This window comes from Lactococcus cremoris subsp. cremoris KW2, from assembly GCF_000468955.1.
GTDB lineage: Bacteria > Bacillota > Bacilli > Lactobacillales > Streptococcaceae > Lactococcus > Lactococcus cremoris.
In genome coordinates, this window is sequence record NC_022369.1 from 1,441,784 (window position 1) to 1,499,454 (window position 57,671).

Consider the following 57,671-nt stretch of genomic DNA (forward strand, 5'->3'; position numbering starts at 1 on the left):
AACGTTTTGGTTTATCAGGCTATCAGCTTAAAATAATAGCAATTGCTTTCATGCTACTAGATCATATTTATACGGAGGTGCTCGTTGGACTTTCTGGAATCCCCGATTTTTCTATCTTAGATATGGCCTCCCGCTTCGTCTCTCCTTTATTCTTCTTTTTAATGATTGAAGGCTATTTTTATACAAGGAGCCGTCAAAAATATCTAAGTCGACTTCTTACTGCTGGAATTGTAATGGCAATAGGAAATTTAATCACGCACTTTATCATGAATGCTCCGATTACTTTTTATACTATTCTTAATCCAAATATCTTTCTTAGTTTAGCAGCTGGTTTTGGAATTGTCTGGCTTCTTGATACAATAATTGAGAAGAAAAAATGCCTGCTCATTTTTCCACTTATTTTAGTTTCGGTTCTTACTTTATTTACGGAAGCTAGTATTTTTGCTCTTGTTTTTCCTTATCTCATGTATATTTCAAGAAAAACTGGAAAAAGTTGGATATTATATCTTGGAACTCTCTTACTTTCAGCTTTATTTCTCAGTCAAGCCCTGTCCGATGCTTCCATGACCTTATGGCAAAAGCTCTCTTTTAATCCAGAATTCTTAGTCTTTACTGTTCTTCCTTTTATTTACCTATATAATGGAAAAAAAGGTGGGACATCCTCAGCATTTGAAAAATATTTTTTCTATGGATTTTACCCAATACATATCTGGTTCTTATTCATCCTTGGTCAATTTCTGACTCAGTAGATACATGAGTTCTACTGATGAATATTAATGCTCACTCATTTGTTATTTAGGAGATAATAAATAAAAAAAACCGCTGATGCAACGGTTTTTTATTTTTGTCAGTAATTTAAGATGAAATTATACTGACAGAAAGAGTAAAATTAAGCTGATAAGAGCAGGGAGAGCTTGAACTATAAATATTTTTTTCGTAACGGTTAAGGCACCATAAATACCAACCAAAACAACAAAAATCATTGTCAAACTTAATACAGGAATACTTGCATTAATGATTGTCAAAGCAATAATCAACAAACCAAGTCCCACATTATAAATTCCTTGATTAGATAAAGCGACCTGTAATGTTTTATTTTTTAACTCTGCCTCTTCAAAACCAAAAGCCTTAGCCTGTAAACCGGTCGCCCCAAACATCTCGATATAACCAAAAAGCAAATGCTCCAAAGCCACAATAATAATAAGTATAAGTGATATCATAAAAATCTCCTTAATTTAAATTATAGCAAGATTATATAAATTAAAAAAATAAAAAAACCGGTAAATACTGATGAAAATCATTGTACTTACTGGTTTTATCAATTATAGAAAATTAAGAAGAAATCAATTTTCTAAACCCTCATTAAAATAATTATCCTTGAATAATCGTTACCGCACATGGTGCATGATTGACAACATAATTAGTTGTAGAACCAGCTAAGAGTTTATCAATTGCCCCTGCACCAGTAGCCCCCATAACAATTAGATCAATATCATTATCCTTAGCGTATTGAACAATTTCACGTTTTGGAGAGCCTGATAAAATTTGTGTTTTAAATTTGAATTCAGCTGGAATTATAGAACCAACTTTAAGTAAAATATCATTGGCCAACTTATCCAATCCTGGAGTTTCAACGATACCATAATTAGCGATTCCATAATAGCGAACTAAATCTTTAACGGTAAGTACGATAAGTTCTCCTTCAGACCATTGAGCTAACATCACCGCTTCCCGAACTGCGTTGTAAGACTGGTCAGAACCATCGACAGGAACTAATATTTTTTGATACTGTTTCGCCATAATAACACCTCCACCTATCTTTCTAATTTTATTATAATACTATCATCAAAAAAATGAAAGCGATAAGCAAAAAAATTAAATTCATTCAAAGCTTACACTTTATTTTTCTTACAAAAGAGTAAGTTTGTGTTTTTAAAAATACTGATAGAATAGACTTGTTATCTTTGGAAAGGGAATAAAATTTATGAAAAAAATATTAGTAGGACTTATAGCCGTCCTCTTAATTACTGGTGCTACTACCTATAGTTGGTACAAAATTAGCTATGGCGGCACAAGCTATTATGTTCAAATTAATAATGATGGTAAGAAAACAATAGAAAAAGGGCATGAAAATAACGTTTGGCACGGTTATAGCTACAAAGAAAAAGCCTATGAAAAAACTGGAAAAGAAAAAGTTTTAGAATTTACCTCTACACATAATCTTCGCAAACAAGCCTATTTGAAATTAACATACAATAAAGGAAAAGGTGTCACAAATTGGGAAGAAATTAAAAAATCCGAAGTCCCACAAAAGGCTTTAGACAATTTTTGAAAGATCATAAGCCTAAAAAATTAGGCTTTTTATTTTGATTTAAACAAATAAGCGCCCTGAATCAGAGGGCGCTTAAGAGTAAATTATGAAAAATATTTTGGAATGGTTTTATTATAAACCTGCTTTCTTAAATGAATAATAAACAAACAGAGATTAATCGAAAATAGAAAAAAATCCAACAATTATTCGCACATTTCATTATGGGATAATCTTAAGCTTTTGAGTATCTAAAATTTTCTCTTCTTTATCTACTATTGAAATAAAAACCTCAGATAAAACATCAATGGGTAAATTTGCAAGAAAATATTGAAATTCTCCCTCGCCAGGATTTATCGTAAGAATGGCAGTATCTACTCCATCAATCGTTAGAAATATTTTAGTGGCATTAGGCCCTCTATAAGTTCCTCTAATGAATCCATCAAGGTCAGAAAAAGGGCAATAATCCTCGACCGAAGTAATTTTATCTAGCTCTGCTGCTTCAACAACTAAAGCAATTGAAAATTCAAAACTTCCACCATTTTTATCATGATATAGATAGACAGTGAGAAGTTGTCCCTCTAATTGAGGTGGAATAGATAAAGAAAAAGTCCCATCATTGTTCACATTTTCTCGTTTACTAATCATCATATTGTTATTTGAAGCAAAAACTTGATAATCACTCCCTTTTTTACATACCCCTGTAATTTTGGTTTGACCTGCATGAACGGCATTTACCGAAATTAAACAATTTTTCAACTCTGGTTTCATAGGCTCCCTTTACATTTAGTAATCGTTTACAATTATATTTTAACTTTTTATCTTTGTTTGTCAAATACTACTAAATGTAATCAATGGATATCCTAAATTATCTTTTCATCCTTAACCAAAAACCTTTCATCACAGTTTAAAATATTTATTTAATTCTTCCAAACATTGGGTGGTTAGGAACAAATTGAATTAAGTCCCATAGATTGCCATAAAGGTCTTTAAAAACAGCGACTTTCCCATAGTCTTGTTCTTTAGGCGGCCTAACAAATTCGATTCCGCTTTCAATCATTTCTAAATAATCCCGGTCAAAATTATCAGTTCCTAAAAAAAGAAATACCCTTCCTCCTGCTTGATTACCTACAAAAGGGTCTTGAATGGGTTTAGACGCTTTGGCTAGTAGAAGTGTTGTTCCATTAGAACCTGGCGGAGCCACAACAACCCATCTTTTATTTTGTTCCGCTTGATAAGTGTCTTCAATTAATTTAAAATGTAGTTTTTGAGTATAAAATTCTATTGCTTCATCGTAATCCTTAACAACTAAAGCAATATGAACAATTGATTGTATCATAAAAGTCCTCCATCATTATTTGAATTATAGCATAAATCTTAAGCGCAAATCTTTCTTCTATTTGCCACTAATCCATTACAGTCTAACATATTTATTTTCTTTAAAAAATATGTTAGACTGATAGTTAAGCAGATTATTAGGAAATGAGGAATTTATTCTAAGTAGGACTTTTAGAATCATCTAAATATTAACCCGAAGAAACAGTAAAAATGTTCTTTTTGTGGTACTTACTTAAAATAAATCTACTCATAATCTGCTTATCTAACATAAAAATTAGTAAGAGGTGATTTTTCCCTCTTTTTATTTATCTTCAAGTATCTCTAGTTTTGAACATTTTTATTATCAACATTATTATTGAAAGAAAACTATGTTATTACTAAAAACAAAACGAATGATTTTAAGAAACTTTAAGCTATCTGATGCAGCGGCAGTTTATACATATGCCAAAAATCCTAAAATTGGTCCAATTGCAGGCTGGCCGGTTCATACAAGTATTGCAGAGTCGGCATCAATGATTGAAAAATATTTTCTTAGCCCTCATATCTTTGCAATCACTTTAATTGATAATCCCTCTCATGCCATTGGATTAATTGGCTTAGAATTAACAGATGAAGGAAATGGGAAAGATTTTATGAGTTCTGGTGAGGCTGAGATTAGTTACTGGATTGGGGAACCATACTGGGGCAATGGATTGGTTCCTGAAGCGATAGAAACAATCGTATCTCATGGTTTTAATCATCTCAACTTAGAAACAATTTGGTGTGGCTATAAAGATGGAAATTTACAATCAAAGATTGCCCAAGAAAAGCAAGGATTTAAGCATCGTCTAACGAAAACCGATATGTATAATCCGTATCTAAATGAAGTAATTATTGAGCACTTCACAAGTTTGACCAAAAAAGACTGGGAAAACAAATAACTCTGTTTATCACAACTAAAAATATTTAAATAACCCTGACTAAAGTCAGGGTTATTTTTATTGAGCTTCTTTGACCGCTTGGTCAGACTTTGCACGAGTATCTTGTACTTCTCGTAAAGCTTGATCGTTATCTTGTCCTGACTTTTGTCGTAAATCATTAAGCTGTTGATTCAATTGGGAAATCGTTTGATTTGCTGAATCAACTTCTTTTTGTTTATCAGCAACTTTTTGATTTCCTTCGGCAATTTTTGAATTAATTTCATTAATCTTTGCATTGATTTCATTTTGCTTATCTGTATTTGCTTGCGCTAATTGTGTCTGAAGACTACTTACTTGAGCACTTTGAGTGTCAACTGAACCTTTTAATGTTGAAATTGTGTTATTTAACTCAGATATTGTTTGGTTTTTTGTTTTAACACGATTTGACAATGTATCTATATTATTATTGATGGTTTGGATTTCTCCATGTCCAACCCAATAATTATCTGCCAAACTTTTGACACCAACACAGGCACTAAAAACTATAGCAAATGTTGCAACTGCTATTATAAGCTTTTTAATTTTCATTTTAAACTTTTCCTCATTTTTCCAAAATTACGCACGAGAAATATTGTATCATATATACTACATTTCAACAATACCAATCTTGATAAAAACTTATGATTTTAACTATATAAAAAAACTATAACCTTCCAAAATTCCTATAAAATAAACTTTTTTCGTTTCGTATTAATCATAATTGAATTCAAGAACATAGGCTATACCAATCTATTTTTTATTTTAAAATCATCAATATTTATTTAAAAATTCCCTACTCCAAGAAAAATGTGGCACAGGCGGCTTTTATCTAACTCAAAACATAAAAAGCCCTATTCTCTAAGGCTTTTTTCCAATTAGTTGATAAATTATAATATTTATAAACTATCTCATTATAAATCGAACTAAAAATACGTTTTTTCAAATCCTAAGAACAAGGTTTTACATCAGTAAAGCTATTACTAAAAAAATGATAATTATGCTTGCTACCAGCCCTAAAAGTAACAGACCGATAATTGTTCTCTTCTCTCGATTATTATTCATTATTAACTCCCAATTCAAGCTCCAAGTATCTACTATTCTTAAATTTTAAGAAATATGTATTTTTTTAATCTTCACTCAATACTGTGCCAAGTATAACACTTTAATCTTTAATTGCAACAAAAATACAAAAAAGCCACTCCCGATTGAGTGACTAAAGATGAAAGAGCGATAATTTCACTGAATCACCTTTAGATTAAGTATAACATTTTGATTTCTAAATACAACAGTAAAAATAATAATGAACAGTTCTTGATATAAATGACTATTCCTTCTCCTTTTTATGCGACATATTTATAAATCTTTTATTATTTTTAGTAAAAAAATAGACAAACTCGTAAAAATGTCTTTTTATTTTTTAACATAATATGTTAAAATGTATTGTATAACTTACAGGAGTTTTAAAAATGAAAAAATCAATCGTTGCCCTATCTACTTGTATACTATCTTCTTGTATACTATTCACTACTTTACCTTCTCCGACAAAGGCAGATCAACTTGATAATCTGTCGCCTGATACTTCTGTCCAAGCCGAACAAGAATGGTATGGTATTTCGACAATTGAATTTTTCAATATGGGGCTTGACTCTGGAATTATTGAAGTAACACAGGGGGATATTATTACTGGGACAGCAACTTTTGGTTATTATGGTGGTACTTCACTTACAGCTGACGATATAGTTGTCAGTTCTAACCTTAATTATGTCGTTATTTCTAATATTACTATTGATAATAATTCACATACCGGTACCTTTGATATTATGGTAGATACATCTAACATTAGTTCTGGAAGCGAAACTTTTCAATTGAATATTACAGATGCTTTCCCTGAAAATGATAGACATGTTACGCCCTACTCAATAACAAACATGATTCAGATTAATGAGGCTCCTGAGCCTGATCCAGATCCAACACCCGATCCAGATCCGACACCTGATCCAGATCCAACACCCGATCCAGATCCAACACCCGATCCAGATCCAACACCCGATCCAGATCCAACACCTGATCCTGAACCTACACCCGATCCTGATCCAACACCTGATCCTGAACCTACACCTGATCCTGAACCTACATCGCCCTCTATAAATCAAAATACGGTCAATATTCCGAAAGATTCTGTCACCTTAAATAAGGCAATTATCCCTAACACCGTAGAAAATAATATAAACACATTACCAGAAACTGGTGATAATGGAAAAATGAATATTTCTTTCATTTTAGCGGGAATCATTATGATAAGCTCAGCAGCAACCTTATTATACAAAATAAGATAAAAAATACTCAGTATTCCTGAGTATTTTTTTAATAAAGTTAATCTACTTACCAATTGCTCCTTGGTATATTATTGAGATAGCCTACGATAATAACTTTATAATTGTTTTATTCGTTCATTTTTTATAGATTATTAATAAAAAGGTTATTTTATAAAAAAGTTTGCAAAAAGCATTTTTTCTTTTTATAATATATTTATAGAAACCAAACAAATCAATAAATAGGTGACCTCTTAGATTAAAATAAACTAAAAGCGTCAGGGCATGTGCCAAAAAGAAAATGATTTCTCAATTTTTGGATTTGTTTAAATAAAAAAGAGCAATAGCTAAATTCTCATTAAAAGCTAGGTAGGAGAAAATTTATGAGTGAATTAAAACACATTGCCAAAGGCGCTAACGGTCAGGTAGAAGCGTATGATGATAAAATTGTCATTACGAGAAAGGGCTTTTTGGGTGTAGTTACCCAAGGACTAAAGGGAGATAGAACAATTTATTATTCTGATCTAAAAGGAATTGAGTATAAAAAACCAACATTTGTAGCAAATGGATACATACAATTTATTACAAGTGCTGAATTAGCCAATACTTCAAATGTAAGTATTCTTGGTGGTACAACTGGGAAAGGTGCAAAAGATCCTAATACTGTTGTACTTAGAGCTTTTAAGAAGGAAAATGTCGCACAATATATAGCGTTACATGATTTTGTAATGGAAAAATTTGAAGAAAGTAAAAATAAAAACTTTGTCACTTCAAATATTAGTACTGCTGACGAACTTAAAAAATTTAAAGAACTTCTTGATTCAGGCGTGATTTCCCAAGAAGATTTTGATACTCAAAAGAAAAAATTATTAAAATAAAAAATTCTACCTAATCTTTGGTCAAATGAAGTCCGCTTTAAATTATAAAGTAGTATCAAAGCTTTTATATATGTTGTTTGTCTATATTCGTTTATGCATAGAAAGATAAGCATCATAAGTATAAATTGATTTTTAACTAGCTAAAAATAGCTAGTTTTTTTATATTTTATTGGTCAATTTTTGAGCCTATTTTTATTAAATCGAAACTTATCATGTCAGAAATAAAAAAACACTCATTTGAGCATTTTCTTAGTCTATAGGATTCTATGATTTTTCCAATGTAGATAGTTTTTTAGGATTATGATATAAGGATTTATAAAAACTAGCCTTTCTTTTACAACTTTTTATTTCATTCATGATTCATGCTGGATTGAAACAGCGATCGACCGCTTAAAACGAATAGAGAATCTTGCTTTTTTACAATTTACAAACCTTAGTGATTGACACCTTATTTGACCATTGAGGAATCCATAAATGTTTGTGAAATAATCGTATATCTTGAGCTATCAGCACTATCAATCATTTCTAATTTTCCGTCAGCATTAACCCTGAACTCATTAATTTTAGTTTTGTTAGCAATTGCCGCTCCACCATTTGGATTTGCTGAGTAATCTATTTTTAAAACATCAGCATAAACTAAGTTATTTTCTAAATGAATATCGACATCATAAGTTACATTTAATCTAGGGTCGACGCCTTTGCTCGCAAAAATTGCATCTTGAACCGCTACCACCCAGTAGAGTATTTCTTTTTCATTTAAGCCTTTTTGATTAATTACCGGAAAAATATCCGAAGATACTTTCATTCCCGGATAATGTTCAAAATCTAAGCTTTCTAATGAACCATTATCATTTATTTCAAAAGTATTCCTTGAATCAATTTGAGCTGTTGTGACTTCAGTCTTTGCTACCATTCTACCGTTACTTTCATTATTAAAAACATAAATCCTTTCTGGGCGATTATCAAGTGGATTTTCTCCTTCATACATTGCAACCCATTGTTTAAATTGTAAGGCCGAGAGGTTTTTAGTATCAACTGTTGAGCTTTGTTGACTCGATTGTGTAGATTGACTTTTAGATGAACTGCTAGACTGAGATGAGTTCTCATTTTGTGAACTTTTTTTCGTAACTTTTGACGATTGCTCTATTTTAGAACTATTACTTGTATTAGATTTTTGTGAGCTGCATGCCCCCAGCGTCAAAAGTGCTGATACAGAAACTGTGATAATCGCAAATTTTTTCATAAATATACTCCTATATTTTATATTAATTTAAGAGTATCATATAAAATAACTTATCACAAACACTTTGTGATTTTTTATAAAAAAATATCAGGAACTGCTGACAGCCCTATTTAAGAGTTTTATTAGTTCATGTAAATAAAAAATAAAAAAAGCACCTAAACTAATAGGCACTTAGGAGTTTTATGAAAAAGTTTTATTTTTTGGAATATATATATTATAGCCTTCTTTTCTTAAATGAATAATAAAAAAGCGCCTGGGCTAGAGGCACTTAAGAATGAATCTTTTAAAAAGATTTTTGTACTGTATTTATTTTACCCTTTTTTCTCTTATTTATGAAATGATTTGTTTACAAAATAAAAATAGCTCCACCCACAGAGCATTAAGTACAAAGAGCATGATTAATTATGTACGTTGCTACTGTTGCCTAACTCGATAGTATTGTAAAGCTAAACATAGTAATATTTAAAATACAATTTTATCGATAAAAAAACCCTAAACAAAGTTAGGGTTAATTTTCTAATTTATTCGTATTTAGTTGACATTGTAATTATTATTTAGAATAAGCGTTAAATGCTATTCCTTCATTTTTCCAACCAGCTTTTATCAAAGAATCTCTTTCATAAGAACTCATTGTAAAGTGATGTGATCCAACTTTTGCATTTGGATTATAAAGACGATAAACAGGGACTCCAGTATTCGCTTTAGCAACTGGGAATCTAAATGCTGTTCCATCATTAGCCCACCCAACTGAAACAAGGCTCGCAGCTTCAAAATCACTTGTTGTGTAATGGTGATCACCTGCATTTGGGTTATATAAACGTTGCACAACTGGATATCCTGAGTATGGAGGTTCAGTTAATGGGATATAAAATGTGACTCCTTCAGATTTCCATCCCGCTTTTTCTAAAATTAGAACCTCCCAACCAGCAGGTGTAAGTAAAAGTTCACCTGAGTTTGGATTATAAATTCTATATAATTTTTCGTGAAGTGGCTCTGTATCTGCAGAAACTTGGTGTGCATTAATAACCCCTCCCATTATAAATGACATTGCTCCTAAAGCAACTAAAACTATTTTTTTCATTATATTCTCCTAGATATTCTCCTAACACCCACATTCATATATAATAAACAATAAACTAGTAAATATATTGTGGGGCTCTTGATAATTCAACGCTTCGAGTCTATTATTTTATATTAAATATTACAAAAATAAATCGATTGTGTAGCTCTACAAGTGCACACATAGATAAAACTTGTAAATAATAAACGTCTAAAGTAATAAATTTACAAATTTGGTGGCTAGGGATGAACTTAATCTCAAATACAGTATAAAGAATTCAAAAAGAAAAACCGCTCTATTGAGCGGTTTCTTAGTCTATAAGATTCTATATAAACTGGATAATGGAGGCGAGGGGAGTCGAACCCCTGTCCAAACACCTTGCTACATCAACGTCTACAACCATAGGACTTTCTCAAATTTAACAAAATGCCAAAGCCAGTCTCAAACAGCGACATTTTGCAGGACTTTAAATCTCTTTTGCTGCGTCAAGTCTCCACAACAACGTATCTGACTAAAAGTTTAGGCCGTCAAATTGCCATCAGTGAGCAAAAATCAGGCACGCATGGTGCTGTTTAGGCTGCCATTGCGTAAGTTTGTGTATTATTTTTAGCAGTTATATTTATCTGCGGATGATTATCCTGATCCCTCAGCAGTTGCAGTTCATGCGCGACAATGCCTGTCGAATCCGTAACGCCCCCAAATTTTAAGGAGAGAGTTACTGATTATTCTGTCAGTAAATCTTTGAACCTCGAAGTCTAATTATAGCATATTTTAACTTTTCTGTCAGTAAAATTTCATTAAAGTATGTATTTTATATGAGAAAAGTGAGCTGACAGGCTCATTTATCATTTGATTCAAAGCTGTCAGTAAATTCTTTAAAACTCTTCTTCATCAATTTGTTGAATTTCTTGTAGTTTAGTGATTAAATACTGGTCAGTAGAATATTTCTTCATCAGCTCTTCTAATAATTGATTACGCACCACATAATTACTAAAAAGATGCAATTTTTCTTCATAGCTTTCGAGCACTTTTTCGGTCCGTTTAATATTGTCATAAACCGCTTGACGGCTGATATTAAATTCTTCTGCTATTTCAGCCAAACTATAATCGTCAGCATAATAAAGTTCAATGTAGTTCATTTGCTTGTCAGTTAAAAGTGTCGCATAAAACTCAAAAAGCGTATTCATTCGATTGGTTTTTTCGATTTCCATAATGTCTATTATAGCAAAAATTAAGTGATTTTTTAGTTTTATTCTTAGTTTTAACTTATCATTTAAGTTTTTAAAAAAGTAATTTTTTTAACTCGTTTCTGCTGCCATTGACCCTTCATTTTTTTATTCAAAAATAATAATTTATTCTATACAAAGCTCCCTGTTTTCGTTATAATTAAAAGTATGAAAAAAATTTTAATTGCTGATGATGATCGGGCAATTTTGACCCTATTATCTTATAATTTTCGGCAAAATGATTACGAAGTAACCATCGTATCAGACGGAAAAAAAGCTTATGATAAAGCTCGAAAAAATCCCTTTGATTTGCTTCTTCTTGATTTAATGATGCCTGAATTTTCCGGAATTGAAGTCACTAAAAAGCTTCGTAAAGAAGGTAATTTTACACCAATTTTAATTTTAACTGCTCGCGATGATGATGAAATGAAACTGACAGGTCTGTCAGCAGGTTCTGATGAGTATTTAGATAAAACGACTCCAATGAAAGAAATCATTGTCAGAGCTGAAGGGCTCATTCGTAGAAATCAAATGTATAATCAAACAGCTTCTGATTCTGTCAGTGAATCTTTGGACGAAAGTCCTGCAACACTTGTTACTGACAGACTGGTCATTGATTTTACAAAAAAAGAAGTCACTTTTGATGCAAAAGTTTTAGACTTAACCAAACGAGAATTTGAAATTCTAGAACTCTTAGCAAAAAGACAAGGCGAAATCATCAGCCGTGAAGAACTTCTTCAACATTTTTGGGGAATTTCGGATACAGCAGAAACACGGACAATTGATGTCCTCATCTCAAAAATCCGTAAAAAACTAAATAATCATTATATCAAAACAAAACGAGGATTCGGTTACTATTTTGAAGAAAATGAAACTTAAACACATCATGCTGATGACAGTGCTGTACATCATTGCAACACTAAGCTTGGTGATTCTATCGAACCAAAATATCTTAGAAAATGATACAAATAGGGTATTAAAAACAATAGATCAAATACAGCTTTTTTTAGAAAAACATCCTGATAATCCCTTACCCGCTAACTTTGAACATCTTTCAAAAAATACGGTAAATTCAGATACTAAAAAAATTAAAAATGGCGCTGCCTATGCTCGAAGTTTAGATTCTAAAGATATCACAGTTACCAGTCCTATCTTTAGTGAAGGACAAATCGATGGCTATTTGAAAGTTACAGAAAATCGCACGTCTACTTTCTTTACCGATTTTGCAATTATCATTTTTGCTATTTTATTTTACTTGGCAGTTGCCATACAGGTTTTGAAATCTGCTCAGAGAGCTTATGTTTTTCGCGAAAATACTGTGGCTAAGATTAAAAATATTGAGCGAAGTCCTTTAACGCAAAGTTATCTGATGAATGAAAATGATGACAAGATTACAACTGAGCTCAATAAATTAGGCGAAAAAATCCAAAAACAAGCCTTATCACACACTGAAAAGAAAGAAAATCTCTACGAATTCATCGAGTTTTTCCAATTTCCCATTTTTATTTATAATAATAAGGGAAAAATTCGTCGAACAAATGCTTCTTTCAAAAATGAGTTTTCAGACACCGAGAATCTTGATATTTTCAGTCCTTATGCCGATTTCTTAAATTTTCTAGTTGACAAAATTTTACATCCAGATATACAAGAAAAACTTTTCTTCTTTGAAAAGCTTGGCGCTTATTATCAAGTCCGCATCACTCCACTGCCCGATCTTGATAGTCGCTTCATGGTAACCATGAATGATGTAAGTTCTTATCGTCGAACAGTTGATGCTCATAATGCCTTTATTGCCAACGTTTCTCATGAATTGAAAACACCGCTCACTTCAATAAAGGGCTTTGCCGAATTACTTGAAACAGACACTGTTTCTCCTTCTGAGACCAAAAACTTTGCTTCGATTATCCATAAAGAAAGTTCTCGTTTGATGAGCCTAGTTCAGGATACTCTACTACTTACTAAGCAAAATCAACGTATTGAGAAAAAGAAACTCAACCTTTCTGCTCTAATTCAAAATATTTTACAAAGCTCAAGTCCACAAATTTCTGAAAAATCTCTTCGTTTAGAAACACAAATTGAAGAGATTACTTTCAAAACCAATGAACAAATGGTACACAGTATTTTTGAAAATCTGATTGAAAATGCCATCAAATATACTCCTGCTCAGGGTCAAATTTTTGTCAGCTTACACCATGAACAAGATAAAATTATCTTCAGTGTTACTGACAATGGTCCTGGTTTAAGTGAAATTCAAAAAGAAAGAATCTTTGACCGCTTCTATCGTGCTGATGAGAGCCGAGCAGAGGTCAGCGGAACAGGATTGGGACTCGCCATTGTTGAAAAGAATGTCCAAGAACTTCATGGCACAATTGATGTGGTATCTATTCTTGGAAAAGGAACCACCTTTACCGTTAATCTTTGAGTGGTCATCAGTAAATTTACTTATCAAAATAAAAAAATATTAAGACCAAGTCTCTCCAATTACGATAGAATCAACTTATCAAGATTGGAGATTTTTTATGGCTAAAACTACTTTTCAGGGTATCCCTCGCCCACTCGTGCGTACTAATCAAACTTTTATTGTACTTAGCATTATTTTAGCAGTGGTCAGTAATTTTTATTGGATTCTTCTACTCCCGATTCTCGCCGGATTGTCTGGCATATTGTTTGAACGAAATTTTGTTATTCTTATTGCTAAACGTTTTTTAAAAAGAAAGGCCTCAGAATATGTTCTTGAAGATAAGTCCGACCTTCGTTTTAATCAAATTATTGCTACAAGCTTATTGAGTGCCAGCTTGATTGCTTCTCTTACCCATCACCCTATTTTGGCAATTGTTTTTGCCGCATTTGTTTTCCTCGCTGCTTCCATCGCTTTAAGTGGCTTTTGTGTGGGCTGTTGGATTCATTTTCAACTTCGTCAGTATCAATATCGTCGGCAAGTAAAAAAAGGACTTCATTAGGTCCTTTTTATCTTTCCAAATAAAATTCAAAACGGTCACCAACATATTGTGACAAAACATATTCAAAAGCAGTTCCATCTACCAGATAAGAAACCTGTGTTAAACCAAGTATAGCAGCTCCAACTCTTGTTTTTAAGTATTCTGATACTTCTGTACTGACTCTCTTTGCCGAAACAATTTGTTCACTCCGACCAATTTCATGCCCATGGCTTTCCAAAGTTTTAAAGAAATTACTAGTAATTTCTTTTTTATCAAAAGATTTCACTAATTTAAATGGAATACTTGCCACTTCATAACAAATGGGAACATTATCAGCATATCGAATCCGCTCCATTCGAATAATCGAATCTTTTTTAGTGATGTTCAACTTCTCACATTCAACTTCATTAGGAGCAGTTCTAATATAACTTAAGACTTCTGTTGAGGGAACCTTGCCTTGCGAACTGATAATTTCTGTAAAAGAAGTTGTTCCACGCATTTTTTCACGCACACGTCGGCTAGCAACGTAGGTTCCAGAACCTACTCGACGGTCGAGAATTCCCTCATCTACTAAAGCTGTCACAGCTTGTCTGGCTGTCATACGGCTAACTGTAAAACGCTCGGCTAAATCTCGTTCGCTTGGAAGACGTTGTCCAATTTTCCAGATGCCTTTTTCAACTTCATCTTTTAAGGCATCATGTATTTTTACATAATTTGGTACTGATTTTCTTGCCATAGTTCCCCCTAACTAAATAATAACAATATATACCACTTTAATATCTGTCTACCATTATATCATAGTTCAGTTGACTTACAAATCAAGAACATTTAAAATAATCGCAAATCTTATCTTCTATTGTTTTTAAAAATATAAAAAAGAATTAGCATGCACTAACTCTTTTTATTTTTAAATTATCTTTAATTATTTTGAAGGAACAGTAATTTTTCCATCAATGATATCTGTTTTGGCTTTGGCAACTGCATCTTTAATTTCTGAAGTTGCGTTATCAAGTCCTAAATCTACACCACCATTTTTAAGGTTGTAAGTAACGATTGTTCCACCAGGGAATTTACCGTCTTTAGTCTTGTCAGCAATATCTTTTACAACAGTTCCTACTTCTTTGATTGTTGAAACAAGAACGAAGTTAGAATCTTTACCGTCTTTAGATTTGTATTCTCCAAGGTATTCTTGGTCTTGGTCAACACCGATAACCCAAACTTTGTCAGCTTCATTTTTACTTGAGTTCAAGGCTTTAGCTTCACTGAAGACCCCTGTTCCTACGCCACCCGCACATTGGTAAACAACATCATCACCAGAGCCATACATTGCTGCTGCGATTGTTTTACCTTTAGCCGCATCAGAGAAAGAACCAGCATATTGAATATCAACTTTGATGTCTGATTTTACAGACTTAGCACCAGCTACATAACCTTTTTCAAAACGAGTAATAACATCTGATTGCATTCCACCGATGAAACCAATTTTGTTCGTTTTAGTTGCTTTGGCCGCAGCTACACCAGCAAGATAAGCACTTTCGTTATCTGCAAAAGTTGCTGAAGTTACATTCTTTTGGTCTTTAATGACAGAGTCAACGATAACAAAGTTAGATTTTGGATTATTTTTCGCTGCTGCTGATGTCGCATCTTGTAAAGAGAATCCAATACCAAACAAAAGTTTGTAACCTTGTTGCTCCGCAGAGTTATAGTTAGTCGTGTAATCTGAAGCTGAATTAGATTGGAAGTAAGTGTATCCAGTACCTTTTTTCAGGTTATTTTCTTTCCCCCAGCTTTGAAGACCTTCCCAAGCGGATTGGTTAAACGAACGGTCATTTACACCACCAGTATCGGTGACGATTGCTGCTTTAAGGTCAGTTTTTACTTTACCTGAAGTTCCAGATGCGTCATGTGAACGACATCCTGCAAGGACTGCGACTGATGCAAGTGCAATAGCACTAACTGCGATTACGCGTTTTTTCATGGAAAGGGTATCCTCCGAATTTTGTTTGGCTAAATTTAGCTTAAGACTATTTTAAGCTATATTGTATCTTTTTGCAAGCATAATTTAGCGAAATATTTCATTTTCTTGCTTAACGTTCGGAAATAACTAACAAAAACACAAAAAACATTTATATTTATCGGCAATTACCATTATTACTTTATATTTAAGACAAGACATGAAGCGCTTACTTTGATTGCAAATTGATATGCTATCTAAAGATAGCATATTTAACTTTTACATTTTTACTTAATCAAGGCTTTTAAAAGAATAAGGTAAAAGTCCTTCGACAGACGTTGCTTTTACTTTATCATCTTTTGAGATAAGATAAACTGGCATATCGGCTGGACAAAATTCTGCAAGTACTTGCCGACAAGCACCACAAGGGCTAATTGGTTCTTCTGTTTCTCCAAAAACATAGAGTGCATCAAAATCTTTGACACCTTCTGAAATTGCTTTAAAAATAGCTGTCCGTTCAGCACAATTTGATAAACCAAAACTAGCATTTTCAATATTGCAGCCTTTAATAACCTGACCATCAGCTGTTAGAAAAGCTGCTCCAACTGGAAAGTGTGAGTAAGGGACGTAGGCTAGACTTGCTGCCTCACGAGCAGCCGCTATCATCTCTTTAGTAGCTGTCATTTGAGGTAAGACCTTCCATAATTGCGACACCAGCAGAAACTCCAAGACGAGTTGCTCCAGCGTCAATCATTGCTTTTGCTTCTTCAAGATTATGAACACCACCAGAGGCTTTAACTCCCATATCTGGGCCTACAGTTTGACGCATTAATTTTACATCATGGACTGTCGCTCCTCCAGTTGAGAAACCTGTTGAAGTTTTGACAAAATCAGCACCAACAGCCTTAGCAATTTGGCAAGCTTTAATTTTTTCTTCGTCAGTCAAAAGACTTGTTTCAATAATCACCTTGAGTAGTTTATCGCCTTTCACAGCATTTACAGCTGCAATATCTGACTCAACAAGATCCCAATCCTTAGATTTGGCTGCACCAATATTAATGACCATGTCAATTTCGTCAGCCCCATTTTCAATGACGTTTTTAGCTTCAAATGCTTTGAGTTCAGAAGTATTAGCACCTAAAGGGAAGCCAATAACTGTACATACTTTTACATCAGAGTCTTTGAGTTCTTGACTGGCATAATTTACCCAAGTTGGGTTGATACAAACACTCATAAAATCATATTTTTTTGCTTCATCAATGATTTGTTGAACTTTAGATTTTGGAGCATCTGCCTTGAGAATAGTATGGTCAATATATTTATTAATTTGCATTGTATGTTCTTTCTATTTTTTTAATCTTAAATAAATCATTCCGACAATGAGATAGACAACGACGAAAATAATGATAAAAGCAATAAGTTGAATAAGCCAGCCCAAATTTTGTAAATATAATTTTGTGGCCGCCCCAGCTAAAGCTGACAGAATCACTTGCAAAGCCATCACTGGTGTTGGAATTTTTAAATCATTTTTCATCTTATCTGATAATCTCTATAATTTCTTTTTGCTCAATTTGCTGGTCACTAATGACTAAGCTATCATTGAATTCAGCAACTAATTCGTCAGTAATTTTTCGATTAGAATAGAGGCTGGCGATAAGCTCACCTACTTCAACTCGATCTCCTACTTTTTTGGTCAAGGTAACACCTGCTTCAAAATCAATTTCATCTGCTTTAGTTGCCCGTCCAGCACCTAATTTCATGGCAAGCAAGCCGATTCCTAACGCTTTTTCCTCAGAAATAAATCCTGATGCTTTGGCATGAATATCAACTTGATATTTCACTTTAAGAGGAGCTGTCAGCTGTTCAAAAGCAGATGGGTCACCCCCTTGGGCTTTAACCATTTCAACAAACTTTTTGTAAGCTAAGCCATTATTAAAATGCTCTAAAATTTCAGCTATTGATTTTTCGAGTCCCGCAAGTTGCAGCATAATTTGAGCAAGCTCAGCGATAAAGACTTGGAATTTTTTGGGTGCATTTCCTTGCAAAGTATTAACTGCTTCTGTCATTTCATTCCGATTCCCAATTGCAAAACCAAGCGGCTGACTCATATTAGTAATGACAGCCACGGTTTCACGACCGACAGATTTTCCAAGGTCGACCATTGTTTGAGCCAGAAGTCGTGCATCATCTACTGATTTCATGAAGGCACCATCGCCCACTGTGACATCCAGTAAAATAGCGTCAGAGCCTGCAGCAATTTTTTTAGACATGACCGAACTTGCAATTAAAGGGATAATATCAACAGTCGCCGTGACATCTCGAAGAGCATAGAGCAACTTATCAGCTTTAACTAATTCATCGGATTGGCCGATGATGGCAATTCCAGTTTCTTTAACTTGTTTGATAAATTCTTCTTCTGTTTTTTCAAACTTGAAACCTGGAATAGATTCTAATTTATCAAGTGTTCCCCCAGTATGTCCAAGACCTCGTCCTGACATTTTGGCAACTGGAACACCGAATGAAGCAACTAAAGGCGCCAAAATCAGCGTGACCTTGTCGCCCACCCCTCCGGTAGAATGTTTGTCCACTTTGATACCAGATATAGTTGACAAATCAAATTCTTTACCTGAATGAACCATAGCCATCGTGAGATAGGCAGTCTCTTGTGTCGTCATTCCTTTAAAATAAATTGCCATGGCCAAAGCCGACATTTGATAATCTGGCACAGTTCCATTGACATAATTTTCAATCATCCAATCGATTTCAGACTTGCTAAATGCTCCGCCGTCTCTCTTCTTTTGAATGAGATCAACCATTCGATAGGTCATAGACTTCTCCTCATTTTATATAATCAGTGATTAATCATTTATAACTTCTAAGAATAAAGTATCCTTTATCCCTTGCCACTAGCTGGCAGTTGCCAAAGACCTCTTCCATTTTTCTTTGAGCAGATGGAGCTCCTTGTTTTTTTTGAATTACAATTGTTAAATGTCCACCATCATTAAGATAATCAAAGGCACCAGTTAAAATTTCATGAACGACTTCTTTCCCAGCCCTAATGGGAGGATTTGAGATAATTGCATCATATTTTTCACTGACAGCTTCATAGATATTTGAAAGTTCAATTTCAGTATTACTGACAGCATTATCAATTGCATTTTGGCGACATAAATCAAGCGCCCGACTATTGACATCTACCATTGTCACACTTAAATCAAACTTTTTAGCTAAGGTCAGTCCCAGTGTTCCATAGCCACAGCCAACATCTAAAAGCGTTTTTGCGCCTTCGGGCTGATAGTTCTCTAATAAAACACGTGAACCATAATCAATTCCATTTTTTGAAAAGACACCACGATCAGTTTTAAAACGCATTGACAGTCCTAATAAATCAACTGTTAGTGTTTGGAAGTCATGCGAAAGATCTTGATTATCTTCATAATACATATTTGTTTTAACCATTGATTTAATTTTAACATAAAAGCCCTTTTTTATCTTCAAAAAATTTTTAGAAATTTCACCTATTTTGTAATCTCTTACACTTTTCACTGACCACTAAGCTCAAAAGTTGTCAGTAACATATTTAATACGCTTACAGATTTATTAGTTTTTTTACCTCGATAGACCAAAAATATGATAAAATATTTGTCATGAATGAATTCATTAATTTTGACGAAATTAGCCGTGAAACTTGGCAAAATCTTTACAATACTTCTATCGCCCCATTAACACATGATGAATTAGAATCAATTCGCTCACTCAATGACGAAATCAGCTTACAAGACGTGGAGGACGTCTATCTACCTCTGATTCATCTTCTTCGTTTATATAAAAAAAATTTAGAAGATATGAGCTATTCTAAGGGACTTTTTTTGCAAAAAATCGTCAAAACTCCTCCTTTGATTATTGGAATTTCGGGGTCAGTAGCCGTTGGTAAATCAACCACAGCAAGGCTCCTCCAACTTCTTCTCTCACGTGCATTTCCAAAATTAACTGTAGATTTAGTCACAACTGACGGATTTTTATACACAACTGATGATTTAAAAAATATGGGAATTCTCGACCGTAAAGGTTTTCCAGAAAGCTACGATATGGAAAAACTGACAAGTTTTCTTTATCATGTCAAAAATGGCGAAAGATTTGAAGTTCCGATTTATTCTCATGAAACTTATGATATTTTACCTAATCAAAGTCAAATTATTGACAGTCCCGATATTTTAATTGTTGAGGGGATTAATGTCTTACAAAATCCGCAAAATCAACTCCTTTACATCAGCGATTTTTATGATTTTTCAATCTATGTTGACGCTGACGAAAAACTCATTGAAAAATGGTACCTTGAACGCTTTGATAGTCTTTTAAAATTAGCAAAGTATGACCAAACAAATTTCTATCATCAATTTACAAAAATGCCTGAGGACAAAGTACTAAATTTAGCCCGTGAAACATGGGCACGTGTCAATCGTGTCAATCTCCGAGAATATATTGAACCCACAAGAAATCGGGCAGAAATCATTCTCCATAAGGCAGAAAATCATCACATTGATAAAATATATCTAAAAAAATTCTAAAAAAATTACTGACAAATCTGTCAGTAATTTTTTATTTATTTATTTTGCCTGACAGAACTGTCAGGCAAAATTAGAAATAATCTGCTGTATCATCATTTGGAAAAATGAATTTCTTTAAGATGAAAACACCGATAATCAAGATGAGAATGGCACTAGCAATCAAAAGAACGCCCACTAAACGTTCATGATAAGTCAATAATAATCGGATAAGCGAAGTAATTCCCAGTGATAATAAGAAAATCAGTGACACATGTCCCTTGTTTCTCAATGAAGTGATGATTAAAGTTAAAAATTCAAAGAAGATAAAGAAGGAAAGAATACTTTCCAAAATATCGTAATAATGAACTTCACTCTCAGAAAGAAAAGCCAGTAAAACGAGATTATAAACCTCTCTAAATAGAAAATAAACCATCAAAAGCCCAACTACCATGAGCAACATAAAACTAATTTTCGATAAAAGATTAGCAAATTTCAGTTCAATATGATTAAAAAAATTTTTCATAGGCCTTCTCCTTCTTTTCTCCTCATTAAAATATTTCTGTCAGTAAATTATGCTTATAAATCAGAAGATTGAACATAGTCTTGAACAAATTCGTCAATTTCAATATAAATATAGCACTTTTTATCGCTAATTTTCTTTCTAATTTCAGCTTCAATCTGATTTATAATTTCATAATCCTCTAACACAAGTTTGCTGACCAAATCAATTTTAGCCGCAATCAAGATTTCTGTTGGACCCAGATGAACCGTTTTGACATTAATTACTCGTTCAACCTCAGAACGTTCAAAGGCAGATAAAATCTTCTCTAAATCACTGTCTGTCACACGTTCCCCAACAATCAAACTATAAAATTCTCTAGTCAAGAAAATCGCCGCAGCCATCAATAAGAATCCAATCAACAAACCACTAATTGCATCAAAGATAGGATTGCCAGTAACCATTGTTAAAACAGTCCCTAAAAGAGCCAAAAGTAAACCAATGATTGCACACAAATCCTCAGTAAAAATAACTAAAATTTCACTATGACGACTCTCATGTAAAAATTTGAAAATAGGCAATTTTTCCGTGTTTAATTCACCAATTTCTTTAAAGGCAATTCTTAGTGAAGAACCCTCAATGAGCATACCTATCAGTAAAATCCCAATAATAATTCCAGTATTTTCTACAGTGTGGGCTGGATGAACAAGCTTATCGTAAGCCTCCATGACTCCGATAACCCCACCACCAAAAAATAGGAAAGTTGCCACAATCATACTAAAGAAATATTTCGCACGTGCCTCACCAAATTGATGCAAATTCGTACTTGCTTGTTTTGATCGACGGTCACCAAATAAAAGTAAAATTTGATTTCCACAATCCACCACCGAGTGAATACTTTCATTTAACATCGCAGCCGAACCTGATAAACCAAAACCAATAAACTTGCTAATTGCCACTAAAACATTTGCTCCAAGTGCTGCAAAAACTGCAAACATTCCTGAAGGTTTCTTTTCTTCCATAAATATCCCTTTTTCTATTCAATATATTATCTATTATAACATAAGCCCTAATTTAAGATTTAATCTGTTACTTTTATCTCAAAATAAAAGGTTCTCTCCATAGGAAAGAACCTCTAGAGAATAAATCAATAGACCTATCCTCAATACTATGTAAGAAAAGAAGTTAAATAAACACTTCATCAGAGTATTCCTTTAACTAAGATAATAATACATCATTTACAAAAAAGTGTCAATCCCTTAACGTAAACATTTTAGTGTCTATAAGATTTATCGCATAAACACTAAATTTCTTTTTCTAGAAGCAAAATTTCGAGCTCTTTTTTCTCCCGATTTATTTTTTCCAAACGATAAGTTAAACTCGTTTTATCTGTCTCTTCTTCCATTCCTAATAAAAATTCAATAGAAACATTAAAATAATTTGCCATTTCGAAAACACGACCAACACTTGGTTTTTTCTTGTATTTATAATTTTTCAAAGTATTTCGAGGATAACCTAATTCTCGTTCAACTTGATTAAAAGACTTATGAGCTTCTTTGATTAATAATTTTAATCTAGAGTAAACAAATAAATATTCTTGTGCCATTGTAGTTTTCCTTTTCTTTTCTAATAAATCTATTCTTCACTTATCTCTTCATCTTCCTTCCATGTCCAAGAACGAGAAAAGTCTTGATTTTGAAAAAGTGAAGCCAGACCGCTGAGTTGTTTCAAGCGAAGCAACTCCTCTTTGTCCATTCCAATGTGTTTCATAATCCACTGATCACTCAAACCCGATTCCACCAACTGCTGAACAATTTCTGTCATTAACTCAATTGAATGTGTTCCTCTAGCTCGATTGTGACGAATAGTACTGGCAATTCGATTTTCAAGTGGCCGGTCAATAATTGAAACAGGTAAACAATTTCCTTCCCGTTGAGCAATTTCTTCTGACCTTTTCATGACCAAATAGCGATGAAATCCATCAACAATCTCATAAAAATCATTTTCCTTATCGTAATAACAAACGATAGGCATCGTATAGCCATCTTCCAAAATAGAACGTTCCAGTAGCCGAAATTCAGGAGGTGCTGTTCGATTCGGATTATAAGCGTTAGCCCTAATCTTCTCGATAGGCACTCGTTTAATTTGATAAGCTGGGCTTATAAAAATGTCTCCCATTTTTCCATTGCCTCTTGTTTCTTTTGTAATTCATCTTTCGTTTGACCAAAACCCATATACTGACAAGAAGTGTCATTTTTCAAAATTGTAATGCACATCCTCTTATATGAGGGCACCAATCTAAAATTTTTAATAGGTACATCATCTGGATAGTTCTTAAAACGAATAAGCTCATAGGCCTGTTTATATTTGCGTTTATTGGTTGGAGCCCCCAAACATTCAAAATCCAATCCGCTTGTTTTCAATTCCTCGACGACATTTACCGGTAATGCCCCACCGGTTCTCATCCAATAGTCCATTGATGATTGGAACTTTTTACGATATACATTCCTGGTTTCTTCCGGCAAAGTATCCAGTAGAAATTCAACGTAAGACTGCCAAGTATGACCTTTGGGTAGGACCGCTCCACGATATCCCATCGCTTGCGTTCCTCCATAAAGGGCCGCAAAGTTTGCCCCATTGACTCGTCCCACCAACTTCCCCCATGTTTCAGGTTCTAAAGCTTGATAAAGTTTAAGCGAATGAACACCACACTGATGGAAAGGGTTAGCGACTCGCATCGATTTAAAAGGCACACCTGCTTGATAATATAAGTCATAGAGGTGATTATAATCAAACTCAAATTTAGCATTCGCTCGCCAAATATCTGCAAATAACCAATCATACATTGGGTAGAAATTAAAGACATCTTTACTAATACGATGACTGTAATTTGTTGTTCCAAATCGTGAGAATGTTTCATCTCGCGTCACCGCATTATAACGATTCAAACTTTCTTGGGCACGTATTCCAACCAAAACAGCCGTTCTAGTCGCCCCTTTTTCATTATGAAGCCACTGACAAAATTTACTTTGAAAATCATAATCTGACATTCCAACTTTGAAAAATGAAAAATCTTGATTTTCTAAATGAATGGCTCCTTTAGGAATAGTATTCAACCACAATTCCTTATGGTCTGGGTCCCAAGGTAACCAAGTCGATTGTGACATTGAAATTCCACAAGAAGCCGAAACAGGCAAACAAATATGATAATATTCAAACTCAGGATATTTTCCCATCGAACGATGAATATAATCTTTGGTTTCTTGATAATTTCCTTCATAATCCAAATAGAAAACTGAAACCTTTATTCCTTTTTCGGCCAATTTATGGCTTTTATAATAAAGATAAACCAATTCCAACATCAATCCTGAATCTTTACCACCAGAAAAAGAGATAATAAGATGGTCAAAATAATCACAAATATAATCTAATCTATGATTAAAAGCTTCGTAAACATTTTCTTTTTGATAAACCTTCACCATATCTTCCTTTCATTTAATTAATTGATTTCATTTTTTCAAAGCGCTCTGTCAAAACTATCAACACTTATATATTACACAAAACGAAATACTTTGTAAAAGTTTTTATCAAACTAAAAATTAACCAAAACAATTAATTTTTGAATAAAATAATGCTATAATATTCAAAAAAATAAGAAAAACTAACTGAAACAGATTATTTTTATTTTTTGATATTTAGAAGAATCCTCCCATAAAAGAAAGGATTTTATGCTTCATTTGAGTATAAAATGGGAATTGAAATGACAAAAGATACGAAAGAAATTATCGTTCGCAGCCTCTTAAACATCGCTTCCGAAAATGGCAAGATAAACATTGAAGAAATCGCCAAACGCTCTCACATCACTAGAACAACGATAACAAGCAATTTTAAAAATGGTGTTCCCAGTATTGTAGAATATATTTATTTAAACATCGTTGACGAAGTCAATCAGCAATTGCTACTGTATAATTGTGAGGAAGTCTCTCTGGAAATTCTTGCCGATATTATGCTTCCTATTCTTTGGAAACACAAAGCTGAGGCTCATATCATTTATAGTTCTCAGCTTCCCTTTCGTCTAATTAAGACAATTAGTGACCGAACTTGGAAATGGGCTGAGAAACGGTTCAATTTTCTCGTCAGAGAGCACGATTTATCAAATTATTTTACCGGACAAGAATTGCTCAAATATTTTAATGCACAACTTATTACCGTCTTAACTCTGTGGTTAGAGGCCGATATTCCGCTTGAATTAGAAAAATTTCGACCAAAATTTCTCTTTTTCATGAATTCTTCTGTCCATGAGCTGATTTTTAAAGGAATTGATTAAAACAAAAAAACGTAAATCAAAAGATTTACGTTTTTCAATTAAAGTTTTGTTTTTAAGGAGCAATACGTTTTCGAGCTGCTCTTTTTCTGCCCATTTCAATTTTTTCTTCTTTTTTCTTGATAGGATTGATAACTTTTGCTTTAACACCGATAGCTGCAGCAGTAATTCCTGCTAACAAAAGTGCATTCCCCGCCAAAAAGCCTTTAATAAATGTACGATTCATTTCTTTCTCCTCCTAATTTTATAGATAAATCATCAACTAAGAAAACTTCACTGAGATTTTCTTAGTTAACTCTACAAGCATATTTTAACATAAATGTTATAAATCTAAAAATAATAAACTTAGAATGAAATAATAAAAAACCTTCTAACTATAATGTCAGAAAGTTTTTTTAAAGTTAATAATAATCTTATTATTTAAACCATTTATCAACTTGTTTTTGATGGTCTTTAATCCAAGCTTTTGCAGCTGCTTCTGGTGTCTTACCATTTTGAATATCAAGCATAACAGATTCCATATCTTTAGTGGTCCAATTAAAATTATTCAAAACCTTATAAGCTTCAGGATTTTCTTTTTTCAATCCTTTGCGCACAATTGTGTTAATATTTTCTGAAGTCCCCATTGTTCCTTTCGGATCAGCTAAGTATTTCAAATCATATTTATTGAACATCCAATGAGGAGACCAACCAGTAATTACAATGTCTTTATGTTGTTTAATGGCTTCACCAAGAGCAACAGTCATTGCACCAGATGATGAAGGAACAAGTTTCCAATCTTTAAGATTACTATAGCTCTTAAGTGTATTTTCACTGGCAGCCATGACACCTGCACCAGGCTCAATTCCTGTGATTGTTTTATTGGCCTGATTAGTCAAATCTTCAATTGAATTCACGTTCATATAACTTGGCACAACAAATCCTACTTTAGCGCCTTTAAGATTTGGACCTAATAACTCAACAGACTTACCATATTTTTTCCATTGAGTCTTATGAGTATTTGGCAACCAAGCAGAAACCATTCCATCAGCTTGACTATTAGCCACAGTTTGCCAAGCAACTGCGTTATCAAGTGCAGTCGTTGTAACATCAAAACCATGTTCTTCCATTGCTTGGGTCAAAACATTGATTGACGCAACTTCTGAGTCCCAGTTCATATAAACTAAATCCACTTTTTTATCAGAAGATTTTTTCCCAAAAGACATTCCCGAAAAAGCACCAACAATTAAGGCTAACAATGAAACGATAGCAATCCAACGTTTCCATTTTTTGAGCTTAGGATTTCCTTGTTTTTCTAAAGGAGAAACATTAAGTTTTTGCGTAAAGCGGTCAATAATAATAGCCAAAATAACTAATGAAATCCCACTTACAAATCCCTTACCAATATCAGCTGATTGAACAGCAGCAAGTACTCCACGACCTAAACCAGGTGCACCAATCATAGAGGCAATAACGACCATAGAAAGAGCCAACATAATTGTTTGGTTAACACCAGCCATAATTGTTCCTTTAGCTAAAGGAAATTCCAATTTAAATAACTTCTGACGGGCAGTCGAACCAAATGAATCTGCTGCTTCAACTAATTCAGTTGAAACTTGGCGAATACCTAAGTTAGTCATTCTGACAGTCGGTGGCAAAGCAAAGATTACTGAAGCAAATACCCCAGGAACAACCCCAATACCAAAGAAGGCAACTGCTGGAATCAAATAAACAAAACCAGGCATGGTTTGCATGAAGTCCAATATAGGTTGAACAATCTTAGCTACTAGTTCAGATTTTGCCATCCAAATTCCTAGAGGGACCCCTATGATAATTGATAACAAACTTGAAAGTAAGACAAGGGTAATCGTACTCATCAAATCTGACCATAAGCCTTGATTGGCAATTAAACAAAGACCAATAAAAGTAAACAATGGGAAGGCAAACTTTTTACCTGAAACCAAAATTGCTAGGATAGTAACAACAGCAATCATCAGCCAGAATGGAACTGCAGTTAAAGCACCTGTTATTCCGTTCATCAACACTGTTCCTGATTTTTGAATCACATCAAAACCCGAACTAAATGTACTTGTAATCCAATCTGTTGCTGACGATACCCAGTTGGCTAATGGTATTTTTCCAATCACTAAATCAATCATTCTTCTCCTCCTCTTTCTCTATTTCTTCTACTTCATCAGGAATGTCTGCCAAAGCTTCTAGGACAATTCCCCGAATCAGAATTCCTTTTAAGTAGCCTTGATCATCAACAACGGCTAATGGAGTTGGAGCATCATAGATAATTGGCAAGATATCTCTTACAAGCATTTCTTTAGTGACTGTCCCAACATCAGTTGTCATCACATCTTTCAATGATTGATTGTTTTTTCTAGCAGCAATAGCTTGCTCACTAGTAACAACCCCACGGAATTGACGTTTTCTGTCAACAGCCATTAATGAGCTGACTTCTTCAGTTTTCATTTTTTTCAAGGCAACACTTGGGCCATCGACATCAATGTTAGTTGTTAAGGCTGGAATCATGATATTTTCAGCAGTAATTACTTTGGCACGATCTACGTCTTCAACGAAAGTTTTAACATAATCGTTTGCTGGATTTGTTAAGATTTCTTCACCCGTACCAATTTGCATGATTTTACCATCCTTCATAATCGCAATACGATCACCAATACGAAGGGCTTCATTTAAGTCATGGGAAACAAAAATGATTGTTTTTTGGAATTTAGCTTGAAGTTCAAGTAATTCATCTTGCATTTCACGGCGAATTAATGGATCAAGCGCAGAAAAGGCTTCATCCATTAACAAAATCTCTGGATCATTGGCCAAGGCACGTGCAAGCCCAACCCGTTGTTGCATCCCACCAGACAATTGCTTAGGATATTGGTCTTTAAAATCTAACAAGTTCGCATTATCTAAAGCTTTCTCGGCACGTTTGCGTCTTTCTTCTTTTGGTACATTTTGAACTTCTAAACCATATTCAGTATTTTCTAAAATTGTTCGATGTGGAAAAAGACCGAAGTTTTGAAAAACCATACTCATTGACTTACGGCGAACTTGAAGCAAATCTTCTTTATTCAAAGTGGCAACATCTTGGTCATCGATAAATATTTTCCCACTGGTTGGTTCAATCAATCGATTAAGCAAACGCAACAAAGTTGATTTCCCTGAACCGGACAAACCCATGATAACAAAAATTTCTCCCTCATTGATTTCAAAATTTGTATCATAAACCCCAACAGTTGCACCGGTTTTTTTCAAAATTTCATTTTTGGGTTCACCTTGCTCGACCATAGTCAATGCAGTTTTAATCCGTTTACCAAAAATTTTAGTTAAATGTTCAATTTTGACTTTTACTGGCAAAATAACTCTCCTTTATTCTATTACTCATGAGCCGAAAACTTTTTTTAGAAAAGAATTTCCAAAATAAATAGTTAATTATAAATTAGAAGTTTTAGGTTACACAAGTGATTTTCTCATTTAAAGTGACCACTCAATAATAACAATATGTAGTCACTATGTCAACTAACTAAATTTGAACTTAAAAAAAAGCATCGTTTTGTAAACGATGTCTTTAGTTGCCATAAAAGAAGTTTTGGACAATTTGTCCTGTATCAGAAGCTCCTACGAAATATAAGGTATCTCCTTGATTTAAAGTTGCATAAGGACCCGGTGAAACTATTAATTCTTCATTCTGTAAAATTGCAACAACTGTTGCTCCTGTATTTTGCCAAAGATTCATTTCACCCAAACTCATTCCGAATTTTTCGGAATCTCTTTCTAGTTCAAATTCAATCGGGGTCAAAGGATTTATTTTTTGAAAATGTTCAGTTTGATCAACCAATTTATCTAGGAAAGATGAAAAATTTGCCAATTCTCTTCTTTGACTCTCCACACTCTGCATGATTTGTGTTCGCAAGTCTTGCATTGTTTCTACTTCTTGATATTGCGCTAAATATTCTTGCGCTTTTTGTTTTGATGCAATAATTACACCACTTCCATGAACAGGGTCAACAATTCCCAAATCTCCTAAGACGCTTATAGCCTTACGTGCTGTTTCTGGTGAGACACCAAAGGTTGTTGCAAGAGTCGATCTGGCATATATCTTCTGTCCAACCTTAAGTTCATTTCGAACAATTCTTTCAGCTATTTGCAGGGCAATTTGTTGGTATCTTGGCTGTCTTGCTATCCGCACTTTAATTCTCCTTATCACAAAACATTGAAAATCTACTTTACCTAAGCAAAACAAAATTCCCTCATATTATAGCGCTTTATTTATTATTTTTCAATCTATACCACATCGGCTTGCTTTCTAAAGACCAATAATAAAAGAGCCTCTCTTATCGAGAAGCTCTTTTTTATAGTTTTTCACCATTTGACGCAATAACTTCTTTATACCACTCAAATGATTTTTTCTTAGAACGTTTTTTCGTACCATTTCCTTCATCATCTAAGTCAACATAAATAAAGCCATAACGTTTACTCATTTCACCTGTTGAGGCCGAAACTAAGTCAATACAACCCCAAGGTGTATAGCCCATAAGGTCTACACCATCTTCAAGGGCTTCACTCATTGCTTGAATATGTTTTTTGAGATAATCTATACGATAATCATCTTGAACAGTCTCATCTTCTTCTATTTTATCAATTGCCCCTAAGCCATTTTCAACAATAAACAGCGGAACTTGATAACGACCATATAAGTCATTGAGAGCATAGCGGAGACCGTCAGGGTCAACTGCCCATCCCCATTCACTCTCTTTTAAGAAAGGATTTTTTATCCCGCCCATAATCATATTCCCTGATGCTTTAGCTCCATCACCAGTTTTAGATTTTGTAGCAGACATATAATAGCTAAAGCCAATATAGTCAACCTTTCCTTCTTTTAGAACTTGTAAATCTTCTGAACTAATCTCTAAATCAGATGACTTAACATTTTGATCTTTATGGAAACGCTCGGTAAATGCAGGGTATTCTCCCCGAACTTGGACGTCATTACAAAAATAATTAAAATCTTGAATACTTTGTTGGGTTGCCAATTGATTTATTGGATTTGAATCAAAGGAATAAGTAGTCGAATAGACGCTCATAGAGCCAATCATTAAATCCTTATCCAGAGAATGACCATATTTTACCGCCTTAGCACTCGCTACAAATTGATTGTGCCAAGCTTGAAAAATATTTGTTTTATCATCAGAACCATTGGATGGCACGAGACCTTGTCCCAAAGCTGGGAAGAATAGGGCTGAATTTATCTCATTGAAAGTCATCCAATATTTAACTTTGTCTTGATAGCGATTAAGTAAGACTTTGGCATAATTAACATAGAAATCAATCAAGGCTCTATTTTTCCAACCGCCATACTCCTTTACAAGATAAAGTGGCATTTCATAGTGAGAAATAGTAACTACCGGCTCAATATTGTATTTCAAACATTCATCAATAACTTGATCATAGAATGCCAAACCAAGTTCATTGGGACTTGATTCATCTCCTTTTGGAAAAATCCGTGACCAAGCAATTGAAAAACGGTAAGCTTTAAATCCCATTTCAGCAAATAATTTAATATCCTCTTTAAAGTGATGAAAGTGGTCAATTCCATCATGGTTCGGGTAAATATATTTATCTTCTTCAATATCCCAATTGAAATCTGGATGATTAATGATTTTTATCCGGTCTTTTCCTCCAGGCATTGCATCAGCAACAGATAATCCTTTACCTTCTGCATCGTAAGCACCTTCTAATTGATTAGCAGCGGTTGCTCCACCCCATAAAAATTTTTCTGAAAAAGCCATATTCTCTCTTTTCTAAGCAGGATTTACTGCTAATTCAGTTGCGGTTTCCGAATATGTCGTAACCATCAATTCATTTTGTTTTATTGTCTTTTTCTCTGTCAATTCTATTTCGGCATAATCTTGTGTATTAGTGATGATAATTGGCACTTGAGTACTGTAACCTGCATTTTTTATTCCTTCAATATCAAATTTAATCAGTAAGTCACCTCTTTTGACTGGTTGATTTTGTGAAACAAAACTTTCAAAGTATTTTCCATCAAGTTGAACGGTATCCATGCCAACATGAATCAAAACTTCTAAACCATTATCAGAAATTAGTCCAATTGCATGTTTTGTTGGAAAAATCATACTCACTGTTCCATCAAAAGGTGCAACAACTTCTCCGACTTTTGGCTCAATAACTAAGCCATTTCCCATCACGCCTGATGCAAATGCTGCATCTTGGGCCTGAGCTAACGGAAGAACCTCTCCTTCAATAGGAGCAGAAATTATTTGTTTAGAAAAACTTGGGTTAGTAGCGAGTTTGGTAGTTGAAGTTTTTTTACTTTCTTTTTTAGACTCAATATCAGCAGGGTCGTCTTCAAATCCTAAAATCCATGTCAAAGCAAATCCTAAAACAACGGCAAGTAGAGCTAAAATCATTTTCTTTACAGCACCAGAAATATCACCATCAAGCGAGATATTAGTTGTAAAGCTGAAAATTCCGATTCCACCAAGAGTGTAAGCTGTAATTCCCATACCCATTGCTGCTGCGCCAAGAACAGAACTTACAATACATGACGCCCAGAAAGGTCTTTTCTTTGGAAGAGTAATCCCGTAGATGGCAGGTTCTGTAATCCCAAACCAACCAGAAATGAAGGCTGAAATTGAGAGTTCACGTAATCGTTTATTTTTAGTTTTTAACATAATGGCACCAACAGCTCCAGTTTGAGCAAACGATGCCATACCAGTCGCAATCAATAATGTAGTTGGCTGCCCTTGAGCAATTGAAATGATAGCAAAGGGTACCAAAGCCCAATGAAGCCCAAACATCACTAAGATTTGCCAAACAAATCCTAAAATAAGCCCAAAGATAATTGGATTGAAACCTTGAAGAGCAATTAATCCTTTACCAAGCATATCAGAAACAAGATTCATTGTTGGACCAATCACTAAGAAACCGAGCGGAACAACGATTAATGTTGTAATTAATGGAACTAAAAATAGTTTGACGACATCAGGAATAACTTTCTTAAGTTGTTTTTCCAAGAATGCTGCTAAAGCCGTAATAGCAATGATTGGCATAACTGATGCCCCATAGCCTGCTACTGGAACAGAAAATGATATACCAATAAAATTCAATCCTCCGTGTTCAGCAAACGTTTTTGCAATACTTCCATCAGCAAATCCAGGATAAACAAGAGCTGTTGCAATCATCATCCCCAAGAATGGTGACCCTTTAAATCTTTTCATTGAAGTATATCCAATAAAGATTGGCAAGAAGACAAAGAGCCCATCACCCATTGCATTTAAAACAGCGTACGTAGATGAAGCTTGGAAACTTTGTCCTAAAGAGAATGAGAGGATTGCAGAAATCCCTTTAATCATCCCTGCTGCTGCAAGCGGTGCAAGAATTGGTTGGAAGATTGCAGAAATCATTTCAACAAATTGATTAAATAAATTTGTCTTTTCGGCAGGTTTATCCTCAGCCTTTTCTTCAATTTTTCCGATGACTGTGTCAACATCAGCACGTACGTCAGGAACATGATTGCCGATAACAACTTGATATTGCCCTCCGGCTTGCATGACCGTGACAACACCATCCATGTTTTTCAAAACTTCTGTGTTTGCTTGCTTATCATCTTTTAGTTTAAAGCGTAAGCGTGTCACACAGTTTGTCAATGAGAGGATATTTTCTTTTCCTCCTACGTTTGCTACAATGTCTTTTGCAAGAGCTTCATATTTGCCCATACAGACCTCCAATATATTATATTTATAGGAGGTTTCGCCAACTTAATGTCACGATCCAATTGTTACCTTATTTGATAGGTGGCTTAGTGCCACTTTAAATTTTAATCTTGGATTTTTTCCAAGATTCGAGCAATGTGAACAGTCATATAGATTTGTTCATTTTGCGAAGCTTGATATGCCCTTGTTTGCTCAAGAAACTCACTAACTTTTTTTGTCCCTAAATAAGCTCTTGGATATTTCCGTGTAATGAGTTGATATAAATCCTCATCACTACTTTCATCAGGCTGAGCCTTTGAAAGAATCCGTTCAGTAAAAAATTTGAGATGAGTGATAAATCTTTGGAAATAAATATCTTGTTCATTAAAGTTCACTTGTAGCGTATACTTCAAAGTTGTCAATATTTCTTCCATTAGTTTTGTAAGTTCAGTCGCATACTCGTGACCGCTTCCTAAGGTTCCATTGACAATGTGCATTGCTAGAAAACCAGCTTCATCTTCTGGAAGTGTTACTCCACATTGCTCTTTAACTTTTTTCAAAGTTTCAAGACAAATTTGAAATTCTTCTGGAAAAAATCGTTTAATATCCCATAAAAGAAAATTTTTGATAGTAATATTTTCTTTTTCTCGAATAATCGCTGCGTTAAGATGATCAGCAAAGGATACCAAAACCGTATCAGAAATTGATTTATCAAATCTCATTTTTGCTTCAGAAAGGGTCAAAATTGAAAGTTCAACAATTTCACTTGGAATTTCTGATAGCAACTCTGAAAAATTTTGTTGGTCAGAAGTTACTTTTAATGCGAAAATCTTTTCAATTTTATTATCTTCAACAACTTCACCTGCTTTTTTACCAAATCCTAGCCCCAATCCCATAAGAATAGTCTCTTCATCATTAGTGTTTTGAGCGATGACAACATTGTTGTTTAAAACTTTTTTGATTTTCACATTTTTCTCCATTTCACAAAAATAGACCTTATCCTCCCTATAAATTTATAGGCTTGATAAGGTCTAGCTTAACTTAATAATCACTATCCAGTTTTTGTAACCGTTTTACTTTAAATAAAGTATATCATTTAAGTCTGAGGGTGTCAAGAATGTTTTAGTATTTTTTTTATTATTTTTTCATTTAATATCTGATGGCATTTTCGATAAAATCAATCACTTCTTTTTCTTTCTTGTCATGAAGGTCTCGGACAATTTTTGAACCAACAATAACTCCCGATGATACTTTGTTAAAACGCTCAATATCGGATTGGCTCGAAATTCCAAAGCCAGTCAAAACTGGAAGCTCCGTCAAAGATGATAATGCTTTTAAATGTTGGTCTAATTGATCACTATAGGCATTTTCTTTTCCTGTAACGCCATTAATTGCTACGGCGTATATAAATCCTTCAGCACCACTCACTAATTCTTTCTGACGAGAAATTGGTGTGGTTAATGACACCAAAGGTACTAAGCAAATATCCTTATCAGTAATAAAAGGCTTAATGTAAGCTTCATGTTCTTTAGGTAAATCAGGAATAATTAGACCTTTTACTGGTGTATTCTCAAGAGCCGTAACAAAATTTTCAATTCCAAACTGATAGACAGGATTAAAATAAGTCATAATGACAAGAGGAACTTCTGTTTCAATTGATTTTAAGCTGTCAAGAATCTTTGATAGTGAAACATTTTTGGCTAAGGCTCGTAAGCCAGCTTGTTCAATTACTGGTCCGTCAGCAACGGGGTCTGAGAAGGGTACACCAATTTCAATGGCAGAACTCCCGGCTTGTTCAAGAAGTTGAATGGTTTCATTGAGCCCTTCTAATCCTCTTTCATGGTCACCTGCCATAATATATGGAACAAAATTATTTTTTTTATTGCTCAATTTTGCTTGTAAAGTTTTCATTATTTCACCTCTTTTTCTGCTTCAAGACGTTCTTTAACTTGAACAACATCTTTATCGCCGCGACCTGATAAGCAAACAATCATTGTTTTTTCTGAACCTAGTTCTTTAGCTAATTTGACCGCATAGGCAATCGCGTGAGAGCTTTCAAGGGCCGGTATGATTCCTTCTGTGCGAGATAAGATCTTGAAACCTTCAAGGGCTTCTTCATCAGTAATATCAACATACTTTGCACGGCCGACCGCATTGAAATAAGAATGTTCAGGTCCAATTCCTGGATAGTCTAAACCAGCAGAAATACTGAAGGCTTCTAGTATTTGTCCATTTTCATCTTGAAGAACATCCATAAGTGTGCCGTGTAAAACTCCTGGACGCCCTTTAGTAATTGTTGCTGCATGGTGTGGAGTATCTATACCAAGCCCAGCTGCTTCAACACCATACATCTCTACTGATTCGTCATTAACGAATGGGTAGAAAAGTCCCATCGAGTTTGAACCGCCCCCAACACAAGCCACTAAAGCATCTGGTAGTTTATTTTCTTTTTCTAAGAATTGTGCACGTGCTTCTTGACCAATGACGGCTTGATAATCACGAACAATTTGTGGGAACGGGTGAGGTCCGAGAACTGAACCCATTACATAATGTGTGTCCTCAACTTGAGCAACCCATGCTCTAAGTGCTGCATTTACCGCATCTTTAAGCACGCGCGAACCATCAGTAACTGAATGGACTTTTGCACCGAGCAATTCCATCCGAAAAACATTAAGAGATTGTCTTTTGACATCTTCTTCACCCATATAAATGGTACATTCCATGCCAAAGAGGGCAGCCGCTGTTGCCGTTGCGACTCCATGTTGGCCCGCTCCTGTCTCAGCAATGACTTTGTTTTTTCCCATTTTTTTGGCAAGGAGGACTTGGCCAAGGGCGTTATTTATTTTGTGAGCTCCGGTGTGATTAAGGTCTTCGCGTTTGAGATAGATTTTTGCACCACCAGCATATTCGGTCAGTCGTTTAGCAAAATAAAGTGGGTTTTCTCGTCCAACGTAATCTTTAAGCAATTCTTTTAGTTCAGCTTGAAAGACTGGATCTTTTTTACTGTCTTCATAAGCTACTTCTAATTCTTTTACGGCTGTCATTAAAGTTTCAGGGACAAATTGTCCACCAAATTGTCCATAAAATCCTTGGTTATTGGGTTGATTGTAGGTCATGTATTTCTCCTTTTTGTAAATGTTATATTTTTAATTGTTTTATTTTTACTGTTCTTCTCGTAAAATTCCATATTTTACTGAATCATGCCATTCTTCTTGCCAAAAGCGGACTTTTCTGATTCGTCCTTCAAGTTGTAAACCACACTTTTCTCCTAATTTCATCATGCCTGGATTTCCTGACCAAGTGGTAAAGCCAAGATGTTGAATTTCTGGATAGTTTTTAAAAAGTTCTTCCATCCATAAAGGGATAACTTTCTGACCAATTCCTTGTCCCCACATTTTAGAGTCATAAATTACAATGCCAAACTCAAGCCATTTTTGTAATTTTCCATCTACCCAGGAGCTAGACAGGCTTCCAATGATTCGATTTTTGAAACTGATAAGTGCAAAATTGGTTTGATTAATCTTTGAAGTCGTCTTTTCTGAAAATTCCTCCCAGCTTAAAACTGAATCTTGAAAATAGGGTCCATTGAAGGCCATCCACTCTAAATCAGCTTGAGGTCCATAGCTGACTTCCCAAAGTTCTAATAAATCTTCTTTTTGAATGGTCCTCAGAATCAAATCTGTTCCAGCTTTTCGGTAGTATTCAAAGGAAATCTTTTGTCTGTCATCTTTCATTATTGTTCCTTTTTTGATAATCAATCAGTTTGTCTAGGATAACTTGGTCTTTGGGTTTTCCATCTCGCCATGAATCTTTTATTGCTGTTTGATAGATTTTAATTGATTGTTCAAGATTTGGAAACCAATATCTTTCCTTAGTTGCTTGCTTATTTTGTTGAAGTTCATGATAATCAATATCCGCATAACTATCGATTGTTTCAACATTTGCAAAGCCAACATGAAATCTTCCTTTTTCAAATTTATGTTCGTGTAGATCAATGAGTTGATAGCCTAAGTCTTCCATTATTTCGGTTAATTTAGAAAAATTTTCAAAGTCATCTTTCTCTAGCTGAATATCGATATCGTCTGGATTTATAAAAAAATCTCCAAGTTGTTCAATTGCCAAGCTCCCCATTAAATAAGGACTAATCTGAAACTTATTTAATTTTCCAGTGATTCGTAAAAATTCCGCAAATAATTGTTGTGATGAAGCAAGACTCGCCTTTTGAATAAAACTTTTTATTTTAACTACATCTTTTTTCCCAGCAGTCTCCACTCCTGAGGATACGTCTACCCCAAAAGCATTAGGAAAGTGTTGAATCGCTCTTCCTACGTTCTCAGGACTGAGTCCACCAGCAATAAAGTAATCAGCACCAAGATGCTCAGGGTTTATGGAATCCCAATCAAAAGTTTGACCACTTCCTCCTTGTGGGCTATCAAATAATAATATAACCTCTTTGTAGAGCCGAAAATCTTGGTCAGGACGCACAGCTTTAATGACAGGAAATGACAGCTGATTGATGTAATTCATATCCTCGTCGCCATGAAGTTGGACAATGTCCAACTGGGCAATCTGTATGGCTTTTTTGACAAAATCAAGGGATTCATTGACAAAGACTCCTACTTTTTTGACCGTTTTGGGGATGTCCTTTGTCAGCTCTGCTACTTTTTCTGGAGAAACTTGACGCCTTGAGGGACTAAGAATAAAACCAAGATGTGTTGCGCCAGATGCTACTGCCGTATCGACTGCCTCTTTTGTTGATAAGCCACAAATTTTAATGTTCATCATTTTTCCTTTTGATTTTTAAATCTGTCAGTGATTTTGTGAGATTATTTGCTTGCATCAATGCTGTCCCAACCAAAATTCCATTGAAATTTTCAGCAACTTCTTGTGCCTCTTTTTTACCGAAAATACCTGATTCAGAAATATAAACATTCTCTTCTTTAAAATAAGGAACCAAATCTGTTGAGTTTTGTAAACTCACTTCGAAGGTCTTTAGATTACGATTATTGACCCCAATAATTTTAGCAGCAAGTTGATGTGCTCTGTCGAGTTCGGCCTTATTATGCGTTTCGACTAGAACTTCAAGTCCTAGTGAAATTGCATAATTGTAGAGTTCCTCTAATTTGTCAAAGTCATTTTCAAAACAAGCGACAATCAATAAAATAACAGTTGCACCAGCATTGACTGCTCGATTAATTTGCTTTTTATCAATGATAAAATCTTTGTTAAGTGTTGGAATTTGAACATTTTTAGATATTTCACGGAGGTATTCAATGTTTCCTTTAAAGAATACAGGGTCAGTTAGAACGGAAATCATGGCAGCCCCAGCTCGTTCATAATTTTTGGCTTGGGCGATAATGTCTACTTCGAGATTGATATCTCCAAGACTTGGCGAAGCTTTTTTTACTTCGGCAATGACTTGAAGTTGATCAGAATGTTTTTTTAGGTAATCATATAATCTATAAGTTTGACGAATTGTTCCAGGATTTTCGTCAGGCATTTGAGCTATCTCTTGTTTTTTTTCTGCTAAGATTGTTTCTAAGAATTTTCCTTCTTTTATGTTCATATTTTCTTACTCTTTTCCAGTGTGACAGACTGCTTCAATTCGATAACCGTCTGGGTCAATGATGAATGCCGCGTAGTAATATTTTTGATTAGAGGGACGATTGCCCGGCCTTCCATTATCTTTTCCACCATTTTCTAAGGCGATTTTGTAAAATTGGTCAACTTCGGCTTTGGTCTTGGCTTGGAAAGCAAAATGAAAAGCGTAAGGCTCGCCTTCTTCAAACCAGATATAACCGTCAGCAGTTTCTCCTGTTTGATAAGTCAGACCATTTTTACTTTCGTCAATCAAAGAACCGCCAAGCGTTGCTAAAACTGCTGTATAAAAGATTTTTGTTCGTGATAAATATTGAACATGAATATCTAAATGGTCAATCATTTTTTTCTCCATATTTTCCAATGACAAACTTGAAATTATTTCGATTTTTCTTTTTAAATGCGAAGTGTGGATTTGCGCTGTCTATGACCAAAACCTTTTTACCTAGCCAAATTCGTAAATAATGAGATTTTACTTTGAGAGATTTACTGACAGAACGGTCAGCAAATTTGAAACGTTCTTCAGTTCCGTCAGTAAATTCAATTTCGATGCTTCTGCCAAAACCAAATTGGTTATTGTCTAAATCAAAACCAATTTCAATGAATATTTTTTCTGTCATTTTCGTGTGCCTCTCCATTGTGTTAAGCTGCTTCAATCTGATAATCATCAGGGTCAATAATAAATGATACGTAATCCCCCTCTTGATAGCTTTCTTGGTAGACTCGTACAGCTTTATTTTTTTCCCATTTTCCATAAAGCAAGGCAATAAAATTCATCAATTTAGGCATTTCTTTCTCAATAGCTACATAGTGTTCCCGCACAATTAAATTTCAATTTTTTCATTACTTATTCTTTCCAAACTATCTGCTCTGCCCATTTGGCTCTACCGGTAACTTTGATTTCAGGATAATCCTTAACCAATCTTTTCAAAAACCACTTCCATATCCTTCCTTCAAATGAGGGCTGTAACGCAAAATACAATTCTTTCCCCTCTTGAGTTAATTTATATGCACTTATTGGGTCCTTAGGCAAAAGCTTTTTACCTTTTTCATAGACAGGATCAAATCTAAAAAGATCCTCTTCCTCGTAATATTTTTTATCAGAAAACTCAGACTGTTTTAATCCTTTTTCAAATTTTGGGCGTCTAAAGTAAGCATATTGAACCATATCCAAATCAAAAAGTCTAAATATACCTATATCAGACAAATGTTCGAAATTTTCTTGAAAGTTTTCACTTGCAGTATTCCAATTAAATCGGCTTATATCAGGATAATATTCATCATCTTGACCAAATAAACTAGCCACTTGTGGAAAAATATATTTTTCGTCTCCCCTGCCGTTGTCATCATAAAATAAAATTTCAGAAAAATAGTTATCTAAGATAATCGCTTCAGTAGATGTCAGTTTATGTAATAAATCCAATGTTCGTAACGAAACACTACTGTTTTCTAAACACTCTTGAACTAACAATTTTGCCCAAAACTCCTGAATAGAATCATCATCTTCTTGTGACGCCAAGGTATACCAATTAATTTTAAACTTAGTACTGATGTTATCTAAATCAGCCGAAGATACTCCAAAAGTTTTCATTCTTTCACTAGCTTTTGAAAGTATCTTTACTAAATTTTCCATTCTTTTAGTACTAAAATAGTCAGAAATCATCTTCGTCAAATCATTTTTAAAAATAGGTTGTATTTGATCTATTAATTTATTAACGTCAACTGTCACCTTGAGTGGTAAGTTTGGTGTATTCATTTTTCTCTACTTTTCCTCATAACAATTCTAATTGCTCGTCAAATTTGCCCCCTCAAAAGCGAGCAATTCCCGCTTGATTTCAACACCATCTGCATGTCTCGTCAGCATATTCAATTTCAATACTTCTTCTAAATCCAAATATATTATTATCCAAATCAAATCCAATTTCAATAAATATTTTTTATGTCAGTAAATTTTTAACCAATTTGTTCTGCTTGTAATTCATGCAATTTTTCAAGTGCTGCGCCTGAGCTAATAACTTTTCTGGCAAGTTCAATTCCTGATTTGATGGAATCAACTTTACCATTAGCGTAGAATCCTAATCCTGCATTTAAAACAGTTGTTTCTAAAAATGCTGACGGACGATTTTCCAGAACATTTTTCAAAATCTCGGCATTTTCTGGCGCTTCACCACCGCGAATATCATTGAGCGCGACTTCTAACATGCCAACATCGGCAGCTCTAAATTCGTGCAAAGTCACTTCGCCATTTTCCAAAAGGGCATAATGATTGAGACCAAAAGGTGTGGCCTCATCCATCCCTCCTTCGCCTGTAATAACCAATGCTCGCTTACGTCCCAAGCCTTTGAGGACATTTGCCGTCAACTTGAGCAGGTCAGGACGTGACGTTCCAAGGAGTTGCGTATCAAGTGGAATCGGATTAATCAAAGGGCCTGTCAGGTTCATGATGGTTGGAATTTCAAGCTGTCTGCGCACTGGTGTGAAGTATTTCATGGCTGGATGCAAATTTTGAGCAAAAAGGAAAACTAGACCAACTTTATCAAACACTTGAGCCAATTTTTCTGCGGGGAGATAAAGGTTGATCCCCAAAGCTTCAAGAACATCAGCCGAGCCAGATTTACTGGTAATCGAGCGGTTGCCGTGTTTTGCCATATTGACACCACCAGCTGCTAAAACAAAGGCCGCTGTGGTTGAAATATTGAAGCTGAATGAACGGTCGCCGCCTGTACCGCAATTGTCCATGGCATTGGTCAAGTTTGTCGGAATACTGATGGCTGCTTTTTGTAAAGCCCGTGCAAGCCCTGTTAATTCGCTGGCGGATTCGCCTTTCATTTTGAGAGCTACTAGAAAACTAGCAATTTGAACGTCGCTCAATTCGCCTTGAATAATTGAATTGGCTAGCATATTCATTTCATTTTCAGTCATATCACGACCTGCCATGACTTTTTCAAGTTCATTTTTCATTTGATTACTCCTTTATTGCTTTTACTTGATTGACAAAATTTTCAATCATGGTCATACCATCCAATGTGCCAATGGATTCGGGGTGAAATTGCAGACCGTAAATCTGTTCTTTTTCATTTTCAATAGCCATAATCTCGCCATCATCCATCGCAAGAGCTGTAATTGCAAAGTCAGGTAAGGCAACGGCCTCGTCCATGACAATAGAATGATAACGCATGACCAAAAATTTTGAAGGAAGTTGCTTGAAAATTGAATTTCCCGAAGTTTGACGAACTTGCGAATTTTTTCCATGCATGACCTGATGTGCCAAGCGGAGTTTGCCACCAAAAACCTCAACAATAGCTTGAAATCCCAAACAAATGCCTAAAATTGGTTTTTGTCCCGCGAATTCTTGAATCATGGCTTCCATTTTGCCGGCATCTGCTGGCCAACCAGGACCTGGTGAGAAGATGAGTGCGTCAGCAGCTTGCGCCATTTTCTCTAAATTTTTATCATCATTTCTTACAACGGCTACATCAGTCAAAGCCCCAACATACTGCACCAAGTTGTAAGTAAAACTATCGTAATTATCAATTATTAAAATCATTTTTTCTCCTGTTAGTTGAGTTCAGTGTGCTAGAAAGCTAGGAAATTAGATGAAACGGCATCTGCAATACCTTGCAGATACGCATTTACCTTAATTTCTAGCTTTCTTTGCGCGCATACTTCACATCCTTTTTTACTGACCAACTTTTAGCAGTCCTTGTGCTTTGTTCAATGTTTCTTGATATTCATGCTCAGGCACTGAATCATAAACAATTCCTGCGCCTGCTTGGACGTGCGCCTTCTGATCTTTTAAGACCATAGTCCGAATAGCAATGGCAAAATCACAATTTCCGTTTTTGGTCAGATAACCAATGGCTCCGCCATAAATCCCGCGTTTTTGATTTTCAAACTCATAAATGCGTTGATAAGCACGATGTTTCGGCGCTCCTGATAGGGTGCCAGCTGGTAAAGTCGCTGACAGGGCGTCCATGGCCGTAAATTCGGGACGGAGCTTTCCAGTAACTTCACTGGTAATGTGCATGACATAGCGATATTTTTCAACTTTCATGAAAACAGGGACTTCAATTGAACCATATTCGGAGATCTTACCAATGTCATTTCGTCCCAAATCAACCAACATTTTGTGCTCAGCAAGTTCTTTTTGATCATTTTCCAGCTCTTCAATCAGCGCTTGGTCTTCAAATTCATTGTCGCCACGTTTTCTCGTTCCAGCAATTGGATTAGTCGAAACTTGATTGCCATGAACCGCAACCAAACGTTCTGGTGAGCTGCCAATGACATGAAAATTGTCGAATTCCATAAAGTACATATATGATGACGGATTTTCAACACGAAGTTTTCGATAATAATCAAAGGGCTTGTCAGTAAAATCGGCTGTCAACCTTTGTGATAAAACGATTTGAAACATATCACCATTTCTAATCAATTCCTTTGCGGCTGTTACTTTTTCCTCAAAAGTTGCTTGAGTCATATTGCTGACAAAATTCATTTTATTTATTTCTGTCAACTCATTTTCTGCTTCTGTCAGTACCGATAAAGCTTCAATATTTGCTGACAGAGCAGTTACTAACTCTTTTTCTGAACGCTGACTATAAACATTATCCTCAATAAATATCAATTTTTCTTGTTTATGGTCAAAAATTACGGCTGATTCGTATAACATAAAATACATATCTGGGGTCCCAATTGTATCTGTCAGTTCAGGCTGAATCCCTTCAAAAATTCCATAAGTATCAAATCCAGCATAACCAATTGCACCGCTCGTAAAGGGCAAATCTAAATTTTCGTCAGTAACTTCTGGCTGACAGACCAATTTTTCTAGAAATTCCATTGGATGGTCCTTGCTAATGATTTCATCATTAATGGTTAAATTTCCATCAGTAAATTTAATATGTTTTACTGGATTTAAGGCAATAATTGAAAAACGTGATTGGTCATTTTCTCTAGGAATAGATTCTAAAATTACTTTATTTTTACCTTTCAGGCGAAGATACACCGAAATTGGCGTCAAAGTATCTGCTGAAATTTCTTTAATTTTTCTCATGTTCTCTCTCTATCTTTTGTTTTGTGGAAGTAACTTCCATTGATTATGAAATAAAATTTAAGCTTCGCCATCGTTGATTCATTTTAGAAATCCTTTCAAAAAAATACAAAAAAGCCCGTAGAGTATCAAATACTCTACGGGCGTATTCCACGCGGTGCCACCGTAATTTAAAAGTCCTTAAAAGTATTACAAAAATACTAGAAAATTCTCTTCTTTTCCTCGTCTAACAACAAGTCGCTTGGTATCGGGAGCATCCGTGATTTTTATTGTTTCAAATCAAATTGCGAAAAATAAGACTTTTCGACTTTAAATCAGCCCATTCGCTCTGATGAATTTATCTGCTCGCACAACCGCAGACTTCCTGAAAAAATTCTATGATAGAGTTACTCTTCTGATATTGAAAATAATTGTAAAACTTTTTATGACACTTGTCAAGCCTTTTGAAATATTTTTTTAGAAAAAAGAAGAAATTAGTGCAAGAATCGCTAAGCCACCTTGCGTAAGAATAATCTTTTTATTACTTGTCAAAGAACCATAAATGGCCACTAAAATAATATAAATAAGCAGTAATCTGACAATTTCGAGTGAAGCAGAGGCAAAAAACAAACCATAAAATAGTCCGATAGCAATCAACCCATTGTATATTCCTTGGTTTTTAAAGAGCGTTTGAACAGATTTTCTTTCTAATTCTTTTTTCTCCATCTTAAAAACTCGCCCTGTAGTCTTTGAACTTGTGGCCACGGTCTCTAAATACATAATATAAAGAAATTCTAAGGCAACTAAAAGTGTCAAAATCATTGTCAAAATTGTCAAATTTTTTCTCCTTATTATTTAAAAGTCGTAATTTTATCAGCGCTCATCCGAACAGATTCATAGCCTTCTTCCACCGCTTTACCAATTGATAAAATCATCACTGGAACATAACGCTCTTTATCCAAATCGAATGCTTCAGCCAATTGATCTTTCTCAAAACCACCAATTGGGTTTGTTTCATAGCCATGTGCTCTAGCAACTAACATCAATTGCATGGCTGCCAAACTAGCGTCAATTTTAACGACATCATTCATTTCTTGTTTAGAAAAGCTCTTGTAATAAGGAATAATTGCTCCAATTTGTTGATCTCTTACTTCTTGTGGCATTTTCCCTTCAGCGACAGCTTGGTCATAAATTTCTTCACCTAATTCATAATTGAGCATATCACCAAAAATCAAAATCATCGCTGACGAACTTTCATTTTGACGTGTGTTAAAACGAATCAAAGGTTTCAATTTTGCTTTTGATTCTTCAGTTTCAGCAACGATAAAACGCCAAGGTTGCATATTTACTGACGAAGGGGCCGCAGTTGCTTCTTGAATCATTTCTAACATTTCTTCATGAGAAATCTTATAATTTTCATCATAAAGTCTAACTGATTTTCGACCAAAGGTAATTTCTGTGAAATCATTATTTTTAAAGTTTTTATTCATTTTTTCCTCTTTCATTTTACTAATTTTGTTAATAGTTCTAAAAGTTCTTCTTCTTCCGAATCACTTAATCCAATATTTAAAGTTTGTTCACTTTCATGAACAGAATTATCATGTTCTCTAGCACAACGCTCCAAATCAGCCTTGGCCTCGTCAGTAATTTCAACAAACACTTCACGATTATTGTCTTTATTTCGCTGACGTTTAACAAGATTTTTTTCTTCAAGCAGTTTCAAATGTCTTGTAACCGCAGCACTATCAATCTTCAATTCATTTTGCAGTTGGGTCTGTGAACATCTCCCTTTGCATTTTAAAATCATCATCAGCTGATATCGTGTAATACTAAAACCAGTTGATTTTTCAAATTTTGCTGTCATTTCTTGATTTACAATTTTGAGTTGGTAAAGTAACTGGCTGACTTTTTCAAGATTCATTCTTTCTCCTTTCATTGTTGATTGGTCAATCATTGATTAGTCAATTATAATACTAAAATAATTAAATTACAAATAAAAGAATTCGACAACAAAAAAACTAGGTTTTAACCTAGCATTTTTCCCAGTAAAGCAACTCAAATATAACTAATCTTTCCATATCACGACTCGCATTTTCTTTAAAAAATAACTGCTTTAATGCCTCTAATTCATCATTTGAAATTTCATCTGAGAAATAATCAGAAAAAAATTGTGAACTAATACTTTCTGATAAAAAGAATCGAAATGTTTTGCTTTTATATTCCCAATTTAATTCTTCCAACCAGGCTTTATAGAGCAACATTTGAGCTTCTTTATGTTGTTCTTGAGCTGGAAAATATAATTGTTCAACCTGACTGAAAAGATTATCCTCGTCAAAGATTAGACGTAGAATGCCTACATTTCTCTGACTAATCCGATTTAATTCAATCAATGCTTCTTTCGAGTCTAAAGCTGGATTCATGGCAGTAAATACAAAGTCATAAGCATCTTTCTCACTTTGCTCTAAAAATTCAGCCTGCTCTTGATGAATAAAAGCAATTTTACTTGCATCGGCTTTTTTATTTTGAGCAAAATCTAACATTTTAGCTGATAGATCAACGATATTGTACTTGTCAGTAAAATCGGAAAAATGTGGAATATATTTCCCCGTCCCTCCTGCCAAATCTAAAAAATCTCGCGCAGGTAGTAGTTTTTCAACCAATAGAAATTCACGCAATTCTTGACCAATATTGACTAGACTTTCATTTTGTATTTCTTCGTATTCTTGCGAAAACTCATCCCAATACTTTTCTAATTCCTTAGTACTTTCATCCATATTTCAGCCTCTTTTTCAATAATTATAAGTCCTATCTATAATTATAACAGATGCTTTTAGTTAAGCCTAGAACCTTTAACCCAAAATACGACCAATAAAATAATGAATAAAAATTGTCATCAACCCAATAATAATATTTCTGACAATCGCTTTAATCACCAAGCCATCAGAAAGTTTAGCACTAATCATGCCAGTTAAAGCCATCGCAACCATTGTTGCTAAGATCGTCGCTGGAAATTGCCAAACTCCTTTCACTAAAATCATTGTCAGTAAAGGAAAAAGTCCCCCAATGGTGAACGAAATTAATGATGACCAAGCCGCTTGCCAAGGGTTCATATAATGTCCCAAAGTAATATCATATTTTACTGACAGAACGGTTTCTAATGGTTTTAGAGCAAGCAATTCATCAGCAATCTTCATTGAAGTTTCAGAACTAATTCCCTTTTCAATATAAAAATCTTTAACCGCTTCTTTTTGATTTTTAAAATCTTTATTTAGTAATATCTTTTCTTGTTGGACAACTACTTTCTCGCTATCAGACTGTGAACTGACACTAGCGTATTCCCCAGATGCCATTGAAAAAGCACCAGAAATTAGATTAGCTAAACTTGCAATCAGTAATGCAAAACTACTCCCTGACGCTGCAGATACGGAAAAAAGTACACCAACCACCGTTAAGATTCCATCATTAGACCCTAAAACTCCTGCACGAACACTATTTAATTTTTCATCTATTGTCATCGTTTGTTTTTTCATCACAATCCTCCTTGTTTAAAAATCAAACCAACCAAATATGTAACTACCATTGTCAAAATTCCGGCTATGATATTTCTAAAAGTTGCATGTTTTTTATCGGCTCCGTTCAAATAAGCTGCAGCATAACCAGTAAAGCCTAAAGCAATTAATACAGCAAAAAAAGTCGCCATGACACTCCAACTTTTAGGTATCAGAGAAATTGCAAGCATGGGCAAAAGTGCCCCCGTCGGAAATGAAACCATTGACGCAATCGCTGCACCTTTGGCACTTAATTCTTGCCCAATTGTAAATCCATGACGTTCTCTGACCGTTGTCGCTAGTGCATCTTTTTTCATCATTTCATCCGTTGCCGTATGCGCAAGTTCTTTTGAAATTCCGACTGAAGAATATTTCTCATAAACAAAATCAAATTCCTTTTGATAATCATTAGCAAGTGCTATTTTTTGTTCCTGAACAATTTTTTCTTGAGCATCCCTTTGCGAACTGACAGACACATACTCCCCCATTGCCATACTTACCGTACCGGCTAAAGTGCCAGCAAAGCCTGCCAGTAAGATCGTGCCAACATGTGAAGTTGCTCCGGACACACCAATTACAATGCCAGCAATGGAGATAATACCATCGTTTGCCCCCATAATACTGGCCCGAACAATATTATTTCTTTGAATTAAGTTATTTTTTTCTTTCATTATTCCATCCCTTTAGAATCATTCTAAACTATATTTTAGAATGATTCTAAACAAATGTCAAGTCATTGAAATGATTTTCTGTTGATGATATAATAAAATAAAATAATAAAGATAGGAGTGCTGATTTTGGAACAAGACTTAAAAGAACTATTACAATCTCATGGTTTAAAAGCTACACCACAGCGTCTCATTGTCTTAGAATACCTGATAAAACATCAAACCCACCCAACGGCTGAGCAGATTCACGAAGACTTAGAAAATATTAGCTTGGCCACGGTTTATAATACACTTGATAAATTAGTCGATAGTGAACTTGTTATTGCTATCAATGATGGAAGTAAGAGGAGATATGATTATTACGGTGAACCTCATTATCACGTTGTCAATAAAACCACTGGTGAGATAATGAATGTTGATAATTTTGATTTTCGACCTCTCATCGAAGCGGCAAGAAAAGCAAGTGGTCTCAATATTACTGGCTACAAAGTAGAAATTTATGGTGTTGAAGATTAATTAAAAAAATACTGATCAAGATGATTAGTATTTTTTTTATTCTTTTATACCATTTCCAGTGAATATTTTACTCTCGCATGTAATTTATATATAATAAATATAAGGACTATAAAATACTGAAATGTGAGGTTAAAATGACAAATAAAAAGAAAACCAATAATTGGTACATTTATGACTAAATATAAAGGAATAATTTACGCTTCTTTGGGTGCCTCTTTTTTTGGTATTAGTAGTATTATTGCCGGAATTTTATTTAATCGTTGCTCCATAGAACCAGGTTGGTTAGTAACCACACGTATGCTTTTTTCTGGCTTATTATTATTAGCTTGGTTGGCTTTAAGAAAAAATAATATTTTTAGCGTCTGGACTTCTCTTAAATCAAGTCTAAGGATTATTGCTTTTGGAATTTTTGGTGTACTGTTTGCTCAAACTTCCTTCTTATTATCTGTTTTTTATGGAAATGCAGCCATCGCCACCATTTTACAATCTTTGGGGCCCTCAATAATCATTATTATTTTGGCCATCAAAAGTAAAGCTATTCCACGAGGGCTAGATATTATCGCCATTTTCCTTTCTTTAATTGGCGTTTTCCTCTTAGTCACTAACGGCAATCTAGGAGAGCTCAGTTTTTCTGCTTCTGCTCTTGTTTGGGGCCTCTTATCAGCGCTCGGCGTTTGTGCTTACACACTCATTCCTTGCCCACTTATTAAAGAACATTCTCCACTAAATGTCGTCGCTTGGGCCTTATTAATTGGTGGTCTTATTTCCAATTTCCTTCACCCCGTAACAAATTTACCTGCAAACTTTGACCAAGTTGATTTACTTCTTGTCAGTCTAATTGTTATCGTTGGGACACTCTTAGCCTATTCTCTCTATATCAACAGTCTCAAATACATAGAGCCACATATCGTTGGGATGTTGGGAATGCTTGAACCGGTGACAGCGATACTCATCTCTACTTTATTTCTTGGTATTTCTTTTTTAAGTTTCCAAAAAATTGGAATTATTGTCGTCTTTTTATCCTTATTCCTTATTAATTTTCCAACGAAGAAAAAATAAAGGGCAAAGAGTATATTAATTACTCTTTGTCTTTTATTTATCTTATTTGAAAATGTCTCTTATTTCTGGTTTAACTTGCGTCGTTCCAGGGATGAAATGAATACTTTCAGTTCCTGCTTCTGCTGCCGTTTGATAATACCAGATTTTCCATCTTAAAAAGGCCAAATTCATTTCTAAAACTTTTATTTTTTCTTCAAGTTGCTCTTCATGGGTTTCCATGAAGTCTAAACGTTCATCAAGTGTGGAGTCCCCCTCCATACACCAATCAATAAATTGGGCGATATCCTTAATCGGAATTCCTGATTTTTTTAGACAATCAATCACTTCAATATAACCAAGGTCATCGTCGGTGAATTCCCTTCGTCCAGCTTTATTTCGCTTGGCAAATGGCAGCAAACCTTCTTTATCATAATAACGTACAGCATCATTAGAAACATTCAATTTACGTGAAATATCACCAATTGTATATTTTGTCATTCTTTCTCCTTGACATGGAGTTAACTCCATGTTGTATAATCAGTATATCAAAAAAATACTCTTAAGGAGAAATAAAATGTCTAAACCACTTATTGTTATAACAGGAGCAAGTTCAGGCTTCGGTGCCGAAATCGCAAAACTCTTTAATGCTGACGGATTCCCAATGTTGCTTTTAGGGCGTCGCACTGATAAAATTAAAGCTTTGCCTCTTGATTTTACAAATGTTCTTGTGGAATCTGTAGATGTCACAGATAAAAAATCTTTTGAAAAAGCTATTTCTAAAGCTGAAGAAAAATATGGCAAAACTGACCTTTTGGTCAACAATGCAGGTGTCATGTTACTAGGAAACGTCCTAAATCAAGATCCAGTCGAGTGGAAACAAATGATGGATACTAATGTTTTAGGTGTTCTCAATGGAATGCAAATTGTTCTTCCACAAATGGTTGAACGTCAAGGAGGAACAGTGATTAATATGTCCTCACTTGCTGGTAAAAAAACTTTTACTAATCACGCCGCTTATGTCGCTTCAAAATTTGGTGTCCATGGTTTAAGTGAAACTGTCAGAGAGGAAGTTTCTGCTAAAAATGTTCGAATTTCACTTGTTGCACCTGGTGCTGCCGAAACAGAATTATTGACACATGTTACTGACGAAAGTGCCCTAAATGATTATAATCTTTGGAAAGAATCAATGGGTGGTACAACGCTTGCTCCTGAACGAGTTGCTCAAACCGTGAAATTCATTTATGATATGCCTCAATCTGTTAATATCAGAGAAATCGATATTGCGGCAACCAATCAAAATGCTTAATATTTAATATCTTAGCTAAAAAAAGATACTAGTTGACCGCTAGTATCTTTTTTAGCTATTTATTTCATATTTTATCTACCCGAAAACTAGCCTCACTCTTCAAAAATTCTTATTTAGAAAATATTTTCTTAAAAAAATTAGGCGCTTTAGATTCTTTTGTTGCTTCAATAATATCTGTTGCCATAAGTTCTGGTGCTATGTGATATCGATTGTAAAGTTCATTTTTGGGAACAGCATCAATAAACTCAGTATCTGCACCATATACAAGTGTTTTTATCCCTTTGCTTGCCAAATAAGTAGCCACTTTTTGACCAAATCCCCCATCTTTAGTGCCATCTTCAATCGTAACAAAAAGTCCATGAGTTTCAGCTAATTTATCTAAAGCATTTACATCCAAAAGGTTTACAAAGAATGGATTTACAACCGTTGGATTAAATCCTGATTTTTCAAGTTCTTTTGCGACATTTTCAGCTTTTTCAAGCATTGCACCAAGACCCAAGAGTACAACTTTTTCGCCAGACTTAACGACTTCATAATGAGGTTTGCTAAAATCAGTAATTTTTGTTGGACGATTTTCCAAAGTATGCTCTGGCAAGTGTATAAATACTGGATGTTCATGTTGATTATATGCCCAATTAAGCATTGCAAAAAGGTCTTCCTCGCTTGTTGCCGCAAGGTCAATTACATTGGGAATATTTGATGTTTGACTATAAACAAAACTACCTTGGTGAGTATCATTTGTCCCGCCAATTTGGCTGTTACTGATAATAACAATTGCTGGTTCTTTATTCAGTGCCAAGTCATGATTAAGTTGGTCATAAGCACGTTGTAAGAAAGTTGCATTTTGGAAAATTATAGCTCGAGTTCCTGCTGCCGCGATTGCTCCACCAAGTGTCACTGTATATTGTTCGGCAATTCCTCCGTCAACATAATTTTTGGGATGATTCTTAGCAAATTGAGACAGGCCAAAGAACATTGGAATTGCGGCATTAATGGCGATAAGATTGTCACCTTTGGCTAACTTTTCTTCCATAAAGTCAAGAAATACATTATTATAGCTGCGAACGGTATTTGTTGAGCTATTGACTGGTTGACCTGTAGCAATATCAAAAGGTGCAAAGACTTGGTGCATTCCTTCTTTATTTTCAACTGCTGGTTTATAACCATGTCCTTTTTCTGTGTGAATATGAAGAACAATTGGACGATTAATGTCTTTTACTGATTCAAAAAGGGCAATCAAACTTTGGATATCATTTCCCTCCTCAAGGTATCGGTAATCAAGCCCAAATGATTTAAAAAGGTTATTTGCTGAAGTTCCTTTACTTGCTCGAAGATCTGCAAGATGTTGATAGATTCCTCCATGATTTTCGGTGATGGCCATTTCATTATCATTTACAATAATAATAAGATTCCCATTAAGTGTACCTGCACCATCAAGTCCCTCAAATGCAAGTCCTCCTGATAGCGCTCCATCACCAATGATGGCTACAATATTTTCATTTTTTCCTTGCATATCTCGAGCTAAGGCATATCCCATAGCTGTTGCAATAGATGTTGATGTGTGACCTACTCGTATAAAGTCATGTTCATTTTCTTCAGGGTCTGTATAGCCTGTTGTTCCAGAAAACTTGTCATTGTCAGTAAAAAATTCTTTGCGCCCCGTTAAAACTTTATGCGGATAGCTTTGATGACTAACGTCCCAAATTAATTTATCAACAGGTGAATTAAAGACTTTATGTAAAGCAACAGTCATTTCTACCACACCAAGATTTGGTCCGAGATGACCTCCTGGATATTGACTCACACGATTAAGAATTGCATCGCGCACATTTATAGCGAGCTCTTCTAGTTCTAGAGGTGTAAGATTTTTGATGTCTTTGGGTTCATTTACTTTGTCTAATACTGTCATAATTTTTTCTTCCTAGTTCTATTTAGATTATAAAGGTGCGAGTAAAATTTAATAAGGTTATTTTTTAATAAGTTAATATAACATTATCGTTTACGTTTGTAAACGATAAAGAAATTATACTTTTTTATATTTTACTTGTCAAGAAATCTGTAATATTTTTTAAAGAAAGTCTATAATTTTTTTTGAGAAACACATTTGTGCTGAAATAAAAAAAGACTAATCATTAAGTTAGTCTTTTTTTATTTCTTATAAGTTATTATCTATTTTTTCTAAAAGCCTTAAGAATTCAGCTTGTTCTTTCTCAGTCAAAGCACCAATCAATTTACTTTCAGAGGCTTCAAATATTTGATTAATTTGATTAATAATTTTAAGTCCTTTGGGTAAAATATAGATATTTTTTTGACGTTCATTATCTTTAGGAATTCGTCGTTCGATATATCCTTTTTTTTCCAAGCCTTGGAGCATACTTGTAATACTTGCTCCTCGTCTATTGAATACCTCTGCTAAATCTTTTTGAATTAAGCCCTTATCTTGGTTCTCTGCAATATAAGCGATGACCCTAGCTTGTTGATGATTAACTTCTAAATCTTTCATCATTTGACTAGAAGCCATCATTGATTTTTGTGAGATAGAACGAATTAAATTGGAATAAATTGTATTGGCCATTCTGGTCTCCTTTTTTATTTACTAGTTCTTAACTCTTAGTATAATGGTCTTTTATCTAATTGTCAATTCAAAACAATTAGAATTCTAATAGTTAGTTCTTGACTTTTCCTTTTTTTTGCTTTATGATGAACACTGTTAGTTAGAGTTCTAACTATTAATTTTAAAAGGAGAATCAAATGTCTGAAAATTTAACAAGAGAATGGATTAATTTCTCAGACCAAATGCCTTTTGATAAAAATTATCTATCAAAAAGTTTTAATATCCCTGAAGAATTTTTATCCTATGCAACAGATAAAGATGAAAGTGCTCGAATCGAAATGGATGATGAAACTAAGAGTTTGCTCATTATTTTTGATATTCCTTTTGAGGACCAAACGGACGTTGCCTACTACTCTTCTGGTCCCATGAGTTTTATCGTAACCAAAGAGGTGATTATCACAAATGTAGCAGACAAAAAGATGGAAAATATTCTAAAGAATTCAAAACTGGTGAATCATTTAAATCCAAAATATAAAACTTCTTTTGTCCTTCATTTCATGTTAGCTATTGCCAAGCTTTATGTCGATAGAATTAGAATCCTTAATCGTAAACGAATATTGATTGAACAAGCACTTGGTAAGACACCCAAAAATGAAGACCTGATTAATTTAATGAAAATTGAACGAAGTCTTATTTATTTCATTATGTCCTTAAAATCAAACTCATTGGTAATAAATAAAATTAAAAGTGGTAAATATTTAAAACTTTATGATGAAGAAAAGGAACTTCTTGATGATTTAATGATTGAAGTTGACCAAGCTTTTGACATGTCTAACATTTCAAATAAGATATTGAATGAGATGACCGATTCTTATGACTCTATCATCAATAATAACACGAATAGCGTCATGAAGTTTTTGACATCCTATTCTATTATTTTAACCATCCCTACCATCATTTTTAGTTTTTATGGCATGAATGTTCCTCTACCATTAACAAATTTACCAAAAGTCTCTTGGGAAATCATTTGTTTGCTAGCCCTTCTCTTATCAGTCTTACTGACCCTCTTTTTTGTTAAAAAAGATTATTTCTCTAAAAGATAGTTTTATGTTGACAAAATAAAAAATAAGTATTAATATATATAAACAGTTAGATATCTAACTTTTAGCTATCTATCATTTGTTTCAGGAAGAAGAAAAAAATGAGTAAAAAATCCAACTCTTATTATCTCAAGGAAGCTCCCATCAGAAAAGCAATTGCTCACTTATCAATTCCCATGATGATTGGAATTTCCGCAACAACAATCTATAACTTAATCAATGCCTACTTTATCGGCCTTGTCCATGACACCAATATGATGTCAACAATTACTCTAGGTTTAACAATAACCATTGTTTTTATGGCCATCGGAAACCTTTTTGGCGTCGGTGGTGGAACCTTCATTACTCGCTTGCTAGGTTCTGGCGATAAAGAAAAAGGAAAGAAAATCGCTGGTTACTCTTTTTATATGAGTCTAATCATCGGTTTGCTTATTGGTCTTGTTTCACTTTTCTTTTTAAGCCCAATCGCTCATCTACTGGGGGCAGACGCTGCAACTCTTACCTATACTAAAGAATACGCCGCAGTCTTATTTGGTGGTGGCTTTAGTATGATTTTAAACTATGGACTGGAACAATTAGTTCGGGCTGAAGGTGCCTCAAAAGAATCAATGTACGGTATGTTCGTTGGAGTAGCGACTAGTATTGTCTTAGATGCACTCTTTATCTTAGTTTTAAATCTTCATGTCATTGGTGCTGGACTTTCAATGGTAATCGCAAATCTAGCCTCTACTGCTTATTATGTCTGGTTTTTAGAAAATAAAAGTGAATCTCTCAAAGGATTTTTGAAACATTTTAAAATCAGCTTAAAAGACCAATTTGAAATCTATAAAATTGGGATTGCGGAAGTTTTTAAATCAGCCTTTATGATTGTCACAACCCTCCTATTAAACCACTTCTCCGTTGAATATGGAGACAATGTTCTTGCTAGTTTTGGTATCGCCCTTAGAATTACTCAACTGCCTGAATTTTTGACCATGGGACTCTTTTTAGGGGCCATTCCTCTCTTTGCCTATAGTTTTGCTTCTAAAAACACCCAACGCTTAAAAGAAGCTCTCAAAGAATTATCTATTTGGATTGGTGGAATTTCTATCCTCTTTGCACTCATTGTCTATCTATTTAGAGTTCCGGTCATGCAGCTCTTTACCGATGATAGTGCGGTAATAAAAGTTGGATTAATCGTGCTCGCCGCACAACTTGTATCGTCCGTCTTTAATGGTTTCTCTGGTTTATTTACTGGTATTTTTGAAGCCTCTGGTCTAGGTGCCCAAACCGGCATAATGGCTACCATCCAAGGAATTCTTTATATTCCAATCGTCATTATCCTACATCAGTTCTATGGTTTAACTGGACTGATTTGGTCAATGACCCTAACAGAAGGAATTGCCTTTGTAGCTGGTCTCATCATGCTTATTCCTTATCTATTAAAATTAAACAATGGTAAACTAATGGAGAATCAACCTGAATTAGTCGTTGCTGAATAAGATATAAAAAACGAGGAACTTTATAGAACCTCGTTTTTTTATCTTAAATCACCCCACTATTAATTAAATCAGAATGATTTCTTCCCAAATAAGTTTCTTTTATTTCTCCAAAATGAAGCACAATTTTTTGCAAAACCACATCTGGACTTTTAGCATAAAATAGCAGACGATGTTTACCTTGCTCCAACTTGGCAACAGATAAACTCCTGATGATTCGGTCAGCTTGCCAATTTCCCAATTCTCCCTTATAATTTCCATTAAAATTGATTTCTACTTCTATCCCATCATCAATTTGATAACCATAAATTAGCCCACAATTATTCCAATTTAAACTTGGCGAGAGAAAAACTTCAACTTGAAATTCTCCCGAAGATGATGCCTCAAAATCATAGCAAACAAAATTTTGTTTACTTGGAATAATATTATTTGGAAGAGGGGTAATTGCTGATCGAGTTTTTCCCATATCAACTATCTCCGTCCAGACAACTTCTCCTTGAGATTTTTCGTTAAAGTCAGCTGCTTCAATCACAACTGATTGGTCAATTTCTTTTGAAAGATATTCTTCTGATTTAAGACAACGAATCTCTGGCATGATTTGGTACTCTGGTTCTTGCCAGTCATGGTAACCAATATGAGTTTGACTCATCATATGTTCCCATTTCCCATTATTTAAAGAATGATAGTGTGAAGTTAATTCAGCATCACGTTTAAAACACCACTCCACTTTATCTGCTGCTTGATTCACTATTTTGGTATCGTTAGACTTCCAGTTTATGGCTTGAGCATAATACATTTCATAAAGATTGGCAGTTGCAACAAGTGGAAAATAGATTAATTGTTCATAGACTTGCCGATATTCCTCTGGCATCAATACATAAAGCTGACCAGCTTGATTTGATAAATCCCGATAGTTTGCAAGAACTCGCTCAAACTCATAGTCAATTTCTAAACTAAATGTATCTTTCTCGAGTAATTCAGGGCTTATTGTCATATTTAATTTGCTATAAGCGGCAAGAAGTTTACTTGCATCATTGATATAATTTCCTCCAAGTTGTTTTTCTACCCAGTTTTTAGTGTAGCCTTCCATTTCCTCAAGTGATTGCTCAGGATTCCACGCCAAGTCCATAAAATAAGAAAGAGGATATTCTTGCCCTTTCAAATCTCCAACATTCACTACCCAAAGTTTTCTAACTCCATAGTTATAAGCTAAAGTCATTTGTTCCCATGTTCTTTGAATTTGAGAAACATTAATCCATTTACTATTTCGTGGTCCACCAACATAATCATAATGATAATAAATTCCAAAGCCACCTTTTCTATCTCGATTTTCTAAACTTGGAAGTTTCCGAAGATTACCCCAATTATCATCACATAAAAGTAAGGTCACATCATCAGGCACGCGCATCCCTTTATCATAATAATCTTGCACTTCCTTATAAAGCGCCCAAATCTGTGGTGTCTCTCTGGCAGATTGTCCTGTCACTTCGGAAATAATTTTCCTTTGCTTATTGATAATTTGCTCTAAAAGAGCAATATTTTCTCCCTCTCCCATTGCTTC

The 57,671-nt window shown here is 34.5% G+C and carries 64 protein-coding genes and 1 other RNA gene (2 of these 65 running past the window's edge); 15 read left to right on the forward strand and 50 right to left on the reverse strand.

All coding sequences use genetic code 11. The features are described from left to right. Positions 1 to 749: the 3' portion of a TraX family protein gene (locus tag KW2_RS06805; RefSeq protein ID WP_021037408.1), read on the forward strand. The gene continues 7 nt to the left of window position 1, outside the view; the window shows 749 of its 756 coding nt (coding positions 8-756); its start codon lies off the left edge, out of view; it ends in the stop codon at positions 747 to 749. A 117-nt stretch (positions 750 to 866) separates the two neighbouring features. Here the strand turns inward: KW2_RS06805 and KW2_RS06810 are convergent, their stop codons facing one another. Beyond that, on the reverse strand, positions 867 to 1,220 hold the full coding sequence (locus KW2_RS06810; protein ID WP_021037409.1) for a DUF1304 domain-containing protein: 354 nt from the start codon (positions 1,218 to 1,220) through the stop codon (positions 867 to 869). Positions 1,221 to 1,371: 151 nt separating this feature from the next. Then, positions 1,372 to 1,800, reverse strand: a complete 429-nt coding sequence (locus KW2_RS06815; RefSeq protein ID WP_011676377.1) for a universal stress protein — start codon at positions 1,798 to 1,800, stop codon at positions 1,372 to 1,374. 184 nt (positions 1,801 to 1,984) lie between these two features. On the opposite strand from KW2_RS06815, the gene KW2_RS06820 reads away from it, so the two are divergent. After that, complete coding sequence (locus tag KW2_RS06820; protein WP_021037410.1) at positions 1,985 to 2,332, forward strand: YxeA family protein; 348 nt, start codon at positions 1,985 to 1,987, stop codon at positions 2,330 to 2,332. 198 nt (positions 2,333 to 2,530) lie between these two features. On the opposite strand, the gene KW2_RS06825 is transcribed toward KW2_RS06820, so the two are convergent. Next, on the reverse strand, positions 2,531 to 3,079 hold the full coding sequence (locus tag KW2_RS06825; protein ID WP_021037411.1) for an immunoglobulin-like domain-containing protein: 549 nt from the start codon (positions 3,077 to 3,079) through the stop codon (positions 2,531 to 2,533). Positions 3,080 to 3,224: 145 nt separating this feature from the next. Beyond that, complete coding sequence (locus KW2_RS06830) at positions 3,225 to 3,647, reverse strand: VOC family protein (RefSeq protein ID WP_021037412.1); 423 nt, start codon at positions 3,645 to 3,647, stop codon at positions 3,225 to 3,227. 367 nt (positions 3,648 to 4,014) lie between these two features. On the opposite strand from KW2_RS06830, the gene KW2_RS06835 reads away from it, so the two are divergent. After that, the gene (locus KW2_RS06835) at positions 4,015 to 4,566 is read left to right on the forward strand and encodes a GNAT family N-acetyltransferase (RefSeq protein ID WP_021037413.1); all 552 of its coding nucleotides are present in this window, start codon (positions 4,015 to 4,017) and stop codon (positions 4,564 to 4,566) included. Between the two features lie 57 nt (positions 4,567 to 4,623). On the opposite strand, the gene KW2_RS06840 is transcribed toward KW2_RS06835, so the two are convergent. Beyond that, positions 4,624 to 5,133, reverse strand: a complete 510-nt coding sequence (locus KW2_RS06840) for a hypothetical protein (protein WP_021037414.1) — start codon at positions 5,131 to 5,133, stop codon at positions 4,624 to 4,626. A gap of 917 nt (positions 5,134 to 6,050) precedes the next feature. Here KW2_RS06840 and KW2_RS06845 point away from each other — a divergent pair. Both KW2_RS06845 and KW2_RS11795 read left to right on the forward strand, forming a co-directional pair. Next, entirely contained in the window at positions 6,051 to 6,920 is an 870-nt protein-coding gene (locus KW2_RS06845) for an LPXTG cell wall anchor domain-containing protein (protein ID WP_021037415.1), read from the forward strand. A 359-nt stretch (positions 6,921 to 7,279) separates the two neighbouring features. Then, the gene (locus KW2_RS11795) at positions 7,280 to 7,774 is read left to right on the forward strand and encodes a DUF4429 domain-containing protein (RefSeq protein WP_021037416.1); all 495 of its coding nucleotides are present in this window, start codon (positions 7,280 to 7,282) and stop codon (positions 7,772 to 7,774) included. A 448-nt stretch (positions 7,775 to 8,222) separates the two neighbouring features. Here KW2_RS11795 and KW2_RS06855 read toward each other — a convergent pair whose 3' ends face one another. The 4 genes from KW2_RS06855 to KW2_RS06865 form a co-directional block, all read right to left on the reverse strand. Continuing rightward, positions 8,223 to 9,017 (reverse strand): hypothetical protein, encoded by a 795-nt coding sequence (locus KW2_RS06855; RefSeq protein WP_021037417.1) that lies wholly within the window; start codon positions 9,015 to 9,017, stop codon positions 8,223 to 8,225. A 550-nt stretch (positions 9,018 to 9,567) separates the two neighbouring features. Next, a complete protein-coding gene (locus tag KW2_RS06860) occupies positions 9,568 to 10,098 on the reverse strand; it encodes a hypothetical protein (RefSeq protein ID WP_021037418.1) in 531 nt (176 codons plus the stop codon). Positions 10,099 to 10,416: 318 nt separating this feature from the next. Further along, positions 10,417 to 10,775, reverse strand: a transfer-messenger RNA (tmRNA) gene (ssrA, locus tag KW2_RS11930). 177 nt (positions 10,776 to 10,952) lie between these two features. Continuing rightward, positions 10,953 to 11,288: a putative DNA-binding protein gene (locus KW2_RS06865; RefSeq protein ID WP_003130477.1), complete on the reverse strand. Its 336-nt coding sequence runs from the start codon at positions 11,286 to 11,288 to the stop codon at positions 10,953 to 10,955. A gap of 183 nt (positions 11,289 to 11,471) precedes the next feature. Between KW2_RS06865 and KW2_RS06870 the strand changes: the two genes are divergently transcribed. The 3 genes from KW2_RS06870 to KW2_RS06880 all read left to right on the forward strand — a co-directional run bounded on the left by KW2_RS06870 (position 11,472) and on the right by KW2_RS06880 (position 14,263). Continuing rightward, entirely contained in the window at positions 11,472 to 12,182 is a 711-nt protein-coding gene (locus KW2_RS06870; RefSeq protein WP_011676390.1) for a response regulator transcription factor, read from the forward strand. Then, positions 12,172 to 13,725 (forward strand): sensor histidine kinase, encoded by a 1,554-nt coding sequence (locus tag KW2_RS06875; protein ID WP_021037419.1) that lies wholly within the window; start codon positions 12,172 to 12,174, stop codon positions 13,723 to 13,725. The genes KW2_RS06870 and KW2_RS06875 overlap by 11 nt, the downstream gene beginning before the upstream one ends. A gap of 97 nt (positions 13,726 to 13,822) precedes the next feature. Beyond that, positions 13,823 to 14,263 carry a DUF4395 domain-containing protein gene (locus KW2_RS06880; protein WP_021037420.1) on the forward strand — a complete coding sequence of 147 codons (441 nt, stop codon included), beginning with the start codon at positions 13,823 to 13,825 and terminating at the stop codon, positions 14,261 to 14,263. A gap of 7 nt (positions 14,264 to 14,270) precedes the next feature. Here KW2_RS06880 and KW2_RS06885 read toward each other — a convergent pair whose 3' ends face one another. The 7 genes from KW2_RS06885 to KW2_RS06915 form a co-directional block, all read right to left on the reverse strand. Further along, complete coding sequence (locus tag KW2_RS06885; protein WP_011676393.1) at positions 14,271 to 14,978, reverse strand: GntR family transcriptional regulator; 708 nt, start codon at positions 14,976 to 14,978, stop codon at positions 14,271 to 14,273. A 186-nt stretch (positions 14,979 to 15,164) separates the two neighbouring features. Next, a complete protein-coding gene (locus tag KW2_RS06890) occupies positions 15,165 to 16,220 on the reverse strand; it encodes a BMP family lipoprotein (RefSeq protein ID WP_021037421.1) in 1,056 nt (351 codons plus the stop codon). 267 nt (positions 16,221 to 16,487) lie between these two features. Further along, positions 16,488 to 16,880, reverse strand: coding sequence for a cytidine deaminase (locus KW2_RS06895; protein ID WP_021037422.1), 393 nt, complete (start codon positions 16,878 to 16,880; stop codon positions 16,488 to 16,490). Next, entirely contained in the window at positions 16,867 to 17,529 is a 663-nt protein-coding gene (gene deoC, locus KW2_RS06900) for a deoxyribose-phosphate aldolase (RefSeq protein ID WP_021037423.1), read from the reverse strand. The genes KW2_RS06895 and deoC overlap by 14 nt, the downstream gene beginning before the upstream one ends. A gap of 12 nt (positions 17,530 to 17,541) precedes the next feature. Continuing rightward, complete coding sequence (locus KW2_RS06905; RefSeq protein ID WP_011676397.1) at positions 17,542 to 17,730, reverse strand: hypothetical protein; 189 nt, start codon at positions 17,728 to 17,730, stop codon at positions 17,542 to 17,544. A gap of 1 nt (position 17,731) precedes the next feature. After that, positions 17,732 to 19,024 carry a pyrimidine-nucleoside phosphorylase gene (locus tag KW2_RS06910; RefSeq protein ID WP_021037424.1) on the reverse strand — a complete coding sequence of 431 codons (1,293 nt, stop codon included), beginning with the start codon at positions 19,022 to 19,024 and terminating at the stop codon, positions 17,732 to 17,734. Between the two features lie 34 nt (positions 19,025 to 19,058). Next, positions 19,059 to 19,655 carry a class I SAM-dependent methyltransferase gene (locus tag KW2_RS06915; protein ID WP_011834977.1) on the reverse strand — a complete coding sequence of 199 codons (597 nt, stop codon included), beginning with the start codon at positions 19,653 to 19,655 and terminating at the stop codon, positions 19,059 to 19,061. A 188-nt stretch (positions 19,656 to 19,843) separates the two neighbouring features. Here KW2_RS06915 and coaA point away from each other — a divergent pair, with 188 nt between their 5' ends. Further along, complete coding sequence (coaA, locus tag KW2_RS06920; protein WP_011834976.1) at positions 19,844 to 20,764, forward strand: type I pantothenate kinase; 921 nt, start codon at positions 19,844 to 19,846, stop codon at positions 20,762 to 20,764. Positions 20,765 to 20,834: 70 nt separating this feature from the next. On the opposite strand, the gene psiE is transcribed toward coaA, so the two are convergent. From psiE to KW2_RS06945, 5 genes are all read right to left on the reverse strand, one after another. Then, positions 20,835 to 21,266, reverse strand: a complete 432-nt coding sequence (gene psiE / locus KW2_RS06925) for a phosphate-starvation-inducible protein PsiE (RefSeq protein WP_011676401.1) — start codon at positions 21,264 to 21,266, stop codon at positions 20,835 to 20,837. 53 nt (positions 21,267 to 21,319) lie between these two features. Continuing rightward, positions 21,320 to 22,264: a cation diffusion facilitator family transporter gene (locus KW2_RS06930; protein WP_021037426.1), complete on the reverse strand. Its 945-nt coding sequence runs from the start codon at positions 22,262 to 22,264 to the stop codon at positions 21,320 to 21,322. A 281-nt stretch (positions 22,265 to 22,545) separates the two neighbouring features. Continuing rightward, positions 22,546 to 22,848: a helix-turn-helix domain-containing protein gene (locus KW2_RS06935; RefSeq protein WP_011676403.1), complete on the reverse strand. Its 303-nt coding sequence runs from the start codon at positions 22,846 to 22,848 to the stop codon at positions 22,546 to 22,548. Between the two features lie 29 nt (positions 22,849 to 22,877). Then, entirely contained in the window at positions 22,878 to 23,420 is a 543-nt protein-coding gene (locus KW2_RS06940; RefSeq protein ID WP_021037427.1) for an IbrB-like domain-containing protein, read from the reverse strand. Next, positions 23,402 to 24,721, reverse strand: coding sequence for a DUF3440 domain-containing protein (locus KW2_RS06945; RefSeq protein ID WP_041168722.1), 1,320 nt, complete (start codon positions 24,719 to 24,721; stop codon positions 23,402 to 23,404). The genes KW2_RS06940 and KW2_RS06945 overlap by 19 nt, the downstream gene beginning before the upstream one ends. A 269-nt stretch (positions 24,722 to 24,990) precedes the next feature. Between KW2_RS06945 and KW2_RS06950 the strand changes: the two genes are divergently transcribed. After that, positions 24,991 to 25,569, forward strand: a complete 579-nt coding sequence (locus KW2_RS06950; protein WP_021037429.1) for a transcriptional regulator — start codon at positions 24,991 to 24,993, stop codon at positions 25,567 to 25,569. A 52-nt stretch (positions 25,570 to 25,621) separates the two neighbouring features. Here the strand turns inward: KW2_RS06950 and KW2_RS06955 are convergent, their stop codons facing one another. The 25 genes from KW2_RS06955 to KW2_RS07070 form a co-directional block, all read right to left on the reverse strand. After that, positions 25,622 to 25,792 carry a DUF3042 family protein gene (locus tag KW2_RS06955; protein ID WP_011834970.1) on the reverse strand — a complete coding sequence of 57 codons (171 nt, stop codon included), beginning with the start codon at positions 25,790 to 25,792 and terminating at the stop codon, positions 25,622 to 25,624. 190 nt (positions 25,793 to 25,982) lie between these two features. Further along, a complete protein-coding gene (locus KW2_RS06960) occupies positions 25,983 to 27,704 on the reverse strand; it encodes an ABC transporter permease/substrate binding protein (protein WP_021037430.1) in 1,722 nt (573 codons plus the stop codon). Beyond that, on the reverse strand, positions 27,697 to 28,920 hold the full coding sequence (locus KW2_RS06965) for a quaternary amine ABC transporter ATP-binding protein (RefSeq protein ID WP_011676409.1): 1,224 nt from the start codon (positions 28,918 to 28,920) through the stop codon (positions 27,697 to 27,699). The genes KW2_RS06960 and KW2_RS06965 overlap by 8 nt, the downstream gene beginning before the upstream one ends. A gap of 211 nt (positions 28,921 to 29,131) precedes the next feature. After that, positions 29,132 to 29,752 carry a GntR family transcriptional regulator gene (locus KW2_RS06970; protein WP_011676410.1) on the reverse strand — a complete coding sequence of 207 codons (621 nt, stop codon included), beginning with the start codon at positions 29,750 to 29,752 and terminating at the stop codon, positions 29,132 to 29,134. A gap of 163 nt (positions 29,753 to 29,915) precedes the next feature. Further along, entirely contained in the window at positions 29,916 to 31,352 is a 1,437-nt protein-coding gene (locus tag KW2_RS06975; protein ID WP_021037431.1) for a glycoside hydrolase family 1 protein, read from the reverse strand. Between the two features lie 12 nt (positions 31,353 to 31,364). Further along, positions 31,365 to 33,302, reverse strand: a complete 1,938-nt coding sequence (locus KW2_RS06980; protein WP_021037432.1) for a beta-glucoside-specific PTS transporter subunit IIABC — start codon at positions 33,300 to 33,302, stop codon at positions 31,365 to 31,367. Positions 33,303 to 33,403: 101 nt separating this feature from the next. Further along, complete coding sequence (licT, locus tag KW2_RS06985) at positions 33,404 to 34,246, reverse strand: BglG family transcription antiterminator LicT (RefSeq protein WP_041168642.1); 843 nt, start codon at positions 34,244 to 34,246, stop codon at positions 33,404 to 33,406. Between the two features lie 181 nt (positions 34,247 to 34,427). Continuing rightward, positions 34,428 to 35,189 (reverse strand): tryptophan synthase subunit alpha, encoded by a 762-nt coding sequence (trpA, locus tag KW2_RS06990; protein ID WP_021037434.1) that lies wholly within the window; start codon positions 35,187 to 35,189, stop codon positions 34,428 to 34,430. After that, positions 35,189 to 36,394, reverse strand: a complete 1,206-nt coding sequence (gene trpB / locus KW2_RS06995) for a tryptophan synthase subunit beta (RefSeq protein ID WP_011676415.1) — start codon at positions 36,392 to 36,394, stop codon at positions 35,189 to 35,191. Before trpB ends, trpA begins: the two co-directional genes overlap by 1 nt. Positions 36,395 to 36,439: 45 nt before the next feature. Continuing rightward, positions 36,440 to 37,012, reverse strand: a complete 573-nt coding sequence (locus KW2_RS07000; protein ID WP_021037435.1) for a GNAT family N-acetyltransferase — start codon at positions 37,010 to 37,012, stop codon at positions 36,440 to 36,442. Further along, positions 37,002 to 38,060: a phosphoribosylanthranilate isomerase gene (locus tag KW2_RS07005; protein WP_021037436.1), complete on the reverse strand. Its 1,059-nt coding sequence runs from the start codon at positions 38,058 to 38,060 to the stop codon at positions 37,002 to 37,004. The genes KW2_RS07000 and KW2_RS07005 overlap by 11 nt, the downstream gene beginning before the upstream one ends. After that, a complete protein-coding gene (gene trpC, locus KW2_RS07010) occupies positions 38,050 to 38,844 on the reverse strand; it encodes an indole-3-glycerol phosphate synthase TrpC (RefSeq protein WP_021037437.1) in 795 nt (264 codons plus the stop codon). Before trpC ends, KW2_RS07005 begins: the two co-directional genes overlap by 11 nt. 6 nt (positions 38,845 to 38,850) lie before the next feature. Then, positions 38,851 to 39,219 (reverse strand): VOC family protein, encoded by a 369-nt coding sequence (locus tag KW2_RS07015; protein ID WP_021037438.1) that lies wholly within the window; start codon positions 39,217 to 39,219, stop codon positions 38,851 to 38,853. Next, the gene (locus KW2_RS07020; RefSeq protein ID WP_021037439.1) at positions 39,212 to 39,496 is read right to left on the reverse strand and encodes a DUF3977 family protein; all 285 of its coding nucleotides are present in this window, start codon (positions 39,494 to 39,496) and stop codon (positions 39,212 to 39,214) included. Before KW2_RS07020 ends, KW2_RS07015 begins: the two co-directional genes overlap by 8 nt. 22 nt (positions 39,497 to 39,518) lie before the next feature. Further along, entirely contained in the window at positions 39,519 to 39,698 is a 180-nt protein-coding gene (locus KW2_RS12130) for a hypothetical protein (RefSeq protein WP_187288337.1), read from the reverse strand. Between the two features lie 25 nt (positions 39,699 to 39,723). Beyond that, positions 39,724 to 40,632: a DUF2806 domain-containing protein gene (locus tag KW2_RS12265; RefSeq protein ID WP_021037441.1), complete on the reverse strand. Its 909-nt coding sequence runs from the start codon at positions 40,630 to 40,632 to the stop codon at positions 39,724 to 39,726. Positions 40,633 to 40,829: 197 nt separating this feature from the next. Continuing rightward, entirely contained in the window at positions 40,830 to 41,837 is a 1,008-nt protein-coding gene (trpD, locus tag KW2_RS07030; protein ID WP_021037442.1) for an anthranilate phosphoribosyltransferase, read from the reverse strand. Between the two features lie 4 nt (positions 41,838 to 41,841). Further along, positions 41,842 to 42,423: an aminodeoxychorismate/anthranilate synthase component II gene (locus KW2_RS07035; protein WP_021037443.1), complete on the reverse strand. Its 582-nt coding sequence runs from the start codon at positions 42,421 to 42,423 to the stop codon at positions 41,842 to 41,844. A 132-nt stretch (positions 42,424 to 42,555) separates the two neighbouring features. Then, entirely contained in the window at positions 42,556 to 43,926 is a 1,371-nt protein-coding gene (gene trpE / locus KW2_RS07040) for an anthranilate synthase component I (protein WP_021037444.1), read from the reverse strand. A gap of 453 nt (positions 43,927 to 44,379) precedes the next feature. Then, on the reverse strand, positions 44,380 to 44,739 hold the full coding sequence (locus tag KW2_RS07045; protein ID WP_021037445.1) for a DUF1304 domain-containing protein: 360 nt from the start codon (positions 44,737 to 44,739) through the stop codon (positions 44,380 to 44,382). A gap of 14 nt (positions 44,740 to 44,753) precedes the next feature. Further along, positions 44,754 to 45,392: a nitroreductase family protein gene (locus KW2_RS07050; protein ID WP_011834956.1), complete on the reverse strand. Its 639-nt coding sequence runs from the start codon at positions 45,390 to 45,392 to the stop codon at positions 44,754 to 44,756. A gap of 11 nt (positions 45,393 to 45,403) precedes the next feature. Further along, complete coding sequence (locus tag KW2_RS07055) at positions 45,404 to 45,823, reverse strand: MarR family transcriptional regulator (protein ID WP_011834955.1); 420 nt, start codon at positions 45,821 to 45,823, stop codon at positions 45,404 to 45,406. A gap of 109 nt (positions 45,824 to 45,932) precedes the next feature. Continuing rightward, positions 45,933 to 46,676: a methyltransferase domain-containing protein gene (locus KW2_RS07060; protein ID WP_021037446.1), complete on the reverse strand. Its 744-nt coding sequence runs from the start codon at positions 46,674 to 46,676 to the stop codon at positions 45,933 to 45,935. 75 nt (positions 46,677 to 46,751) lie between these two features. After that, positions 46,752 to 47,432, reverse strand: coding sequence for a VIT1/CCC1 transporter family protein (locus KW2_RS07065; RefSeq protein WP_021037447.1), 681 nt, complete (start codon positions 47,430 to 47,432; stop codon positions 46,752 to 46,754). Next, positions 47,432 to 48,121, reverse strand: coding sequence for a VIT1/CCC1 transporter family protein (locus KW2_RS07070; RefSeq protein ID WP_021037448.1), 690 nt, complete (start codon positions 48,119 to 48,121; stop codon positions 47,432 to 47,434). The genes KW2_RS07065 and KW2_RS07070 overlap by 1 nt, the downstream gene beginning before the upstream one ends. 126 nt (positions 48,122 to 48,247) lie before the next feature. Here KW2_RS07070 and KW2_RS07075 point away from each other — a divergent pair, with 126 nt between their 5' ends. Further along, positions 48,248 to 48,634 carry a Fur family transcriptional regulator gene (locus KW2_RS07075; protein WP_014572452.1) on the forward strand — a complete coding sequence of 129 codons (387 nt, stop codon included), beginning with the start codon at positions 48,248 to 48,250 and terminating at the stop codon, positions 48,632 to 48,634. Positions 48,635 to 48,805: 171 nt separating this feature from the next. Further along, positions 48,806 to 49,693, forward strand: a complete 888-nt coding sequence (locus KW2_RS07080) for a DMT family transporter (protein WP_021037449.1) — start codon at positions 48,806 to 48,808, stop codon at positions 49,691 to 49,693. Between the two features lie 42 nt (positions 49,694 to 49,735). On the opposite strand, the gene KW2_RS07085 is transcribed toward KW2_RS07080, so the two are convergent. Continuing rightward, complete coding sequence (locus KW2_RS07085; RefSeq protein WP_011834949.1) at positions 49,736 to 50,170, reverse strand: MerR family transcriptional regulator; 435 nt, start codon at positions 50,168 to 50,170, stop codon at positions 49,736 to 49,738. Positions 50,171 to 50,246: 76 nt separating this feature from the next. Between KW2_RS07085 and KW2_RS07090 the strand changes: the two genes are divergently transcribed. Continuing rightward, complete coding sequence (locus KW2_RS07090) at positions 50,247 to 50,978, forward strand: SDR family oxidoreductase (protein ID WP_021037450.1); 732 nt, start codon at positions 50,247 to 50,249, stop codon at positions 50,976 to 50,978. A 109-nt stretch (positions 50,979 to 51,087) separates the two neighbouring features. On the opposite strand, the gene KW2_RS07095 is transcribed toward KW2_RS07090, so the two are convergent. Together KW2_RS07095 and KW2_RS07100 are read right to left on the reverse strand one after the other, a co-directional pair. Then, complete coding sequence (locus KW2_RS07095; RefSeq protein ID WP_021037451.1) at positions 51,088 to 52,887, reverse strand: 1-deoxy-D-xylulose-5-phosphate synthase; 1,800 nt, start codon at positions 52,885 to 52,887, stop codon at positions 51,088 to 51,090. Between the two features lie 246 nt (positions 52,888 to 53,133). Then, positions 53,134 to 53,553 carry a MarR family winged helix-turn-helix transcriptional regulator gene (locus KW2_RS07100; protein WP_021037452.1) on the reverse strand — a complete coding sequence of 140 codons (420 nt, stop codon included), beginning with the start codon at positions 53,551 to 53,553 and terminating at the stop codon, positions 53,134 to 53,136. 176 nt (positions 53,554 to 53,729) lie between these two features. Here KW2_RS07100 and KW2_RS07105 point away from each other — a divergent pair, with 176 nt between their 5' ends. After that, the gene (locus KW2_RS07105; protein WP_021037453.1) at positions 53,730 to 54,635 is read left to right on the forward strand and encodes a magnesium transporter CorA family protein; all 906 of its coding nucleotides are present in this window, start codon (positions 53,730 to 53,732) and stop codon (positions 54,633 to 54,635) included. 98 nt (positions 54,636 to 54,733) lie between these two features. Continuing rightward, on the forward strand, positions 54,734 to 56,113 hold the full coding sequence (locus tag KW2_RS07110; RefSeq protein ID WP_021037454.1) for an MATE family efflux transporter: 1,380 nt from the start codon (positions 54,734 to 54,736) through the stop codon (positions 56,111 to 56,113). A gap of 43 nt (positions 56,114 to 56,156) precedes the next feature. Here KW2_RS07110 and KW2_RS07115 read toward each other — a convergent pair whose 3' ends face one another. Further along, positions 56,157 to 57,671, reverse strand: the 3' portion of a protein-coding gene (locus tag KW2_RS07115; protein ID WP_244878731.1) for a glycosyl hydrolase 115 family protein. Its footprint extends 342 nt past the window's final position; the window shows 1,515 of its 1,857 coding nt (coding positions 343-1,857); its start codon lies beyond the right edge, outside the window; the stop codon is at positions 56,157 to 56,159.

Coding starts and splice junctions, on each gene's coding strand:
- KW2_RS06810 (WP_021037409.1), bottom strand. CDS start 1,220: ATGATATCACTTATACTTATTATTATTGTGGCTTTGGAGCATTTGCTT.
- KW2_RS06815 (WP_011676377.1), bottom strand. CDS start 1,800: ATGGCGAAACAGTATCAAAAAATATTAGTTCCTGTCGATGGTTCTGAC.
- KW2_RS06820 (WP_021037410.1), top strand. CDS start 1,985: ATGAAAAAAATATTAGTAGGACTTATAGCCGTCCTCTTAATTACTGGT.
- KW2_RS06825 (WP_021037411.1), bottom strand. CDS start 3,079: ATGAAACCAGAGTTGAAAAATTGTTTAATTTCGGTAAATGCCGTTCAT.
- KW2_RS06830 (WP_021037412.1), bottom strand. CDS start 3,647: ATGATACAATCAATTGTTCATATTGCTTTAGTTGTTAAGGATTACGAT.
- KW2_RS06835 (WP_021037413.1), top strand. CDS start 4,015: ATGTTATTACTAAAAACAAAACGAATGATTTTAAGAAACTTTAAGCTA.
- KW2_RS06840 (WP_021037414.1), bottom strand. CDS start 5,133: ATGAAAATTAAAAAGCTTATAATAGCAGTTGCAACATTTGCTATAGTT.
- KW2_RS06845 (WP_021037415.1), top strand. CDS start 6,051: ATGAAAAAATCAATCGTTGCCCTATCTACTTGTATACTATCTTCTTGT.
- KW2_RS11795 (WP_021037416.1), top strand. CDS start 7,280: ATGAGTGAATTAAAACACATTGCCAAAGGCGCTAACGGTCAGGTAGAA.
- KW2_RS06855 (WP_021037417.1), bottom strand. CDS start 9,017: ATGAAAAAATTTGCGATTATCACAGTTTCTGTATCAGCACTTTTGACG.
- KW2_RS06860 (WP_021037418.1), bottom strand. CDS start 10,098: ATGAAAAAAATAGTTTTAGTTGCTTTAGGAGCAATGTCATTTATAATG.
- KW2_RS06865 (WP_003130477.1), bottom strand. CDS start 11,288: ATGGAAATCGAAAAAACCAATCGAATGAATACGCTTTTTGAGTTTTAT.
- KW2_RS06870 (WP_011676390.1), top strand. CDS start 11,472: ATGAAAAAAATTTTAATTGCTGATGATGATCGGGCAATTTTGACCCTA.
- KW2_RS06875 (WP_021037419.1), top strand. CDS start 12,172: ATGAAACTTAAACACATCATGCTGATGACAGTGCTGTACATCATTGCA.
- KW2_RS06880 (WP_021037420.1), top strand. CDS start 13,823: ATGGCTAAAACTACTTTTCAGGGTATCCCTCGCCCACTCGTGCGTACT.
- KW2_RS06885 (WP_011676393.1), bottom strand. CDS start 14,978: ATGGCAAGAAAATCAGTACCAAATTATGTAAAAATACATGATGCCTTA.
- KW2_RS06890 (WP_021037421.1), bottom strand. CDS start 16,220: ATGAAAAAACGCGTAATCGCAGTTAGTGCTATTGCACTTGCATCAGTC.
- KW2_RS06895 (WP_021037422.1), bottom strand. CDS start 16,880: ATGACAGCTACTAAAGAGATGATAGCGGCTGCTCGTGAGGCAGCAAGT.
- deoC (WP_021037423.1), bottom strand. CDS start 17,529: ATGCAAATTAATAAATATATTGACCATACTATTCTCAAGGCAGATGCT.
- KW2_RS06905 (WP_011676397.1), bottom strand. CDS start 17,730: ATGAAAAATGATTTAAAAATTCCAACACCAGTGATGGCTTTGCAAGTG.
- KW2_RS06910 (WP_021037424.1), bottom strand. CDS start 19,024: ATGACCTATCGAATGGTTGATCTCATTCAAAAGAAGAGAGACGGCGGA.
- KW2_RS06915 (WP_011834977.1), bottom strand. CDS start 19,655: ATGGTTAAAACAAATATGTATTATGAAGATAATCAAGATCTTTCGCAT.
- coaA (WP_011834976.1), top strand. CDS start 19,844: ATGAATGAATTCATTAATTTTGACGAAATTAGCCGTGAAACTTGGCAA.
- psiE (WP_011676401.1), bottom strand. CDS start 21,266: ATGAAAAATTTTTTTAATCATATTGAACTGAAATTTGCTAATCTTTTA.
- KW2_RS06930 (WP_021037426.1), bottom strand. CDS start 22,264: ATGGAAGAAAAGAAACCTTCAGGAATGTTTGCAGTTTTTGCAGCACTT.
- KW2_RS06935 (WP_011676403.1), bottom strand. CDS start 22,848: ATGGCACAAGAATATTTATTTGTTTACTCTAGATTAAAATTATTAATC.
- KW2_RS06940 (WP_021037427.1), bottom strand. CDS start 23,420: ATGGGAGACATTTTTATAAGCCCAGCTTATCAAATTAAACGAGTGCCT.
- KW2_RS06950 (WP_021037429.1), top strand. CDS start 24,991: ATGGGAATTGAAATGACAAAAGATACGAAAGAAATTATCGTTCGCAGC.
- KW2_RS06955 (WP_011834970.1), bottom strand. CDS start 25,792: ATGAATCGTACATTTATTAAAGGCTTTTTGGCGGGGAATGCACTTTTG.
- KW2_RS06960 (WP_021037430.1), bottom strand. CDS start 27,704: ATGATTGATTTAGTGATTGGAAAAATACCATTAGCCAACTGGGTATCG.
- KW2_RS06975 (WP_021037431.1), bottom strand. CDS start 31,352: ATGGCTTTTTCAGAAAAATTTTTATGGGGTGGAGCAACCGCTGCTAAT.
- KW2_RS06980 (WP_021037432.1), bottom strand. CDS start 33,302: ATGGGCAAATATGAAGCTCTTGCAAAAGACATTGTAGCAAACGTAGGA.
- trpA (WP_021037434.1), bottom strand. CDS start 35,189: ATGAAAACTTTACAAGCAAAATTGAGCAATAAAAAAAATAATTTTGTT.
- trpB (WP_011676415.1), bottom strand. CDS start 36,394: ATGACCTACAATCAACCCAATAACCAAGGATTTTATGGACAATTTGGT.
- KW2_RS07000 (WP_021037435.1), bottom strand. CDS start 37,012: ATGAAAGATGACAGACAAAAGATTTCCTTTGAATACTACCGAAAAGCT.
- KW2_RS07005 (WP_021037436.1), bottom strand. CDS start 38,060: ATGAACATTAAAATTTGTGGCTTATCAACAAAAGAGGCAGTCGATACG.
- trpC (WP_021037437.1), bottom strand. CDS start 38,844: ATGAACATAAAAGAAGGAAAATTCTTAGAAACAATCTTAGCAGAAAAA.
- KW2_RS07015 (WP_021037438.1), bottom strand. CDS start 39,219: ATGATTGACCATTTAGATATTCATGTTCAATATTTATCACGAACAAAA.
- KW2_RS07020 (WP_021037439.1), bottom strand. CDS start 39,496: ATGACAGAAAAAATATTCATTGAAATTGGTTTTGATTTAGACAATAAC.
- KW2_RS12265 (WP_021037441.1), bottom strand. CDS start 40,632: ATGAATACACCAAACTTACCACTCAAGGTGACAGTTGACGTTAATAAA.
- trpD (WP_021037442.1), bottom strand. CDS start 41,837: ATGAAAAATGAACTTGAAAAAGTCATGGCAGGTCGTGATATGACTGAA.
- KW2_RS07035 (WP_021037443.1), bottom strand. CDS start 42,423: ATGATTTTAATAATTGATAATTACGATAGTTTTACTTACAACTTGGTG.
- trpE (WP_021037444.1), bottom strand. CDS start 43,926: ATGAGAAAAATTAAAGAAATTTCAGCAGATACTTTGACGCCAATTTCG.
- KW2_RS07050 (WP_011834956.1), bottom strand. CDS start 45,392: ATGAATAAAAACTTTAAAAATAATGATTTCACAGAAATTACCTTTGGT.
- KW2_RS07055 (WP_011834955.1), bottom strand. CDS start 45,823: ATGAATCTTGAAAAAGTCAGCCAGTTACTTTACCAACTCAAAATTGTA.
- KW2_RS07060 (WP_021037446.1), bottom strand. CDS start 46,676: ATGGATGAAAGTACTAAGGAATTAGAAAAGTATTGGGATGAGTTTTCG.
- KW2_RS07065 (WP_021037447.1), bottom strand. CDS start 47,432: ATGAAAAAACAAACGATGACAATAGATGAAAAATTAAATAGTGTTCGT.
- KW2_RS07070 (WP_021037448.1), bottom strand. CDS start 48,121: ATGAAAGAAAAAAATAACTTAATTCAAAGAAATAATATTGTTCGGGCC.
- KW2_RS07080 (WP_021037449.1), top strand. CDS start 48,806: ATGACTAAATATAAAGGAATAATTTACGCTTCTTTGGGTGCCTCTTTT.
- KW2_RS07085 (WP_011834949.1), bottom strand. CDS start 50,170: ATGACAAAATATACAATTGGTGATATTTCACGTAAATTGAATGTTTCT.
- KW2_RS07090 (WP_021037450.1), top strand. CDS start 50,247: ATGTCTAAACCACTTATTGTTATAACAGGAGCAAGTTCAGGCTTCGGT.
- KW2_RS07095 (WP_021037451.1), bottom strand. CDS start 52,887: ATGACAGTATTAGACAAAGTAAATGAACCCAAAGACATCAAAAATCTT.
- KW2_RS07100 (WP_021037452.1), bottom strand. CDS start 53,553: ATGGCCAATACAATTTATTCCAATTTAATTCGTTCTATCTCACAAAAA.
- KW2_RS07105 (WP_021037453.1), top strand. CDS start 53,730: ATGTCTGAAAATTTAACAAGAGAATGGATTAATTTCTCAGACCAAATG.
- KW2_RS07110 (WP_021037454.1), top strand. CDS start 54,734: ATGAGTAAAAAATCCAACTCTTATTATCTCAAGGAAGCTCCCATCAGA.